Origin of the sequence: Rhodoferax sp., assembly GCF_028688795.1 — a bacterium.
GTDB lineage: Bacteria > Pseudomonadota > Gammaproteobacteria > Burkholderiales > Burkholderiaceae_C > Rhodoferax.
The window spans coordinates 114,536-169,694 of record NZ_JAQTXM010000002.1; the positions used below are offsets into that span (position 1 = coordinate 114,536).

Sequence of the window (55,159 nt, forward strand, 5' to 3'; positions counted from 1 at the left end):
TCACACTTTATGACTGTGCCACCGCGCCCAGCCCGCGTCGTGCACGCATCCTGCTCGCCGAAAAAGGCATCACCCACGAGACTGTGCAGGTTGATTTGAAAGCGGGTGAGCAACTCGGTGACGTTTATAGGAAGATAAACCCCCTGTGCACCGTGCCAGCCTTGCGCACGAACGAGGGTGTTACGTTGACCAGCAACGCGGCGATTGCTGCTTACCTGGAGGCCCGCTTCCCGCAACCACCCATGCTGGGCGTGACACCGTTGGACAAGGCAGACATCGCGGATTGGCACTGGCGCATTGAGTTTGAAGGCTTTATGCCCATTGCTGAGGCCTTTCGCAACAATTCCGTGGCCATGTTGCACCGTGCATTGCCCGGACCAGTGAACTATGAGCAAATCCCTCAACTGGCCGAGCGTGGATTGGCCAGGCTGCAGCAGTTCCTGTCGGACTTGAACGAACGCCTGCGTGACCGAGACTTCATCGCGGCCCAGCAGTTCAGCATCGCCGACATCGCTGCGGTCGTGACCGTCGACTTTGCACGCATCGTCAAGGTCAGGCCCGATGAGCGCCATCCGCATCTGTTGCGCTGGCGAACGGCGATGGGTCAGCGGCCCACGATGGCCTTGTAGTTGGACACCGACAACAATACTTGCTGACATGGGAAAAAACCGGCTTGAGGCATTTAGTGATGGTGTGTTGGCCATCATCATTACCATCATGGTGCTGGAGATGATGGTGCCTCACGGCGAAGATCTGGCATCCTTGCGGCCTGTGCTACCCGTGTTTCTGAGCTACGTGCTGAGCTTTGTCTATGTGGGCCGCAAATTGACCGCGTCAACGGCGAAATCAGGACCATCCGAGCAAAACAGCGCGGAAAGAAACGCGGCCAGATTACTGAGGTGGTGAACATCAGCCCAGTGTTAGATGGACTGATATCCAGGCTGGACAAAATCCGCAAGCTCGATTTCCGCCACGTCTTCCCGACCCGAGACAACAACCAGTACAGCGACGGTGGATTCAAAACACTTTGGCAGCGATTTGTACTGGAAGCAATCAAACAAGGCGTCCTGACGAAAGGCACCCGTTTCACTTTTCACGACCTGCGCGCTTTCTACGCCACGAAGCACAAAAAGGTGACAGGAGCCCTGCCCGACTTGCATAAAAACCCGGAGACGACGGCTCGCGTTTACGACCGATCAACGGAGGTATTCAGGTCGTCAAACTGACCGCCATTTCCCACGGTGGGAAATTTGAGGCTATCAGAAAGCAAAAAGCCCACCGAAAAGTGGGCTAAGTGCTTGATTTATATGGGGTGGCTGATGGGGCTCGAACCCACGACAACAGGAATCACAATCCTGGACTCTACCGACTGAGCTACAGCCACCGCAGCTTAATATTATAACGGATGAAGTCTATTTATTGGCCGAAGCGGGAGCTGTTTGAACCACAGATTTCGATTTGGCAACAGCCGCACTCACAGGCGCGGGAATCAAGATTTCAACTTTGAGGCGCTCTTTCAGCACCGAGTAGTAGGCCTGCGCTTCCGCAGCTGTCCACCACTGGGCGTACTGATCTCGGTCTTGTTTAGCAGACGCCTGCACCGCCTCGTTGCGCGGCACTACTTTATTGACCCGGACCACGGCATAACCCGTGGCACCCAGATCAACGCCCACCCAAGTGGGAAGCGCGGCAGCGTCAGCTCGCAGTGCTGCAATCAACACAGGTGCAGGCACAATTTGAGCCTGGTCACGCGACACGGTGACTGCTGCTGGCAGACTGGCTGTCGCAGCGTCTCGCTTCCACTGAGCCAGTTTGTCACCCCCTTCTTTTTTTGCCAACTCGGCGGCTTTGGCCGCGACAACTCGATCACGCACCTGCTGACGAACTTCTACCAGCGGTAGGACCCGGGCGGGCTGATGTGCCACCACGTGGCCAGCAGCCAACTGATTAACAGCGACCTCGACGGCTTCCGTGTTTCGTTTTTTGTCAATGGTGTCAGACGAAAAGAGCGTTGCCAAAAATTTATCACTGGACAGCACGCCGATTGCACCAGGCGCTGACTGTCGTGTCACGTTGTCTACAGTTTTGATATCAAGCTTGAGTTTGTCGGCCACTGGTTTGAGGCTATCGGCTTGCTCATACACAGTGTTGGTGAATATCTCTGCAAACTCGGCGTATTTGCGCTGGGCCTGTTGGGTCTTGAGGTCAGATTCAATGCTGGTCCGCAACTCGTCAAAACTGCGCTGTTTGGGAGTTTTTACATCAGTCAGCTGGATGATGTGATAACCGAAATCTGACTCCACGACCTCGCTGATATCGCCCTTCTTCATGGCAAACACCGCGTCCTCGAAGGGTTTGACCATGGCACCACGAACAAAAAAGTCAAGATCGCCACCTTTGGCTGCTGAACCTGTATCTTGCGAATTCTTCTGGGCCAGGTCGGCAAAACTGGCAGGTGCCGCGCGCACGGCCTTCAACAACTCATCAGCCTTTGTTCGTGCTTGTTGCCGGTCTGCGGCCGGCGCATCTTTGGGCACATTGATCAGGATATGGCTGGCCCTACGTTCTTCATTGCCGCTGAGCCGGGCCACGTTTTGATCGTAATACGCCTTCAAATCAGCCTCGGGAATTTCGATGCTCTTCTTGACCGAATTCATGTCAAGCACCACGTATTCAACTTTCGCTTGCTCGGGTGCCTGAAATAATTCTTGGTTGGCCTGATAGAAGGCGTCGAGTTCTGCATCTGTCGGGTTAACCTTGGATGCGTAACCGGCCGCCAAAAAGTTGACCACCTGAATCTCGCGTTTTTCAAAGAACGCATTCAGCGCGACATCAGCCACGACAGGCGTAACGAAACCGGTGCCACGCACGCCAGCCTCAACTTGCTGTTTGGACAAGTCTTGCCGCACACTGTTCTCAAACCCCTCTGGGGTCAATCCTTGGCTCGCTGCCAACTGGCGATAGCGATCCATGTCCATCTTACCGTCGGGTTTGCGCAGCGACGCAATGGTGGGATCTTCCTGTAAATATCTGGCCAACCGCGCATCACTGGTCGACAATTTAGCCTTTTCTGCGGCCACCGCCATCACACGCTCTCGCACCAACCGCTCAAGTGTGGCGTAGCGTGCCGCCGGAGAATCGAGCAGTTTGACATCGACATTGGGGGCAGAGGCGCGCACGCGGTCTGCCTCAGTCTTGTGCGCAGAGTCCCACTGGCTTTGGGTGATGTCATGGCCGCCAACGCGCGCCACAGCCGTATCGGACTCCTTCATGCGGTTGTAGCCGTCGATACCAAACAGCACAAACGACGGGATGATCAGCAAGAACAAAACCATCATCATGATCTTGGTGTGCTTTCGGAAGATATCGAACATACGCTAACTCTCCTGCATGGCAACAAAAAAGGCGAACATGGTGTTCGCCTTTATGTGGGGTAGTGGGGGTGGTGGGTGATGACGGGCTCGAACCGCCGACCTACGCCGTGTAAAGGCGCCGCTCTACCAACTGAGCTAATCACCCCACTGACAACAAATTAATTCAGGGCATCTTTCAATGCTTTACCCGGACGGAACTTGGGAACCTTGGCTGCCTCGATTTTAATCGACGCGCCAGTGCGCGGATTACGACCAACGCGGGCCGCGCGTTTGCCTGCAGCAAACGTACCAAACCCAACCAACGACACCGAACCGCCATCTTTCAGGGTGGTTTTGACAGCTTCAATGGTTGCCTCAAGCGCACGTGCCGCCGCCGCTTTGGACATATCAGCATTGCTGGAAATGAAATCAATTAACTCACTTTTATTCACAACAAACCTCTCATGGGGTATAAAAAATCAACCGGGTGTCTCTTTTTGGATTTTTGCGGATCAGCCTTAAGCGGCTCAGTGCAATACAGTGTTTGAAGCCAGTTCAAATTCGCCACAGAGAAAAAACCGATTCTAGACTGCTTTGACCAACCTACCCTGCAGCCCGTGGCATTTTTTGTTTTGAGGGTCTCAGAATTTTGCAAATGGCGCACCTCAGGCAAGTGCAATTTGCTCCGCGATGGCACGCCCAAGATCCTGCGTACTGGCAGAGCCACCCAAGTCAGGCGTGCGTGGCGCGGCAGTTTTCGGCGCCAGCACCTGCTCGACAGCGGACAACACCGCGTCATGCGCCGCCTTGAATCCCAGAAATTCCAGCATCAAGGCGCCACTCCAAATCTGACCAATCGGGTTGGCAATGGCCCGACCCGCAATGTCAGGCGCGGAACCATGCACAGGCTCAAACAATGACGGAAACAAGCGCTCAGGGTTGAGGTTGGCACTGGGTGCAATGGCAATGGTGCCAGTGCAGGCCGGGCCCAAATCACTCAAGATGTCACCAAACAAATTGCTGCCGACCACCACATCAAAATAGTCAGGCCGTTGCACAAAGTACGCTGTCAGGATGTCTATATGAAACTTGTCAACCCTGACATCAGGATAGTACTTGGCCATCTCCGACACCCGTTCATCCCAATACGGCATGGTGATGGCAATGCCATTGGATTTGGTGGCGCTGGTCAAGTGTTTTTTTGGCCGCGACTGGGCCAACTCGAAGGCGAATTTCAACACCCGATCCACGCCAATGCGCGACATGACGGTTTCCTGGATCACGATCTCGCGCGCTGTTCCCGCATACATGCGGCCACCAACGCTGGAGTACTCGCCCTCGGTGTTCTCGCGCACGATCACCATGTCGATCTCGCCAGGCAAGCGCGCTGTGCCATCGCGCCGAACCACCGGGGCGATGATGCCGGGCATCAGCCGCGCCGGACGCAGGTTGACATACTGATCAAATTCACGACGAAACTGCAGCAATGAGCCCCATAACGAGACGTGATCCGGAACCTTCTCTGGCCAGCCCACAGCGCCAAAGTAGATGGCATCATGACCACCAATCTGGTCTTTCCAGTTGTCGGGGAGCATCTGCCCATGCTTCTCAAAATAATCCCAGCTGGAAAAATCAAAATGATCAAACTGCAGCTTGATACCAAACTTGTCGGCCACTGCCTCCATCACGCGAATGCCCTCAGGCATCACTTCCTTGCCAATGCCGTCACCGGCAATCACGGCAATCCTTTTTTGACTCATGACATGGCTCCTTCAGATTTGCAAACAAAACAACAATCAGGCGTTGCTGGCGTTTCAGCCGTATTTGGGCTGCCACACCACCAGCGCCACACCCAAAGCTGTCAGCATCGTGCCCAAGACGGTGGCGAGGGTGATGGGCTCGGCAAACAGTAGCCAGGCAATAAAAGCTGTCACCGGTGGCACCAGATACATCAAGCTGGCAACTGACGCTGCAGCGCCTTTTTGAATCAGCAAATACAACAAGGAACTGCCGCCCAGCGTGAGCGCCAGCACTGACCAGGCTATGGCACCGATCAGTTCCCCATTCCAACGAATGGCTTCAAGCTCAAGAGCCGCCAGCGGCAAGGTCACCACCAATGCGGCCATGAGTTGAACCGTGTTGGCCGTGCGAACATCGCATGATTTGACGAAACGTTTCTGATACAGCGTACCGATCGTGATGCTGAGCAACGCGCCCGTCGCCAACGAGATGTTGAGCCAGTTGGCTTCACCGCCAGCGCCAAATTTACGCGACACAACCATCACCAAACCCAAAAAACCCAGTACCAGACCAATCCACTGCCTGGGCAAGATTCTGTTGCCAGTCGAAGCGAGCCACAGCGCGGTCAACACGGGTTGCAAACCCACAATCAAAGACGACAGACCCGACCCCATGCCCAGTTTGACCGCCGCCCAAACGCCTCCCAGGTAGCAGGCATGCATAAACACACCCGTCACCGCAAGATGCGCCCATTGCTTGGGATGCGTCGGCCACTTGACGCGCGCCAACACAATCCAAAGCAGAAAACACGCGATGGACAAGGTGTAACGAATCGCCAGAAATTTAAAAGGCGGGGCATGGGGCATGCCATAACGCGCCACGATGAACCCGGTGCTCCAGATCAGCACAAACACCGCCGGCATGACCCGAATCATGGGCCGCTCAATCGCCACGGTCACTTCACGCGCGACCTGATTTCAGGCAAGGCTTTTTGCAGGTAATAGACCATGGACCAGACCGTCAGGACAGCGGCAATCCAGATCAGCCAGACACCCCATACATGTGTGTCGATCAGTCCAAAAAGCACACCGTCAAACAACAAAAACGGAATCGCCACCATTTGTGCTGTGGTTTTGAGCTTGCCGACCATGTGCACGGCGACGCTCTTGGAAGCGCCAATCTGCGCCATCCATTCCCGCAGGGCCGAAATCGCTATTTCACGGCCGATGATGATCAGCGCCACAAACACATCGGCCCGGCCCAGATGCACCAGCACCAGCACCGAAGCACAAACCAAAATCTTGTCTGCCACCGGATCCAGGAAGGCGCCAAATGCCGACACTTGATTGAGCTTGCGCGCCAGATAGCCGTCCAGCCAGTCGGTGGCGGCAAACACCACAAACATCACCGTGGCCCATTCATTGCGCGTGGTGGTCTCAATGGGCAAATAAAACACGCCCACAATGAGGGGGATCGCCACAATGCGGGCCCAGGTCATGAGGGTGGGAATGGTCCAAAACATGCTTCAATTGTGGCACGGGGTTTAACGCATCAGCCGCATCCTTCAATGCAGCGCGCGGTAAATTTCCTGCGCCAGTTCATGCGAGATACCTTCGACCTGCGCAATGTCATCCGCCGACGCCAGTGCCACCCCGCGCACGCCGCCAAAACGCTGCAACAAACGCGCACGCCGTTTCGGGCCGATGCCCGGAATTTCTTCCAGCTTGCCACCATCCATGCGCACCTTGGCACGGGCCGCACGCATGCCGGTGATGGCAAAACGGTGCGCCTCATCGCGGATTTGTGCCACCAGCATCAGCGCAGCCGAATCCTTTCCCAGGTAAACCTTCTCGCGGCCATCGGCAAACACCAGTTCTTCCAGCCCAATGCGCCGGCCCTCGCCTTTTTCCACCCCCACGATCAAGGACAAGTCCAACCCCAGTTGCACGAAAACCTCGCGTGCCATCGACACCTGGCCCTTGCCACCATCCACCAACACCAGATCGGGCAACTTGCCCGTGCCCGCCGGGGTTTCACCGGAGCGTTTGGCCTCAGCCAATGTTTCTGCCAACTTGCTGTATCGGCGCAGCAACACCTGGCGCATGGCAGCGTAGTCGTCACCCGGCGTGATGTCGTTGATCTTGAAGCGGCGGTACTCCGCGTTTTGCATTCGGTGGTGATGAAACACCACACATGAGGCCTGGGTCGATTCACCCGCCGTGTGGGAGATGTCAAAACACTCCACCCGCAGTTCATCCAGGCTTTCCATGGGCAGGTCAAGCGCCTCAACCAGCGCCCGGGTGCGCGCCTGTTGCGAGCCCTCTTCGGCCAACAATCTTGCCAATTGCAGCCCCGCATTGGTCTGCGCCATTTCCAGCCAGACCCGACGTTGCTCACGCGGGTTGTGGACAGCGCTGACCTTGACGCCGGTTTGCTCCGACAAGGCTTTCAGTAAACCCTTGTCCACCGGAACGCTCACCACCAGTGAGGGCGGCGCGGGCACATTCAGATAGTGCTGAGCAATGAAGGCATCCAGCACCTGCATCTCGACACTTCGCACCGCGCTGGGCGCATCTGCCTCATCCGAGTCATCCAGATCGGCTGCGTCTTCAACATGCACCGGGAAATATGGTCGATCACCCAGATGCCGACCGCCGCGCACCATGGCCAGGTTGACGCAGGCGCGCCCGCCATGAACCTTCACCGCCAAAATATCCACATCGCGGTCCGACACGTTGTCCACCGACTGCTGATGCAGCACATTCGAGAGCGCCGCCACTTGGTTGCGCAACTCTGCCGCCTGCTCAAATTCCAGCTTGTCGGCGTGCGCCATCATGCGGGCTTCCAGCTCGGCCATCACCTCGCGCGCATCACCGTTCAAGAAGCGCTCGGCATCCAGCACGTCCTGCGCATAGGCCGTTGCCGAAATATGGCCAACACAAGGTGCCGAGCAGCGCTTGATCTGGTACAGCAAGCACGGCCGGGTGCGGTTGTTGAACACCGGGTCTTCGCAGGTGCGCAGCCTGAAGACCTTTTGCATCAGCAAAATCGCTTCTTTCACCGCCCAGGCGCTGGGGTAAGGGCCGAAATAATGATGCTTCTTCTCAACTGCGCCACGGTAATACGACACACGGGGAAACCAGTCGCCGTTCACTTTGGTCAGGTTATTTATATCATTTTGACCTGTAGCCCTCATGGGTAAAGCGTAAGCAGCTTTGCTTTTTATAGCATCCGACACAGGCGCTGGTGCGCCAATTTTCAAATACGGGTAGCTCTTGTCGTCCCGAAACAAGATGTTGTATTTTGGGTTGAGCGTCTTGATCAGGTTGTTTTCAAGCAGCAGCGCCTCTGCCTCGGAGCGCACCACCGTGGTCTCCAGCCGGGCAATTTTGCTCACCATGTGGCCAATACGCGTGCCGCCATGGTTTTTTTGAAAATAGCTCGACACCCGCTTCTTCAAGTTGATGGCCTTGCCCACGTAAAGCACATTACCTTGCGCGTCGAAATAGCGGTACACACCGGGCAGCGCGGGCAGGCTGGCCACATCGCTGAGCACCTGTTCCGGGTATGCCGCGGTGGCTTTGGCTGGCGTGCATTCAGCCAATGACTTGAAGGGTTCTTGTTCGGACATAGGTGCGTATTGTGGACAATTGAGCCATGCACTGCTCCATACCCGACCCTGCCCTGCGTTGGGACATTTTTTGTCAGGTCATCGACAACTTCGGCGACATCGGTGTCTGCTGGCGACTGGCATGCAATTTGGCCCAGCGCGGCCAAATAGTGCGCCTTTGGGTGGACGATGCAAGCGCGCTGGCATGGATGGCACCAGACGGGGCACCAAGGGTGGAAGTTAGAGCTTGGACAACGCCGCTTGACCTCGCCGGCATCGTTCCCGGCGATGTGATGATTGAGGCTTTTGGCTGCAGAATTGCACCTGAATTTATAGCTATCTACGCAAGTAATATAAGAGCTAGAGGCCAAAAAAGTATATGGATTAACCTGGAATACCTGAGCGCAGAAGACTTTTCTGCACGCTGCCATGGCCTGCCCTCACCCGTCATGTTTGGTCCCGGCGAAGGGTTAGCCAAACATTTTTTTTACCCAGGCTTTACCAAGGACACGGGTGGCCTTTTACGCGAACCAAATCTTCTTGTAAGCCGGGCGCAATTTGACCGCGACGCCTGGCTGGCTGGCCTGGGTGTCGAATGGCGCGGCGAGCGCCTGGTGTCACTCTTTTGTTATGAACCCGCCGGTTTGGGTGACCTGCTGGACACCTTGGCCCATGACACGCAACCCACTCGCCTGCTGGTGACCCATGGCCGGGCCAGTGAGGCTGTGCGCGAAGAAATTTCAAGAAAAATGAGCCTCAAGCCCTTATGGAGCAAGCGTGAGAAGCTATTAATTTCATATCTACCACAACTCACGCAAACTGAGTTTGATCACCTGTTGTGGGCATGCGATTTAAATTTTGTACGCGGCGAAGACTCGCTGGTACGGGCGCTGTGGGCTGGCAAGCCCTTCGTCTGGCAGATTTACCCGCAAGACGATGGCGCCCATGGCCCCAAACTGGACGCTTTCCTGACCTGGCTGCAAGCCCCGCCCTCATTGCGCCGAGCTCACGACATTTGGAACGGACTCAACACAAGTGCCGCAGCAGACCCGCAGCGGCCATGGCTGACACCTCAGAACCTGGCAGATTGGCAAGCAGCCGTAGAACTGGCACGCCAAACCCTACTGGGTCAGGATGATCTGGCACAGGCACTGATCACTTTCGCCTTGAAAACCAACTAAAATATCAGGCTGTGTGCGGCACAGCGTTGATTTTCTTCAAAGCTCAAGCCGCCCTCGCCGCCAGATGCGCGGCCTACTTTCACTCTCTGACTATGAAAATCGCTCAAGAAATCCGCGCCGGCAACGTCATCATGCACGGCAAAGACCCTATGGTCGTCCTGAAAACCGAATACGCCCGCGGCGGCCGCGGTGCTGCCACCGTGCGCATGAAGCTCAAAAGCCTGATCGCCAATTTCGGTACCGAAGTTGTGCTGCGGGCCGACGACAAAATCGACAACGTGATCCTCGACAAGAAAGATTGCACCTACTCGTACTTTGCCGACCCCATGTACATCTGCATGGACGAAGAATTCAACCAGTACGAAGTGGAAGCCGAAAACATGGGCGACTCGCTCAGCTACCTCGAAGATGGCATGCCGCTCGAAGTGGTGTTCTATGACGGCAAAGCCATTTCGGTCGAGCTGCCCACCAGCGTTGTACGCGAGATCACCTGGACCGAGCCAGCCGTCAAAGGCGACACCTCAGGCAAAGTGCTCAAGCCCGCCAAGCTGGCCACAGGCTTTGAAATTGGCGTGCCAATTTTTGTGGCACAAGGCGACAAGGTCGAAATCGACACCCGCACCGGCGAGTACCGCAAGCGCGTGTAAACCAGCCAGCCTACCAAGGTTTTGCGGTCAAAAAGGCTTCTTCGGAAGCCTTTTTTGGCTCATTGACAACCCTTTTCCCCACATGCGTCAACGCACTAACGCCAACAATCGGTGTAGGCTACGCTGATGAAACAAGCCACTGAGACCCTCCCGACATCAGATGCACAGCCGGTTGCAACACTTGCAGCTTCCAAACTCGCCCTGCGTCGTGTGGCCATTGACACCTACCGTGAAAACGTGGCTTACCTGCACCGCGACTGCGAAATCTACCGTGCTGAAGGTTTTCAGGCGCTGTCCAAGGTTGAGGTTCGCGCCAACGGCCAGCACATTCTGGCGACCCTGAACGTGGTGGATGACGTGGCCATCGTGGGCTGCCATGAGCTGGGTTTGTCGGAAGATGCATTTTTGCAGCTCGCCGTCGATGAAGGGCATGTGGTGTCTGTGTCCCAGGCCGAGCCGCCCGCCTCCATTGGTGCGTTGAACCGCAAGATTGCCGGTGAGCGCCTGAGCCGCGAAGACTTTCGAAGCATCGTGCATGACATTGCCGAGCTTCATTACTCAAAAATCGAGTTGACCGCCTTTGTGGTCGCCACCAACCGGGACGAACTGGACCGCGAAGAGGTGTATTTCCTGACCGAGGCCATGGTGGCCAGCGGCCGAACCCTTGACTGGCATGAGCCCTTGGTGGTGGACAAACATTGCATTGGCGGCATACCCGGCAACCGCACGTCGATGCTGGTGGTGCCCATTGTGGCGGCGCATGGCCTGCTTTGCCCAAAAACATCGTCGCGCGCCATCACCTCGCCTGCCGGCACGGCCGACACCATGGAAGTGCTGGCCAACGTGCAACTGCCATTTGAGCAATTGGCAGACATTGTGCGTGAGCACCGCGCCTGCCTGGCCTGGGGCGGCACGGCCAATTTGTCCCCCGCTGACGATGTGTTGATTTCCGTGGAGCGGCCGTTGGCGATTGACTCACCAGGGCAAATGGTGGCCTCTATCTTGTCCAAGAAAATCGCTGCGGGCTCGACCCATCTGGTGCTTGATATTCCGATTGGCCCAACCGCCAAAGTGCGTTCCATGCCCGAGGCACAGCGCTTGCGCCGGCTTTTCGAGTACGTGGCGCGCCGCATCCACCTGTCATTGGATGTGGTCATCACCGACGGACGCCAACCCGTCGGCAAGGGCATTGGCCCGATGCTGGAGGCACGCGACGTGATGCGGGTACTGGAAAACGACCCAGATGCGCCCAACGACTTGCGTCAAAAATCATTGCGGCTGGCGGGCCGGCTGATTGAATGCCACCCGGATGTCAGGGGCGGGGACGGCTTCGCGATTGCGCGGGATATTCTGGATTCAGGCCGGGCGCTGGCCAAAATGAACGACATCATTGCCGCCCAAGGTGCCAAGGTGTTTGACTACAACAAACCGCCTCTGGGGCGCTTGACATTTGAGGTCTGCGCAACCCAAGCTGGTGTGGTGACAGCCATCGACAACTTGCAGGTGGCGCGGATTGCGCGGTTGGCCGGTGCCCCCAAGGTGGCTGGCGCTGGCCTTGACTTGTTTCACAAGCTGGGCGACGTGGTAGCGCTGGGTGATGTGTTGTACCGGGTGCATGCTAGCTTTCAAAGCGACCTGGGCTTTGCACGCCAAGCCTGTGACAAAGCCACCGGTTACACCCTTGGCCTAGCCGCCGAAGTGCCGCATGTTTTTGTGGAATTCTGATGCCTCAAGCTCCCATATTCCAGGCTTCCCGGGCTACCCAGCCCACCCAGCCCATGCTGTTGTGCTTTAACGAAGAACTGAGCAGCGCAACGCGCCTGGCCCAAGCGGCCAACCTGACCATGAGCCGGGTCGAGCGACACCGTTTTCCTGACGGCGAAATCAAATTGAGCCTGCCCGACACACTGCCCCCACAGGTGGTCATTTTCCGCACACTCAACGACCCGAATGAGAAGTTGATAGAGCTACTGCTTCTGGCGCAGACCGCCCGCACACTGGGTGCCACCCACCTGACCTTGGTGGCGCCTTATCTGGCCTACATGCGCCAGGACATCGCCTTTCATCCGGGTGAGGCCATCAGCCAGCGCATCGTTGGCCAATTTTTGGCCGGCCTGTTTGACGCGCTGATCACGGTGGACCCACACCTGCATCGGGTCGCCAGCCTGCAAGAGGCCGTGCCCGTCGCACATGCTGTCGTGCTCAGTGGCGCGCCCTTGCTGTCAGACTGGATTGCAGCGCGCAGGCAGCACCCCCTACTCATCGGACCCGACGAAGAATCAGCACAGTGGGTTGCCAAGGCTGCAGAGCGCCACGGTTTTGATCACGCGGTGTGTCGCAAACACCGCCATGGTGACCGGGCCGTCGATGTGGCACTGCCCGACATGTCGGTAGCAGGCCGACAAGTGGTACTGCTGGACGATGTGGCCAGCACCGGCCACACCGTCGCGCGCGCGGCCCAACTGCTGCTAGGCGCAGGTGCGGCGTCCGTCGATGTCGCCGTGACACACGCCCTATTCGCCGACGATGCGCTGCAGGTCATGCAAAACGCCGGCGTTGGCGAGGTCTGGAGCACCGACTGCATTGCGCACCCCAGCAACGTGGTCAGTATGACCAACGCCTTCGCAGCCGCCCTTACGCAAAGCCACGCTTCGCCGGCTTAGCGTTCAGGTGATCGCTGACTGGGACACGCCACGATGCGCTGCGCCTTGCCGCTGCGCCCCCTGGGAATCGCTTGCCCAAGCTCACTGAGCACACAAATCGGCTTGAGTTCCTGGGCAACAGCAAAGCTTTTGAGCACGGTGCAGCACCGCGCCATGGCCGCCGCGCCCTCCTCGCCCTGCATGGCAAGGCGAAGCACCAGGGTGTGGTCGTCGCGCTGGCGTACATGAAAATCAAACACGCCGGCCAGATCTTCCAGCACAGTAGTTAGCGCCAGCGGCAGCAGGGTGACTGGCTGACCGCCCAAGCCGGCCATGACCAGCGGATCATCGCGTCGCCCCTGCACTTCAATCACCGGCAAGCTTGAGCCACACGCACAGGGCTCATGGCGCAACAAAACCTGATCACCCAGGTCGTAGCGAATAAGGGGTTGCACATGGTTGGCCAGGTTGGTCAGCAAGGTGGTGTAAGACAGTCGTCCCTCGGGCACAGGCCGCCCGCGTTGGTCTACCGGCTCCAAAATCACCCAGTCTGAATTGACATGCAGGCGGCGCTGGTCACATTCCCAGGCAATCGACATGAATTCCGAGGCACCGTAACTGTTGCGTACCGCGCAACCCAGCGTGTGTTCCAGCCACAGGCGTGCGGCAGCGCTCAGGGTTTCGCCACCTGTCCAGATTTCCCGGGGCGTGAAGCGCAACACGCCGCGCGCTGCCTCATCGGCAAGCAGGGTGGCGACCGTGGGGTAGGTAGCAATGACCGTTGGCGCAAACGCATTGAGCTCATCCACCAGCGATCTGGTCGGCTGAAGAATCGAGAAGCTCCGCACCGACGGTGCGAGCCAGGGGTTGAGGGCACGAAGCCTTTGCATGCTCACAAAGCTCGCAAAATGACCGCTGATCGCCCCGACAAAAGCGATGCGCTCAGTCATCGACAACGGGTCAAACCAGCGCTGCAGAGGCCTGGGTGCGCTGCGCCGCAGTGCCTCCAGCGCGTCATACACGACCATGGCCTGCGCGTCTTGCACAAAAATACCTGGTATGTGGCTGGTACCCGAACTCTCCCACACCAGGTATTTGCCAAGGTAGGGCTCGCCAATGCGCTGAGGGTCTGCTGTGAACGCACGAAGCTCGCTCAGCTTGAGTTGCGGGTCGGTCACCCAGTCGTCAAAGTGATTCATCAATTCGCGCCGAGACACCGGCGGCAGGCAACTCAGCGGCGTGTTGCCAGTTGTCGCTCCTCGCAGATGCTCGCGGTAAAAGCGCGAATCCCGCCGGGCCACGTCAAGCAAAGTATCCAGACGGCTTTTTTGTCGCGCAGCAAGCGTTTGCGCTGTTGCATGTCCATAGGCCAGCACGTCCATCGACACCGAACTGAAACGCAACAGGTCAAAAATCGGCATCATGCAACGCCCTCCTCCCGCGCATCCTAGGTGGCACCGTCACCAACTTCAATGCGAAAAATCATGGTTAGCGCCAGCTTCCCGCCTTTTCCCCCAGACAATGGCCACCATGAACAATATTGACAAACGTGCCCCGCTCCTGACCGAGACCCGCCTGGCAGACGCCTGGGCCGAATTGCAAAACCACGCCAGCCAAGGCACCGCATTAAAGGCAGATGCCTACCGCCTGGCCTTTGCCGACCCCGAATTTCTGCTGCGGCGTGAAACCCGTGGCATCCGCTTCCAGTTAGAGATGCTCAAGCCCGACCTCGACCAGGCTGAGCAGGGCATTGAGAGCACCGTGGTGGTGTTTGGCAGCGCCCGTTTTCGGGCGCCAGAAGATGCCCAGGAAAACCTGCGCCTGGCACAACTCAGTGGCGATGCCAGCGCACTGGCGCTGGCGCAGAAGCAAGTGCGTAACGCCCACTATTACGACCAGGCGCGGTTGTTTGCAAGGCTGGTGGCGAGCGACAGCATGCACCGCAGGCCCGAGGAACGCCTGTTCATTGCAACCGGTGGTGGCCCCGGCATCATGGAAGCGGCCAACCGCGGCGCGCATGAAGTGGGTGCCTTGAGCGTTGGCTTGAACATCGCCCTGCCCCACGAGCAAAGCGCCAACCCTTACGTGACGCCCCTGCTGAATTTCAAATTTCACTACTTTGCGCTGCGCAAAATGCACGTCATGATGCGGGCCAAGGCGCTGGTGGCTTTTCCTGGCGGCTTTGGCACACTGGACGAACTGTTTGAAGTGATCACGCTGGTGCAAACCCGAAAATCAAAACCTGTGCCCATCGTGCTGTTTGGCACCGACTACTGGAAACGCCTGATCAACATCGACGCCATGGTCGAAGAAGGCGTGATTGCCGCCGATGACCTGAAGCTGTTTCAGTATGTGGATGAGCCCGAAGCCGCCTGGGCGGTGATTCAGAAGTTCTACGGTTTATGAACCGGCGGGCGTAAGCGCCAGGCCGTGCGCGCGCCCAACGCCACACCAGCACCCACCGTCCAAAACACCAATGACACGCCCAATGCCGCCCCTGCGCTGCCAAACAGCATGGGCATCAACACGCTTGACCCGTTGATGGCCATCAGCCGAAAGCCCAATGCCTCGCCATGACGCGCCTCGGGCGTGATCTGGTGCAAGGTGCTCATGATCATTGGCTGTACCGAGCCCAGTGAGATGCCCAGCAAGGCCGAGCAAATGCCCATTGTCAAGGCAGACGGCATCAACGGGTAGATGGCAAACAGCACGGCGGTGGCAAGCATGGCCGCAGTCACCACCACCCACTCATGCCAATGGGCCGCCAGCAGCGGCAAAGCCACTCTGACTGCGGTCGCAGCCAACGCAAAGCCGCCCAAAATGGCCCCAATGGCCGAGGCGCTCAGACCCCGCTCGTGGCCCAGCACGGGCACCACAAAGGTGTGCACGTCCCAGCACGACGACAGCAACCAGTTCACCAGCATCAGCCGGCGCATCATGGGCTCACGCATCAAATCCCAGGCACGCCCTTTTGCAGCACCCGGCTTGACCTCAACCGGTGGCAACTCCACCGTGTGCCGCACCCACAGCCAGGTCATCAAGGGCAGGCAGGCCAAAGCAAAAAACGCCACACGAAAACCACCCAGGTCAATCAGCAATCCTGCCGACAGCGGTCCAATGAAGTTGGACAGCGCCGGGCCAATAGACAGCCAGCTGAACATGCGTTTGAGTTCGGTGTTGCTCTGTGCTGAGCGTCCCACATGGCGCTGCAGGCTGATGGCGGCCACACCCATGGACCCACCGGTCATCAACGCGCTCAGGCACAACACCGGAAAAATCGGAAAAGCCACCGCCAAACCCGCACCAGCAGAGGCGCTCAGCACGCAAAACCCAATGGGTCTCTTGAAGCCGTTGCGGTCGGCGTAGCGCCCCGCAGGCAAGGCCAAAAACACCTGCGTCAAGGCAAACAAGGACAACAACACGCCCACTGCCAGCGCACTGTGCCCTTCGCGCAAGGCCATCAGCGGTGCTGCCATGCGCATCCCGGCCATGCAGGCGTGCAGGCAGATGTGCCCGGCAATCAGTCGGGTCAGCGCCACCGAACCCAGCGGAGCGACATCGCCTGTCACGGTGCAGCAGCCCCTTCTGCGCTGTCGAAATCAATGTCGTGAACGATCAATGCAGCGCTTTGCGTCTCTGACAAGGCCTCGACATTTTTGAGCGCGCGCCCCATCGCACGGCTGCGGGTTTGCGCCCCATCAATGGTTTTCAGCACCGTCTCAGTCTGTGATTTGACCTTGGCCAAGACATCACCAAACTTGCCAAATTCGGTCTTGACCGCACCCAACACCTGCCAAACCTCGCTGGAGCGCTTCTCCAGCGCCAGGGTTCTGAAGCCCATTTGCAGCGAACTCAGCATGGCCAGCAAGGTGGTTGGGCCGGCCAGCGTCACGCGGCAGTCGCGCTGCAAGGCCTCCATCAGCCCGGGGCGGCGCAATACTTCCGCGTACAAGCCTTCAGTGGGCAGAAACAAAATGGCAAAGTCAGTGGTGTAAGGTGGCTCCAGGTATTTTTCAGCAATTGACTTGGCTTCCAGGCGAATGCGCTGCTCCAAGCCCCGGGCCGCTACCTCGGCACCTAGCGCATCCGCCCTACCTTGGGCATCGAGCAGGCGTTCGTAATCTTCATTGGGAAATTTCGCATCAATGGGCAACCACAGCGGCAAGCCTGAGTCAGACCTACCCGGCAGCCGAATCGCAAAGTCCACCACGTTTTTGCTGCCAGGGCGGGTGGCGATTTGGGCCGCATATTGATCGGGTACAAATACCTGCTCCAGCAGCGATGCCAGCTGCGCCTCGCCAAAAATACCGCGGGTTTTGACGTTGGTCAGCAGGTGTTTGAGGTCGCCCACGCCTTGCGCCAGCGTCTGCATTTCGCCCAAGCCCTTGTGCACCTGTTCCAGCCGGTCGGCGACCTGTTTGAAGCTTTCACCCAAGCGCGCATGCAGGGTGCTTTGCAGCTTTTCATCGACCGTGGCGCGCATTTCATCAAGCTTGGCGGCATTCGTGGTCTGCAGTTGCGCCAGCTGTTTTTCAAGCGTTTCACGAATCTCGTTCATGCGCCGGGCGTTGGACTCACTCAGGCCTGAGAGTTGGTGGGTGAGCGTGTCGTGCAAGGTTTTTTGCAACAAAGCGAGTTGCTGGCCAAAGGCGTCGATTTGCGTGTTTTGCGTGCGGGTGGCCTCGGCTCCCTGTTGCACCAGGGTTTGCTGAAAAGTGGACAGGTTCAGCGCCAGTTCCTGGCGGCTGTCGCGCGCAGCGTCGAGCACATCACGGCGCAGTCCGCGCTCCATACGTTCTGAGGTCACATTGACTTGCTGCATCAGTTCTTGCTGGCGCACCTGAGCAGCCGCTTGCACTTGGTCTTGCATCTGGTCCAGCAGCAGCGCTTGATGCACCAATTGATCTGCTTCAGATCCCTTCTTTTGGCCGCTGCGCCACCACACCAACAGCAGCAAAAGCACCAGCAATAGCGCGTTCAAAACCCCCAAACCCAACACCAACCAAAGCACACGATCATTCACGTTTCAAAGTCTCCTTGGGCGCTATTGTTGTCCAAAAAGCCTGTGGAGCAGCGCAGTAGGTGCTTTTAAGTTTTATATGAATAATCAGGCTCTGACCCTTATTTAATAAGCGCAAGCAGCTATGATAAATATAGCTAATTCAACGCTGTCACGGCCTTGCCATGCAACAGGAAACCAATCAGGTTATCGGCGGCAAGCTGCGCCATGGCCAGGCGCGTCGGTAAAGTGGCGCTGGCAATGTGCGGGGTCAGCACCACATTGGGCACGGTCAGCAAATCAGGGTGCAGCGCAGGCTCGCCCTCAAACACATCCAACCCAGCGGCGGCAATCACCCCATTTTTCAGGGCAAGCGCCAACGCCGCATCATCCACAATGCCGCCGCGCGCAATGTTGATCAGCGTGGCCGTGGGCTTCATTTGCGCCAGCTCAGCAGCACCGATGGCGTGGTGAGACTCTGGTGTGTAGGGCAGCACCAAAATCAGGTGATCAGACTGCTGCAAAAGTTCTTGCTTGCTGACCAGCGTCGCACCGCAGGCGGCCTCGGTAGGCGCGTCCAGGCGAGAGCGGTTGTGGTAGATCACCTTCATGCCAAAGCCGTGCGCTCCGCGCCGGGCAATGGCCTGTCCAATGCGACCCATGCCCAGAATGCCCAGCGTGCTGCCGTGCACGTCAGAGCCAGCAAACATGTCGTAGCGCCAGCGGTTCCACAAGCCGGCACGCAAAAACCGCTCGCTTTCAGCCATGCGCCGGGCAGTGGCCATGATCAGCGCAAAGCCGAAGTCTGCGGTGGTCTCGGTCAGCACGTCCGGCGTGTTGGTGGCCTTAACGCCGGCTGTTGTCATCGCCTCTAGGTCAAAATTGTTGTAGCCCACCGCCATGTTGGCGCAGATTTTGAGGTCTGGGCAAGAGCCAAGCACAGTTGCATCAATGCGCTGGCTGCCGGTGGTGAACACGCCCTGTTTGCCTTGCAGCTTTTCAATCAATTGCGCCGGGGTCCAGAGCTCGTCATCCTGGTTTGAGGTGACCTCGAAGTGCTGCTCCAGCAGCGTCAAGATTTGGGGAAAGACAGCACGTGCAATCAAAACATGAGGGCGCATCGTCGGACTCCTATAGGTTTGGGCTGCATTGTCCATCATCAAATCAAAGCCTGTATTCAGGGGCAAGCTTCGTTTGCAGGTCTGGCGTGGTTGTAACTTCAAAATCAAATGTTTCAGGACTTACGCAAAATTGGTCCGGCTAGGCGGGCCGCCGAAGGCAGTACACCCTGTACGACAAGGCGGCGCAACAACGCTGGGGCGTTTTTTCCTAAGTCCTATGTTTGTACAAAGATATGGTTAAAGAGTTGTCTACAATTGTTTGAAAAAACCCACTTAATTAGTACAACCCGTGATCCGATCCTTCAGCCTGTTCATCTTTTTGTACCTGTTCTGGCTGTTGTTGTCGGGGTTTTTTACGGCATTTTTAATGTCTGCTGGCGTTGGCTGCGCGTTGATGGTGACCTGGTTTGCGCGACGCATGAACATGATCGACCAAGAGGGGCACCCGGTGCAACTAGGCCCCAGGGCCGTGGTCTATTGGGCCTGGCTCTTGAAAGAAATTATCTTGTCCGCCTGGTCAGTCAGCAAAATCATTCTGCACCCCAAACTCCCGATCAGTCCTACCTTGGTGCGTTTCAAGCCAACCCAAAAAACGGATGTGGGTCTGGTGCTGCACGCCAACTCCATCACGTTGACACCTGGCACCATCGCCATTGAAGCAAATGCAAACGAGTTCTTGGTGCACGGACTCACCAGAGCCAGCGCCCACGGGGTGGTGGACAGCGACATGGATCAACGCGTCAGCGCCTGCGAGGGAAAAGCCTGATGTTTTCTGTAGCGACTATCGCATTGCTTGTTACGCTGGCCCTGGCGCTCGTCCGGGCGACTCTCGGGCCCACCGTATTCGATCGAGCGCAGGCAGCCAACACCATTGGCACCGTCGCCATGCTGTTGCTGGCTGTGATGGGTTTCCTGAACGGTCGCCCTGAATTCCTGGACCTCGCTATCGTTTACGGCTTGCTCAACGTGATCGGCACGATTGCCGTTTTGAAGTACTTCCGTTACGGTGATTTGGGTGACCCAGGTGACGATGAGGCTGCCAAATGATGCCTGCTTTACTGTCGACCCTAAGTTGGTTTAGCCTAGTGCTGGGCGGGCTCTTTTGCATCATCGGTGCCATTGGGCTGCTTCGCATGCCTGATTTTTACACCCGGATGCACGCTGCCAGCGTCATTGAAACGCTTGGGGCGGGTCTGATTTTGTTCGGACTGATGTTGCAAGCCGGTTTCACGCTGGTGTCAGTCAAACTGCTTATGCTGGGTGTGTTGATTTTGTTTGTCAGCCCCACAGCAACACACGCTCTTGCACGGGCAGCCATGGTTCGCGGGCTTAAGCCCCTGCTTGCACCCGAGGAGAAGCCACCATCGAAGCACTGATCATTAATGTGCTGATGGTCATGCTGGCGGTGACCGTTGTGATCATCATGCGCAGCCGCAATTTGTTTGGCGTTGTCATTCTTGGCGGCATTTACAGCTTTCTGATGGCCACGGTGCTGGTTGCCATGGATGCGGTGGATGTGGCCATGACCGAAGCGGCAGTAGGTGCCGGTATCTCGTCAGTGTTGCTGCTGGGGGCACTCTATTTGTGCAAAAGCGAAGAAGCCCATGCGCCAAAAAAACCATTTGTCCCGCTGATAGTGTCCTTGTCGGTAGGTGGTATGTTGATCTACGGCACGCTCGGGTTGCCCGAATTTTCTGACCCCAACGCGCCTATTCACCAGCATGTGGTGCCCCGCTATCTCAATGAAATCAAAAAAGAAGTGGACGTGCCCAACGTGGTTACGGCGGTGTTGGCCAGCTACCGTGGTTACGACACCCTTGGAGAAACCACTGTGGTCTTCACGGCTGGCGCTGGTGTCATCGCGCTATTGCGACGTCGTCGGAAGGGGCGCAAGCCATGAAAAATGATTTGATCCTTCGCGTCATCGCCAAGATGATGATTCCGTTCATCCTGTTGTTTGCCTTGTATGTTCAATTTCACGGTGATTTTGGGCCGGGTGGCGGGTTTCAGGCGGGTGTCATTTTGGCAGCCGGCGTCATTTTTTATGCGCTGATTTATGGTTTGGCGGACGCACGCAAAGTGGTGCCCGAGCCACTGGTGGAATCCATGATGGCCATTGGCGTTTTGATATACGCAGGTGTAGGTCTGGCTGGCTTGTTTTTTGGCGGTAATTATCTGGACTACTTTGTGCTCGATCCGAACCCAGTGCACGGCCAGCATCGCGGTATTTTCTGGGTTGAGGTAGGCGTGGCCACCACTGTCGCAGGCGTGATGCTGAAAATTTTTTACATGTTCGCCGACCGCAGCAAGGTAGACGAAGAATGACGGGCGCAACAACCTCCATGACTCTGAGCGGTCACTTTACGTACTTCATCACGGTGTTCCTGATGGTTGCAGGCTTGTTCATCGTCATTTCGCGCAGCAACCTGATCAAGAAACTGGTCGGTTTGGGCATCTTTCAGACCTCTGTTTACCTTTTGTACATTGCACCTGCCAAATTGATTGGCGGCACGGCACCCATTCTGGGCGATGCCTTCACTGTGTATTCAAACCCTCTGCCACATGTGCTCATTTTGACTGCCATCGTCGTGGGCGTAGCAACCCTGGCCTTGGGGCTTGCCTTGGTCGTGCGCATCCGCGAAACCTACGACACGATCGAGGAGGATGAAATTCTTGAGCGGGACATCAAACCAGAAGGCGACGGGGAAACAAAATGAATCTGGCCCCGCATCTGCCCGCCTTGCAGGTGGTCATCCCTTTGATCGCTGCGCCACTAACGGTGCTGCTACGTCGGCGCAGTGTGGCGTTCACAGTGGCGCTGCTAGCCAGCTGGGCCGCGTTTGGTATCTCAATTTTGCTGTGGCTGCAGGTGACTCATAACGGCACCATCAGCTATGCCATTGGCAGTTGGCCAGCCCCCTGGGGCATTGAATACCGCGTTGACCGCCTGAATTCATTGCTGCTCGTACTGGTGTCGGGCATTGCGGCCCTGGTGCTGCCCTACAGCCGGGCCAGCATCGAATCCGAAGTACCCCCTGAGCAGCATTATCTTTTTTACACCATGTTTGTGTTGTGTTTGACAGGGTTGCTTGGCATCTCCATCACAGGTGACGCATTCAACATTTTTGTCTTTCTTGAAGTTTCTTCGCTGTCGGCTTATGTTCTGATTGCACTGGGGCGGGATCGGCGCGCGCTGTTTGCGGCGTACCAGTATTTGCTCATGGGCTCGATAGGCGCCACTTTCCTGGTCATCGGTATTGGCTTGTTGTATTTGATGACGGGCACGCTCAATCTGGCCGACATGGGGCAACGAATCGCATCCGTGCAGGGCACAAGACCCATCCTGGCAGCGCTGGCGTTCATCACCGTGGGTGTGTCGCTCAAGCTGGCTCTGTTTCCACTGCATCAGTGGTTACCCAATGCCTACACCTTTGCGCCCTCGGCGGTGTCAGCCTTTCTGGCTGCCACCGCGACCAAGGTGGCAGTCTATGTGTTGCTGCGTTTCTATTTCACGGTGTTTGGCGAGTCTGCTGTCTTCTCCAAGCTGCCGATGGAAGAAATGATGCTGTTGCTGGCACTGGCTGGCATGTTTGCGGCGTCCACCCTGGCCATTTTCCAGACCGATTTGAAGCGCCTGTTTGCCTACTCCAGTGTGGCGCAGATTGGCTACATCATTTTGGGCATGTCCTTTGACTCGGTCAGTGGCCTGACCGCCAGCATCGTTCATTTGTTCAACCATGGCGTGACCAAGGGCGCCATCTTCATGCTGCTGGGTTGCGTGGCACTGGGCACGGGCGGCACCAGTCTGGCGCGGGTGCAAGGTTTGGGCAAGCGCATGCCGCTGACCAGTTTTGGCATTGTGGTGGGCGGCTTGTCGCTGATGGGCGTGCCTGGCACGGCCGGTTTCATCAGCAAATGGTATTTGCTGTTGGCGGCACTTGAAAAAGGTCAGTGGTGGTTGGTGTTCGCGATTGTGTTGTCATCTTTGCTGGCTGCTGCCTACGTCTGGCGTTTCGTCGAGGCAGCGTATTTTCGGGAGCCACGCAAAGACACCGAGAACGTCGCAGCGATGCCTTGGTTGATGAGCATTCCAACCGCCATTTTGGTGATTGCGATCGTGTATTTTGGCTTGGACACCTCGTTCACGATCGGCACTGCCTCTGAGGCCGCAGCCTCTCTCTTGGGGGGGCGGTCCTGATGCTGACACCTGAACAAGCCATTGTTGCGTCCATGATGGTGCCGCTGGCCGGTGCTGTGCTGATCTATTTGGCCGGTCGTGCGCCCAACCTGCGCGAAGCCATCACGCTGGTGACAGCCGTCATATTGTTTGGCGTTGTGCTGACACTGCTGCCCGTGGTTTTGGGGGGTGCCCGCCCGCAGGTTATTTTGTTCAGCCTGCTTCCGGGCTTGCAGGTTGACTTCCGGGTTGAGCCACTCGGGATGCTGTTTGCGCTCATTGCCTCAGGCTTGTGGATCGTCAACTCGTTGTACTCCATAGGCTACATGCGTGGCAACAAGGAGGCGCATCAAACACGCTTTTTCGTCTGTTTTGCGCTTGCCCTGTCGGCCACCATGGGCATTGCGTTTTCAGGCAATTTGCTCACCTTGTTCATCTTTTATGAACTGCTCACCCTCAGCACTTACCCGCTGGTCACGCACCATGGCACGGAAAAAGCACGCGATGGCGGGCTGGTTTACCTTGGCCTGCTGCTGAGCACCTCCACCTTGTTTTTGTTACCTGCCCTGGTGTTCATTTGGTACATTGCCGGCACCACAGATTTCACAGTCGGTGGCATTCTGGCTGACAAGCTCAAGCCTGGCGAACTTGCCATCTTGCTGGCCCTGTGTGTCTTTGGTATCGGCAAAGCCGCACTGATGCCTTTTCATCGCTGGTTGCCGGCTGCCATGGTGGCACCGACGCCGGTGTCTGCTTTGCTGCACGCCGTGGCCGTAGTCAAAGCCGGGGTCTTCAGTGTGGTCAAGGTGCTTGTGTACACATTCGGCATTGATACCCTGGCGCAGGCGGGTGCCACCGATTGGCTGGTGGTCTTGGCCGGTTTCACCATCATTGCCGCCTCGGCCGTTGCACTCACGGCTGACAACCTGAAACGCCGCCTGGCGTACTCCACCATCAGCCAATTGTCCTATGTGACCATGGCGGCCGCGTTGCTGGCACCCTTGTCACTGATCGGCGCCGTGATGCACATTGCGGCACATGCGGTTGGCAAGATCACCCTGTTTTTTGCCGCAGGCGCCATTTACACCGCAGCTCACAAAACCGAGGTGAGTCAACTCGATGGCATCGGCCGCCGCATGCCCTGGACGATGGGGGCATTTGCGATTGCCGCCCTGTCCATGATTGGTTTACCCCCGGCTGCAGGTTTTATCTCCAAGTGGTACATGTTGTCTGGTGCCATGGAGGCGCAGCACTGGCTGGCGGTGTCGGTCATCATCTTGAGTACGCTGCTGAATGCGGGCTATTTCCTGCCCATTGTTTACCGCGCATTCTTCGTGGCTCCGCCAGCTGACCCACACGGCCATCCGCATGGTGAGGCGCCGCTGCTGATGGTGATTGCCCTCACTGCCACCGCTGCAGGCACTGTGTTGTTGTTTTTCTTTCCTGACGTGCCGCTGGCGCTGGCCCGGCAGATGCTCAACCCCTGAGAAAGAACCCAATGGACGAAAAACCCCACTGGCTGGATCAGCCCCGCAACATCAAGCTGTTATGGCGCGGTTTCCTAGTTGTGCTCTTGCTCACGGTGCTGGCCGAATTTCTGGTGCCCATGCATCCGCATTTCGCCGTTGAATCCATTTTTGGGTTTAACGCCTGGTACGGGTTTCTGGTGTGTGCCTTGATGATTGTGGTCGCCAAGGGCCTGGCCCTGGTGCTCAAACGGCCTGATACCTATTACGGCAAAGACAATGGCTGAGGTCTTGATTCATCCAGGCTTGGTGCTGATCGTCGGGGCCTTTCTGTTGCCCTTGCTGCGTGGCGTGGTCCGCTCAACGGCAGTGGTGGTGTTGCCCTTGATTGTGCTGTGGCTGGTGTGGCAGGTACCCGACGGACCGGCCTGGCAATTGCGTTTTCTGGACTACACCCTCACGCCCTTGCAGGGCGACAAGCTCTCAAGGTTGTTTGCCACCATCTTTTCTCTCATGGCAGCTGGCGGTGGCCTGTTTGCCATGACGCAAAAAAGCCGCATTGAAGTGCCGGCAGCCTATGTTTATGCCGGATCTGCCATTGGCGTCGCCTTGGCAGGGGATTTGGTCACGGTGTTCATTTTTTGGGAACTGATGGCAGTGGGCTCCACACTGGTGTTGTGGAGCCAGGGAACAGACGCAGCGTACCGCGCGGCCCGACGCTACCTGATGATTCATCTGTTGGGTGGCGTGGTGTTGTTTGCGGGTGTCACGGGTCACATCGTCAACACGGGCGATGTCACCTTCACCCGCATGGCGCTTGACTCACCCGCGCACTGGCTTATCTTGATTGGCTTTCTGGTCAACGCAGGCGCGCCGCCTCTGTCTGCCTGGTTGTCGGACGCCTACCCTGAGGCCTCCTGGAGCGGCACCGTGTTTCTGTCGGCTTTCACCACCAAGACAGCGGTGTATGTGTTGATTCGTGGTTTTCCGGGCACCGAATTGCTGATCTGGGTGGGTCTGTTCATGGTGTTTTACGGCATAATTTATGCGCTGCTTGAAAATGACCTGCGCCGTATCCTGTCTTACTCCATCATCAACCAGGTAGGTTTCATGATCGCCGGTATTGGCATTGGCACAGAGATGGCGCTGAATGGCGCCGCAGCCCATGCATTTGCCCACATCATTTACAAGGCGCTCCTGTTGATGTCGGCGGGTTCAGTGGTTTTGATGACGGGCAAGCGTAAGTGTTCCGAGTTGGGGGGGCTGTTTCATACCATGCCCCTGACCGCAGCGTGCGGCACGATTGGCGCATTGGCCATTTCGGCGTTTCCTCTGACATCTGGGTTTGTGTCCAAGTCCATGGTCTCCCAGGCAGCGCTTGACGGCCATTTGATGTGGGTCTGGTTGTTGTTGACGGCCGCGTCTGCCGGTGTCTTCTTGCATGCCGGCATCAAGTTCCCCTGGTTTGTGTTCTTTCAGAAAGATTCCGGTTTACGTCCGGCTGAGCCGCCGATGAGCATGCGTTGGGCAATGGTGGTCTTTTCGTTCCTCTGTATTGCGCTGGGTGTCTGGCCCGAGCCACTGTATGCGCTGCTGCCTTACGCCGTGAACTTTGTGCCGTACACCGGTGCCCATGTGGTGACGCAGTTGCAATTGCTGCTCTTCTCCGGCCTGGCATTTTTTGTGTTGCTGCCTTACCTGAAGCGCACCTTGACCATCACCCTAGATGCCGACTGGGTCTGGCGCTTGTTGTTGCCAGCCTTGTTACGTAATGTAGGTCTGCCGTTGACCAAGGCGTGGCACATGCTGGTGCATGCTGCCTATGTGCTGATCACGGAGTCGACCGCACTGGTGCTTTACCAGCACCGCCAGGACGGCCGGTTTGCGCGCACTTGGTCAACGAGAAGTATGGCGCTTTGGGTGCTGGTGTTGCTTCTGGGGTTCCTCGTTATTTACTATCTTTGAATTCGGCAGGTAGGTCCACGCCGGACGTAAAAAAACCACCCGAAGGTGGCTTTTTTGAATCAACCAAAAGTTGATTACTTAGAAGCAGCAGCTTTGGCAGCTTCAGCAGCAGCGTCAACAGCCTTGTTGGCAGCAGCGCCGACAGCGTCAACAGCAGAAGCAGCAGCTTCAGCCATGGCTGGTGCAACAGCAGAAGCAGCGGCTTCAGCAGCAGAAGCAACAGCAGCAGGTGCTTCAACCACAGCAGGTGCTGGTGCAGGAGCTTCTTCTTTTTTACCACAAGCGGCCAGAGCAGCAGCAGCAATCACAGCGATCAAAACGAGAGATTTATTCATTTGAATTACCCAGTATAAAAAATTGACAATTTCCGGAAATTGTTTTGCGGTCACCCACAAAGACCAAGTAAACAAATGTTTAAGTTGTTCACTCAGCCCGTCATTATAGGGTCTGCCCTTATGGTTTTTACGCTTGACTGCCCAAAGGTGTTGTGCGTAAACATCGATGAGACGCGTGCAATTGCCAAGTAAATCAACGCATTGGGCTGGTCAACCCGGTAGCACCCACCCGGATTCAGCCCAAGAAACCAGCAACTCAAAGGCTTGGGCGCTGAGCTGGCCAACTTCATCGGCAGATAGTTGGCGTCCGTTGGCGAGGGCGCGCATCAAGCCGGCATCACGGCCAGAAGCGGTAAAGCTCTCGCCATTGATAAAAATGTGTTGCGCATCAAACATCATGCGGGTGCGCCGATCCAGCCGACAGCCCGTTTGATTGAGCAACTCCGCCAGCCCATCCGTGGGCTCTACGCCTTCAAACCACACGCTGGGCTTGGGCTCGGTCATGTATTCACCAAAACCACGCCCAAATGCTTGATCGTCCGCCAATGCGTCACGCAAGGCATCTTTAGCAAATTCAAGCATTCTGGATGGAATTTCTGCGGGTTGCGCGACCGCCATCTGGTCGGGATCCTGGTACAAAGTCAACCCCACTGCCTCTTCTGCATCTTCAGCCAGGCGCTGTAGCAGCTCCCGCGCCACTTCGGCACGATTGGGAATGCGAAATCCAATTGAATAGGTCATGCACTCTCCCTCGGCAATGCCATCATGGGCATAGAGCGGCGGCAGGTAAAGCATGTCGCCAGGCTCCAATAGGTACTCTTCTTCAGGCTCGAAGTTGGCCAGGATTTTTAAAGGTACATCAGGCTGCAAACTCAAGTCTTTCTGGCGGCCAATGCGCCAACGCCTCTTGCCGTGCGCCTGCAACAAAAATACGTCGTAGCTGTCGTAGTGCGGCCCAACACCACCTTGGTCTGTGGCGTAGCTGATCATCAAGTCATCCAGTCGCGCATCGGGCACAAAGCGAAACTGATTCATCAGCGCGTGCACCGCGTCATGGTGCAGGTCAACGCCCTGCAACAACATCGTCCAGCCGGGCTGCTTGAGTGGCGGCAAGGCACGCCGCTCAAACGGACCATGCTTGAAGTGCCAACCGGCCGTTGCACTAGGTGTCTGAATCACCATGCGGGTTTGCACATCTTCACTGGCGGCCAACTCAAACAACTCAGCGCGATCCAGCAGGGGCTTGAAATCGGGAATGGCCTGGCGCACCAACAATGGCTTTTTCTGCCAGTGCGTATTCATGAACTGTTGCGGGCTCAAGCCCCCCAGCAAGGGCAGCGGTTGGGTGATGTCCATCAATTTCTCCAGTGGTTTTTTGGTCTGCGACAATTATCAAATGGAAATTACTCAACAATGCGTGGTGGCTTTAACCTGGACGCTCAAAGACACTTTGGGCGAAACATTAGACGTGCTCGATGAACCAGTGGAGTTTTTGGTCGGTGGTGACGATCTGTTTGATGTGATTGAGGCCGCCCTGCAAGGCCACAGCGTCGGTGCCACCATCAACCTGCACATCGAACCAGAGCAAGGCTTTGGCGACTTCAACGACCAATTGATTTTTCTGGAGCCGCGCGAACTCTTTCCGCCGGAGCTGGAAGAAGGCATGACATTTGAGGGCACGGCCTTGCCCGCAGGTTGCAACGCTGACATGCCGCAAGACGCGCTCTACACCGTGACCGATCTCTACCCCGAGCACGTGGTGCTGGACGGCAACCACCCCTTGGCAGGGATCGCGCTGAACTTAACCTTGCAAGTCAGAGCAGTGCGCGAGGCCACCGAAGAAGAAATTGGCTGCGGCAGCGCAGGCACCGGTTTTTTCAAGGTCACGCCGATGCACAACATGGCACCGGGCAACGATTTGCTGCAATAACCGCACTGCTTCATATCCGCCCGTGCGCTGCTGAAGCCACGGGCTCAAGATTTTCCGGTAGAGCCGTAGCCGCCCTCCCCGCGCTCGCTGGCTGGAAATTCTGTCACCACATTGAACTGAGCCTGAACCACAGGCACGATCACCAACTGGGCGATGCGCTCCATGGGCGCAATGGTGAAGGCCACATCGCTGCGGTTCCAGGCACTCACCATCAGTTGCCCTTGGTAATCACTGTCAATCAGGCCCACCAAGTTACCCAACACAATGCCGTGCTTGTGACCCAAACCGGAGCGCGGCAAGATCATGGCGGCAAAGCCCGGATCATTCAGGTAGATAGCGATCCCAGTAGGTATCAGTTGCCAGGCATTGGGCTGCAAGGTCAGGGGCGCGTCCAGACAGGCACGCAGGTCCAGCCCGGCACTGCCTGGCGTGGCGTAAGCAGGCAATTGAGTTGCCATGCGCGGGTCAATGATCTTCACGTCAATATTCATCATTATTAGACTCCTGCCCTTATTCTTTGAGCGATATCAGCTATTAATTTGCGAGCAAGCGAAAGTTTTGAGTCACGAGATAGCTCGCGCGCACCAGCCTCATCAACCAGCAGCAAAGCATTGTCATCCTGACCAAAGGTGTCCGGCCCGATGTTGCCCACCAGCAGCGGTACGCCTTTGCGCAAACGCTTGGCTTGGGCGTTGGCGAGCAAATCATGACTTTCAGCGGCAAAACCTACACAGTAAAGCGCACGACTCTTGCCACGCTCCGATTGCGCCACGGCGGCCAAAATGTCCGGGTTTTCGACAAAATGCAAGCTTGGGGGCAGGCCACTGCCGTCTTTCTTGATCTTGCGCTCAGAGGTCGATTCCGGTCGCCAGTCTGCCACCGCCGATGTAGCTATAAAAATAGTAGCTTTCGGCGTCTTATCCATAACGGATTCAAACATATTTAGTGCAGATTTCACATTCACACGCAGGACACCGCGCGGGGTTGGCAAGCTCACTGGGCCTGCCACCAGAGTCACATCAGCGCCCGCCTCGCGGGCTGCGCGGGCAATGGCAAACCCCATCTTGCCACTGGACAGGTTGGTGATGCCCCGCACCGGGTCTATTGCCTCAAAGGTGGGCCCGGCCGTGACAAGTACATGCTGACCACGAAGCACTTTGGGCTGAAAAAATGAAATCACCTCATCCAGAATTTCGACCGGCTCCAGCATGCGACCATCACCAGTTTCTCCGCAGGCCTGATCGCCAGAACCCACACCCAAAACGTGCGCACCATCCAGCGCCACTTGGGTCAAATTGCGCTGCGTGGCGGGGTGCTGCCACATTTCGCGATTCATGGCCGGTGCAATTAACAACGGCACCTTGATGACGGGTCTCGCCAGACACATCAAGCTTAACAAATCGTCAGCCAACCCATGCGCCAGTTTGGCGATCACATCCGCACTGGCTGGGGCAATGAGACAAGCATCCGCCTGACGAGTGAGGTTAATGTGCGCCATGTTGTTGGGCGCACGTTCGTCCCATTGCGACCCAAACACCGGGCGTTGGCTCAGCGCCTGCATGGTCACCGGGGTCATGAACTGCTCAGCGGCGGCGCTCATCACCACTTGAACTGTGGCACCAGCCTTGATCAGCAGTCGACACAACTCGGCTGATTTGTAACAGGCTATGCCCCCGCTCAGGGCTAAAACAATGTGTTTTCCAGCAAGATCTTTCATCCGCCGCAATGTAACAGAGCGCAAAACCGCGCTTGGAAGCGACAGGTCAAGGCCCCTATAATCCACTTTTACCAGCTCCCTGAGCGTGCAAGCTCACTCTGACATGACCAAATTTGTCTTCGTCACCGGCGGTGTGGTGTCTTCCCTGGGTAAGGGAATCGCCTCAGCCTCCCTCGCCGCGATCTTAGAATCGCGCGGCCTCAAAGTCACTTTGATCAAGCTTGATCCTTATTTGAATGTTGACCCGGGAACGATGTCGCCGTTCCAGCACGGCGAGGTCTTTGTGACCGACGACGGTGCCGAAACCGACCTCGATTTGGGCCACTACGAGCGTTTCATTGAAACGCGCATGAAAAAGGCCAACAACTTCACCACCGGCCAAATCTACAAAAGCGTGCTTGAAAAAGAACGCCGCGGTGACTATTTGGGGAAAACGGTGCAGGTGATTCCCCATGTCACCAATGAAATCCAGGACTTCATCAAGCGCGGCGCGGGCTTTGACACCGCAGAAGCCGTGGATGTGGCCATTGTTGAAATTGGTGGCACGGTGGGTGACATTGAGTCGCTGCCGTTTTTGGAAGCGGTGCGCCAGCTCAGTCTGCAGCTTGGCCCCAACAACAGCGCCTTTGTGCATTTGAGTTATGTGCCGTGGATTGCGGCGGCTGGCGAACTCAAAACCAAACCGACCCAACACACTGCAAAACAACTGCGCGAAATCGGTATCCAGGCCGACGCACTGCTGTGCCGTGCAGATCGACCGATCCCTGAGGAAGAGCGGCAAAAAATCTCGCTGTTTTCAAACGTGCCTTTGTGGGGCGTGATCTCCATGTGGGACGTAGACACCATCTACAAAGTGCCACGCATGTTGCATGAGCAGGGCTTGGATGGCTTGATTTGCGACAAACTGCGTCTGAACACGCCACCTGCCAACCTGAAGCGCTGGGACGACCTGGTGTATGAGACAGCCCATCCGCAAGGCGATGTGAACATCGTCATGGTGGGCAAATATGTGGAATTGAGCGACAGCTACAAGTCCTTGAACGAGGCTTTGCGCCATGCCGGCATGAAAAATCATGTGCGGGTCAAAATTAACTACATTGATTCTGAAACCATCACACCCGACAACGTGGCACAGTTGGCCAAGTTTGATGCCATTTTGGTACCTGGCGGCTTTGGCATTCGTGGCGTAGAGGGCAAAATTTGCGCCGCTCAGTTTGCCCGCGAAAACAAAGTGCCTTATTTAGGCATTTGTTTGGGCATGCAAGTGGCCACCATTGAATTCGCACGCCATGTGGCGGGTCTGAAGAACGCAAACAGCACTGAGTTTGACCCAAACAGCCCTAATCCGGTGATCGCTCTGATCACCGAATGGAAGGATGAAGACGGCACCATCAAAACCCGCAGCGAAGACTCCGACCTAGGTGGCACGATGCGACTTGGCGCGCAAAGTTCTGACGTTGAACAGGGCACACTGGCACACAAAATTTATGGTGATGTCGTCACCGAGCGCCATCGCCATCGTTATGAGGCCAACGTGCATTTCCTTGACACACTGCGTAGCGCAGGTTTGGTCATTTCGGCTCGCACCCAACGCGAACACCTGACAGAAATTGTGGAGCTGCCACAAGACGTGCATCCCTGGTTTGTTGGTGTGCAGTTTCACCCTGAATTCAAGTCCACGCCATGGGCGGGGCACCCGCTGTTCAACGCGTTCATTCGCGCAGCTTTAGACCACAAAAAGCCAGCAACGACTGTGAAGGCGGTGGCCTGATGAAACTGTGTGGTTTTGAGATTGGCTTGCACCAGCCGTTTTTTCTGATTGCAGGGCCCTGTGTGATTGAGTCCGAGCAGTTGCAAATGGACACCGCAGGCACCCTGAAAGAGATCACCCAGAGCTTGGGCATTCCGTTCATTTTCAAGAGCAGCTTTGACAAAGCCAACCGCTCCAGCGGCAGCACATTTCGTGGCCCCGGCATTGACAAAGGGTTGGAGATATTAGCCAAGGTCAAACGTGAGCTCGGTCTACCTATCTTGACCGACATCCACTCAGAAGACCAGATTGTCCAAGTGGCCTCGGTGGTTGATGTGTTGCAAACCCCGGCTTTTTTGTGTCGGCAAACAGACTTCATCCGCGCTGTGGCGCAATCTGGCAAACCCGTCAACATCAAAAAAGGGCAGTTTCTGGCGCCAAGGGACATGAAGAATGTGATTGACAAAGCGCGTGCCGCCGCTCGTGAAAAAGGCCTGAATGAAGACAACTTCATGGCCTGTGAACGCGGTGCCAGCTTTGGTTACAACAACCTGGTGAGCGACATGCGCTCTCTGGCCATCATGCGCGACACTGGCGCACCTGTGGTGTTTGATGCCACGCATTCAGTTCAACTGCCCGGCGGCCAAGGCACCAGCAGTGGTGGCCAACGCGAGATGGTGCCAGTGCTGGCCCGTGCGGCCGTTGCCGTTGGCGTGGCGGGGCTCTTCATGGAAACCCACCCTGATCCATCCAAAGCCATGAGTGATGGCCCCAACGCGGTGCCTCTGAAACACATGAAAGCGTTGCTGGAAACCTTGCTGGCATTGGACCAGGTCACCAAGCGGCAAGGTTATCTGGAAGAAAATTTTTCTGCCTAATCGTCGTAACCTGACCGTATTAATTTTCCTTTGTTTTTTTAACTGAAAGAAACCAATGAGTGCAATCGTAGACATCGTAGGACGTGAAATTCTGGACTCTCGCGGCAACCCTACCGTAGAGTGTGATGTATTGTTGGAATCAGGCACCATGGGGCGCGCCGCAGTGCCTTCCGGTGCTTCTACTGGCAGCCGTGAAGCCATTGAGTTGCGTGATGGCGATAAAAGTCGCTACCTCGGCAAAGGCGTGCTGAAAGCGGTTGAACACATCAACACAGAAATCTCTGAAGCAGTGCTTGGCCTGGACGCATCTGAGCAAGCCTTCCTGGACAAAACATTGATCGACCTCGACGGCACAGAGAACAAAGGCCGCCTCGGTGCCAACGCCATGTTGGCGGTATCCATGGCTGTGGCCCGCGCTGCGGCGGAAGAATCTGGCTTGCCGCTGTACCGCTACTTCGGCGGCATGGGTGGTATGCAGTTGCCCGTGCCCATGATGAACGTTATCAACGGTGGTGCCCACGCCAATAACAGCCTGGATTTGCAAGAATTCATGATCATTCCCGTGGGAGCGCCCAGTTTCCGGGAAGCTTTGCGCTACGGTGCCGAAGTGTTCCACGCCTTGAAGAAAATTATTGACGAAAAAGGCATGAGCACAGCTGTGGGCGATGAAGGTGGCTTCACCCCAAGCGTGGAAAACCATGAAGCCGCCATTCAACTGATCCTGCAAGCCGTTGACAAAGCGGGTTTTATTGCCGGTGAGCACATCGCCATTGGTTTGGATTGCGCCGCAAGCGAGTTTTACAAAGATGGCAAGTACCACCTCAAAGGCGAAGGCCTGGTGCTAGATGCACAACAATGGACCGATATGCTTGCGACTTGGGTAGACAAATACCCGATCATCAGCATCGAAGACGGCATGGCTGAAAACGACTGGGATGGCTGGAAAATTTTGACTGACCGCCTGGGCAAACAAGTTCAAATTGTTGGCGATGACCTGTTCGTCACCAACACAAAAATCTTCAAGGAAGGCATCGACAAAGGGATTGCCAACTCCATTCTGATCAAGATCAACCAAATTGGCACTTTGACAGAAACCTTTGCCTGCATCGAAATGGCCAAGCGTGCGGGGTACACCGCAGTCATCAGCCACCGCTCGGGTGAAACGGAAGACTCGACCATTGCCGACATCGCAGTTGGCACCAATGCGGGGCAAATCAAGACTGGTTCGTTGAGCCGCTCCGATCGCATGGCCAAGTACAACCAGCTGTTGCGCATCGAAGAAGACTTGGGTGACGTGGCAACTTACCCTGGGCGGGCAGCCTTCTACAACCTTCGCTAACTGGGTGCCATGGGCCAACGTACCGTCTCGCTTGCCCTGATTGCCCTGCTCGTGATTCTTCACGGGCAACTGTGGTTTGGGCGAGGCAGCTTGGCCAGCGTGGCAAACCTGCGTGCTCAACTCTCTGAACAAATCCAGCACAACAACCTGGCGCAGTTGGCCAACAATCAGCTCGCTGCCGAGGTACGAGACCTCAAGGAAGGGCTGGAAATGATTGAGGAAAAGGCGCGCATGGAGCTTGGAATGGTCAAGACCAACGAAATCTACGTTCAGATCGCCCGCGGGGTCAACTGAGAATTCCACGGTGTCGCATAGCGCTTTTTTTTAGAACTAGACTGTTCAAGCGCTGTCAATTTGCGCTGGCAAGCCTACAATATTTATGTCTGCTGCGTGCATCGGGCTTTATATTTCCTTGAACCAATGCTCATAGAGCCCGGGCTTGGAACATCGTGATGTTGGCGTGATCATCTCGCGTTAGATGAACCCAAAACATCCACTGACCTCGCCCACCTGAATCCCGGTTCAGGATGCCGGTTCGGTGGCGTGGCAGACACCCTCTACCCTAACCCGATGCAATTTGAAATCACGCTGCTTCTTGAGCTGGCACTTCTTGGACTTTGCTCCGGGTTTTTAGCCGGCCTACTTGGTATAGGCGGTGGCATGGTCATGGTGCCGTTCATTACCGTCATATTGTCCGAACGCGGTGTCGGTGGCGAACTCTCGGTAAAGATGGCTATTGCCACATCCATGGCAACCATCGTGTTCACGTCGATTTCCAGCGTACGCGCTCACCATAAGCGCGGCGCGGTTCGCTGGGATCTGGTAAAAAGCTTCGCTCCTGGCATCGTGGTTGGTGCAGCCATCGCCAGCATGGGTGTATTTGCTGCGCTTAAAGGGTCGTCATTGGCCTTGTTTTTTGCACTGTTTGTCGGTTTTTCGGCCACACAAATGTTCCTAGACAAAAAACCAGCGGCGAGTCGGCAAATCCCGGGCGGGGCTGGCCTGATGGGAGCTGGCGGTGTAATCGGATTTATTTCAGGATTGGTTGGGGCAGGAGGAGGTTTTATCAGCGTGCCCTTCATGACCTGGTGCAATGTGGCGATTCATCGTGCTGTGGCAACCTCGGCAGCATTGGGCTTCCCGATTGCACTAGCCAACGCCGTGGGCTATGTCTTGAGCGGTAGCCACCTTGCGGACTTACCACCCTACTCTCTGGGCTATATTTGGCTACCCGGACTTGCGGTGATTGCAAGTTGCAGCATTTTTACAGCACCGGTCGGGGCATCTGCTGCGCACAAACTACCAGTTAAGCGACTTAAAAGAGTGTTTGCCAGTATTTTGTACCTGCTCGCAGCGTATATGTTGTACCGGGGCTTGGCAATCCGGTAGCGTGCTTCCAAAGACAATGCACAACGTAAAAGGGCTTGATCAAACTTGACCAAGCCCTTGAATTTTGGTGGGATGTGCGGGGGTCGAACCCACGACAAACGGATTAAAAGTCCGAAATGATAGGTTATCTTAGATAATCTCAGACTGTCACCAACAAATTAAGTCATTGATTTATATAGAAACATAGTCTAAACTAGTCCGTAAGCGTCTAACTTCATTCAGACCTAAACTGTCACCAGACTGTCACCGTGACAGTTTGGCGCTACATACGGACTAGAGCAATGCCTGAAAAACTGTCACCAAAAACCCCGGGGCAAGTCATCAACGATTTGACACCTGGAGCGTTTGCCAAACTTGGCAAGGTGTCCCCTGCCGGGTCACTTGAGGCGCGTCGTCTTGCGGCTGGTGTTGCACTATATTGGCGCGTCACAATCAACGGCAAGACTGAGCGCACCCCTATCGGCGCATACGACTCAAGCGCACCACCACTGAGCCTGAAGCCCACCAACAAGGGTTACAGCATCAGTGCCGCCATCCGTGCCGCTGAAAGTTTGGCGCAGAAACACCGCGACAACCTTGCTATCGGTGGCTACCGTGGCTTGGTCGACGCTGAAGCAGAGTCTGTGCGCATTGCAGCCCAAGCGCAGGAACAAACACTTCGCGCTGCTGAGGCGGCAACATTGGCAGCGGCACAGTACACACTGAAGAACCTGTTGGTTCACTATTGCGACTACCTAGAGGGGCTTGGGCGCAGATCACACAGTGATGCACGCTCGATATTTCAACTCCATGTTGTAGATGCGTGGCCGCACATAGCGATGCTGCCAGCCAACACCGTGACTGGTGAACAGATTGCAGACATGATGCGCAAGGTCATCGAAAATGGCAAAGCCCGCACCGCAAACAAGCTGCGCAGCTACATCAGGGCTGCATATCAAGTGGCGTTGGCCGCAAGATCAAAGGCATCTATTCCGCTGCACTTCAAAGCCTACAACGTGCGGTCAAACCCCGGCGCAGACACAGTGCCAGACGAATCTGCAAACAAGGCCGACAAAAACCCACTTAGCGCCGATGAACTCCGCGCCTACTGGCAAGTCATCAAGCCCATGCCCGGGTTCATTGGTGCAGTGCTGCGCCTGCACTTGCTTACTGGTGGGCAGCGCATCGAACAACTGTGCTGTTTGCTGACTGCGAATGTCGCATCAGACACCATCACATTGTTTGACGGAAAAGGCAGGCCCGGCAAGGCACCCAGACCGCACACAGTACCCCTCATTCCCGCCGCCGCCGCTGCTCTAAGCGAATGCAATCCAAAAGGCGCATACGCCATTTCAACGGATGGCGGCAAGACGCACTTGAGCGCTATCACCTTGAGCCATTGGGCCGTGGCCGCTGCTAGTGATATGCAGGGGTTCCAAACAAAACGCATCAGGTCTGGCGTCGAAACCCTGCTGGCATCAAAGCGCATCAGTTCTGACATTCGCGGTCGTTTGCAGAGTCACGGCATCGCAGGCGTCCAAGCTCGCCACTATGACGGCCACGACTACTTAGACGAAAAGCGTCACGCACTTGAAACCATGTTCAATCTGCTGGAGGGCAAGCCTGTCAAGGCTGGAAAAGTGGTGCGCCTCAAGGCTGCGTAGTCTGACACTTTCCGCAGATCGGCTGAACCAACCCTATTTAACCGACATAACCGATTCTGGCGATGTCTCTGCGCCATTTATCAGAGACAACAAAGGCGGCAATGCCAGTGCTACTACCGCTGGCATTGCCTGACCACAAACTTGAAAGTGACTTCAAAATCATGGCTATCAAAAGTGTATCAAGCGAATTCAAACCCGGCTTCACCTTGGGCTGCAACGGGCATATTCCAGCGCCAGCAGATCGCATTTCAATGGGCATACCTCAGATGCACGCCCTGATGACTGTATTAATAGGTGAGCGTGACTTCAACGGTCACGTAATGGAGGAACTGCTAGGGCTGGCGTTTGCGCTATCACGCAGCATCCACGAAGCTCAAGAGGAACTTTCTTTTGAACGATTGGCAAAGTTCAATAGTGAACAGGCCAAGGCCGCATAAATACCACCACTGGTGCTGCTGTCGTAGGCTACTAATTGCGATATTGCGGCACCAGCACCAGATATTCACCAACTTGGACAACCGTAGAAAAATACATACTTGCACGGACTTATTTTTTCCTGTATGATTCACGCATTGCAACCGACGCATGGATTATTTAGGCTTTCGCCTGAATAAGCACGTCCAAAACACAGCCACCCTGACCCGGTGGCTTTTTTTTCGTCCAAATTTAACTAGGAGCAATATCAGACACCAAAAACAATAGCAACAACCCGAACCAACAAGCCGCATTCATTGCGGTTTTTTTTCGCCTATGCCCTGCCAGCAATTACTGCTGTCGGGGCTTTTTTATTGGACAAACACCATGAAAACACCTGAAGAAATATCCCTGCTTCGACTGCAACAAGTCATTACCAAAACCGGACTGCCCCGTTCAAGCGTGTATGCGCTGATCGCACAAGGCGCTTTCCCTAAACCTGTCCAACTATCTGCGAAAGCTGTTGCATGGAAATCAAACGCCATTGATAGCTGGATTAACTCTCGCGTCAGCAAATGCGCTGCCTGATTAACTTTTCGGAACACACCAACATGAACATGAAAACCCCTGAAGGCTTCGCCGCTGAAGTGCGTATTGAGATCGCCCATCACTTCCCAGATTTATATAGCCACCCTGATGGTTATGAAATTTGCTATGACCGCTTTAATGCAAAACTTTGCGTGTCGCTGGACGAGTTCAATGATGTTGGTGTGCCAATTGGCACTGACGGTCTGATTGAACTCGGACTGAAGATGATCGCACTGGGTCACGAGATCAATACCGCCCGGGCGCTGAAAGAGGTGGCCTAAATGGTGGCCGCTACTTCAGCAACCCCGGCAAGTGATGATTTGACACTTATCGCAGATCGGCCTGACCAGACCGTCAAAAGCGATGAAACCGATTGCGCCATCAGCAACGAGCAGTTTTTGACTGCGGTATTCACAGACCTGTTGCCCGGTGAAAGTCCGATGCTGGTCACTGTGCATGGCGCTATCAATGACAAGACCATCTGGCCTGCTGGTCAGGCGCTGGTCGAGGCCATTGGCGCAGGCAACGCGCAGGCCAACAACTATTTCACGTTGTCGACCTTTCTGCCCAAGGGCAAAAGCTACCGCCGCCGCAAAGAGCAGTTCAGCCGCGCCTATGGCGTGATGCTGGATGATGTCGGCACCAAGGCGCTACCACGCAGCCGACTGGACGCCTGCCCACCTAGCTACATGGTGCAGACCAGCGACGGCAACTATCAGGCCGCGTACCTGTTCGGCACACCCAGCGACGACCTGAAAGCTGTCGAGGCACTGCAAGAGGCGCTGGTCGAGGCTGGAATGTGTGACCCGGGCGCAAAAGGGCCAGCCTCACGGCTTGGTCGTCTGCCAGTGGGCATCAATGCCAAGTACGACCCGCCACATCAGTGCAGGCTGGTCGAGTGGCACCCCGATCGCCGCTACAGCATCGAAGACATTGTTGATCGGCTGGAACTGACACCACCCAAGCCAAAAGGCCGCGCCAGCACCCGCAAGACATCAGGCGCAGGGCAGAAAACGGCTGGCGCTGACGATGGCGTCTACACACCCCGACCTGACGAAAACGAGGTCGTCACAGCGCTGAAAACACGGGGTTTGTACAAAGCACCTTTAGGCAGCGGCAAACACGACATCACCTGTCCGTGGGCCGCTGAACACAGCGATGGTGTCGACCACGGAAGCTGCTATTTTGAGCCAAGCGACATCAGCCCCATTGGTGGCTACAAGTGCCTGCACTCGCATGGCGACCAGAAGCGCATCAGGGCGCTGCTGGATTACTTGGAGATCACCGTCAGTGCTGCCAAGCACAAGCCGACCATCACGGTGTCTGCTGGCGAACTGCATCGCATCGCTGACGCTGCGGAACTCGAACTGGCAAAAACCAAGCGCTATTACCAGCGTGGCGGTCTGATTGTCAGCGTCACCACTGACCCCGAGGTCAGCGAAACAAGCATCAGGCCACTGTCGCAGCCAGCGCTGCTGCGGGCGTTGTCTGGCGTGGCTGTGTGGATGCGCTACGACGCAAGGTCTGAAGATTTTGTCGTCAGCGACCCGCCTGCACGCCACGTCGCGGTGCTGTTTGACAGTGAAAGTTATGCACATCTACCAGCACTCGCAGGCATCGCCCGCCAGCCTCATTTGAGGCCCGATGGCACCTTGGTTACTGTGGCTGGATTTGATTCGCCCACGGGTCTGTTTGGCGTGTTTGATGCGCGTTTGTTCAACGTGCCAGACCACCCAAGCCGCGAAGATGCGATGCGGGCGCTGGTCGAACTTCGCGTGTTGCTGGATGAATTCGCCTTCGCCAACGGGCATGATGAATCGGCGGCATTGGCGGCAATGCTGACCGCCGCCATCAGACCGAGCCTGCCGACTGCGCCGATGTTCCACGTCAAGGCACCGCAGATCGCCAGCGGCAAGTCGTACCTGTGCGGCATCATCGCTGCGTTTGCCAGCCCCACATCGCCGTCAGCCATTGGTTTTCCTGCATCCGATGAGGAGTGCCAGAAACAACTACTGGCGCTGCTCATGGCGGCACCGGGCTGTGTGATGTTTGACAACCTGACGACCGATTTGATTCCGTACAAATCGCTGTGCAGTGCGTTGACCGAGGAGCATCTGACCGGGCGCATTCTGGGTGTCAGCAAGACGGCCACGGTCGGCACCAGAACTCTGTTTTTGAGTTCGGGCAACAACGTCGACGCTGTGCGTGATATGGCGCGGCGCTGCGTGACCATCAACCTCGACCCCAAGTGCGAGACACCTGCCACACGCCAGTTCAAGTCTGACCCACTTCAGGCAGTGCGTGGCTGGCGTGAAAACTATGTGTCGCTGGCGCTGACCATCATCAGGGCGTGGATTGTGTCGGCTACACCAGACACACCATGCCAGCCGCTTGCCAGCTACGCACAGTGGAGTCTGTGGGTACGCCAGTCGCTGCTGTGGCTTGGTATGCCTGACCCGGCGCAGCGCGTGTTTGAGCAACTTGCCAACGACCCAGACCGCGAAACCTTGGGCCAGCTACTGCATGGCTGGAACCGGGCATTTGGCGACAAGCCCACCGCCGTCCGTGACGCTGTTACTTATGCGCTATTCAGCGACAACGACTTCAGCCAGACGCTGCATGAGATCGCAGAGGAGCGTGGCGAGATCAATCGCCGCCGCCTTGGGCGCTGGGTGTCACGGCATCAGGGCCGCATCGTTGACGGCATGAAGTTTGAACGTGCATCTGGCACGACATCAGTCGAGCGCTGGTTTGTGAAATCGGATTTGACGGCCAGCGCCAGCCAGCCTGCGGAAAGTGACGAACTCACTGAAGCAGAGATTGACGACTTCGTCTGAGCAATCGGTTATGTCGCTTTTAACGGTCTGCGTCAGCCGACCTGCGCAAAGTGTCAATTCAATATTTTCAAAGGAAAACATCATGCCCACAGTAGGAACACAACCCGTTCGCACCCGCCACCAGTACCGGGACATCGCACTTGAGGATGACCTGGAGTTCATGGACGAACTCGCAGATCGCTGCGCAGTAAGTCTGGGCGACCTGATCGCACTGCGCCATGTACGGGCGCTGGAAGTGCGCAACAGCTTTGCACAAGAGGATGGCGACTACCGCGACGAACACATCGCTGGCGTCTGTGCAGCCCTTGACGGCATCGCCGTCGCACTCCATCAACTTTCCGACAAATAAAGGAACACCCCCATGAAGATTTATTCAATGGATGAACTGCTGGCGCTGCCACCAATCGACCAGATCGCAGATTTATTGCGCACTGCTGCAAAGGCTATCGACGCTGGCGCACCTGAATGTGCTGCTTGGAGATTGGCCGATGCCAGCTACCTCCTGCGCCGCCGCTTGACCCGGCTCGGCTGCGTTGACGTATGCGGCATCGCCGAACCCACCGGGCGTGGTGCGCTGCTTGGGGGCAAACCATGACACCGATTCAAGCTAAACGCGACCAAATCAGGCGGCAACTTGAAAACGCAGGCGTTGAGGTTGTCGAATCCAAATCCGGCGCTATTACGTTGCACCGAGGCCAGCGCACCATCAAAGTTTGCAGCCTTGAATTTGTCGACAGCGCAGACCTGCGGGCTTTGGCCGCATTGCCACCCATGACACCGGGACGCTGGCGTGTGTAGCGCACCACACCCAGCATGGTCCTGCGCACCGTGACCGCAGGCCACCCCTATTCATTCACACCATCACTTTTTAAAGGACTTTTTATGTACCAAGCAAATCAAATCATGGGCGTGCCGGCCAGCGTGTTGACGCAGATGTCAACCAAACCCGGCGCATCACCTGAACTCAAATTCATGGCTGCACTTGCTGCCAACAGCACACGCATCCATGCCGACCGTGTTCGCATCGTTCAAAACGAACGACTACGGCAAACCAAGTTATCGGCATCCATTGCCGACCACGCACCCGAAGCCGACACCGTTCGCCGCCTTCGTGTCGCACAACTCAACGCAACTTCACTTTAACTTTTAAGGACACACCATCATGAACAGCATCTACGAAAACACCATCTACCGCACCGCTTTTGATACCGAACAAGCGCTTCACGCCAAGGTTGACGAACTGCGGGCGCTGGAAGGCACACAGCGCGTTGCGCTTGGGCAATGGACTCAGCCGACGCAAAGTCAAAAGTCAGCATTCGACAAGGCGATGCAGGCGCTGAACGGCAACCCTGCCACCGAAACCCGCGATGCGGATTTGAAGGCACTGCAACAGGCGCACATTGCGACCAAGCAAGCCCTTGATGCGGTAGCGCGTGGCCTGCCTGAAGCACACCACCAAGTCGGTCGTATGCGCGACAAGTTGACCATCGAGCGCATGACGCAAGCCGATGTGAAGAAAGCCATCAAGCGCAGCCTGAGCGCAGCGCGTGAACTGTTGGAAGCCGACAAAGCAATGAATGCTCTGTGTGACGACCTTTCACGCTCAGGCTTCGCCACCGGGCAGAACGAGCGAGACATCTATGTGATTGCCAACCCTGATGCACTTGCTGTTTGGGCTGACGGTCTGGAGTCGATGCAGGGCTAAAGCATGGATCGATAGCCCCACCCCACGGGGCTATCAAAACTATAGCACGTCATGCCGTAAACCATCTAGTCAGGTTCACTCTAACCAACATGGACAAATTCCACATTATGAAGACCTATAAACAACCCAAATTGACGCATTTCAGAGCAATGGCTGACCTCAACAAACTACGGCTTCAGCCACCTGCTGCACTGAGCATGGCGCAGCAGTTTGTCTGGCATCAGACCGTCGACAACCTGCCAGACGACTGGTTTGCAGCAGAGCAGATTCCCATGCTGACAGCATATTGCGGCCATGTCGCACGCGCTGCGCAAATTGAAGCCGCATTGTCTGGTCTTGACCCGCTGGATGACCTCCCCGAGTTTGACAAGTTAACCAAGCTGGCAGCGGGCGAATCAGCAAAAATTGCCATGTTTGCCCGTTCCATGCGCCTGACCCAGCAGAGCAGACTAAAGGCTGAAACTGCGTCATCGCGTGGTGCTGGCGCTGCCAGTGCTGCTGCCATTGGTCGACCTTGGGATGGTGCCAGCTTCGACAACGAGCTCTTAGCATGACCGTCGCAGAGTTAACCCAAAAGCACAATGCCGTGGTTGAGTACCTGCGCCAGTTGGAACAGCAACGCATTGATGAAAATGCCGCCATGCAAGACGACATCGATGCTCTGCTGGCGCGTGTCTCTGAACTTGAATCACGCCTGAGTGAAATCGAGTGACCCCACCGGGGCTATCAAAACTATAGCAAACACAGACATCAGAAACCACGCTATACCGCACGCGCAGAATAAAACCCCTATTGAGGATTAATCAAGATGGCTAAAACTACGCATGGTGGCTACCGACCCGGCGCAGGCAGACCCCGTGGCGCTTTAAATCGACGCACAGTCGCATCAAACGCTGCTGCAAGGTCAATTCCCCACTGCACCGACCCGCTGGACTTCTTACTGGCCGTGATGCGGCATGACGGCATCCAGATGACTGTTCGGCTGGGCGCTGCGAAGGCGCTATTGCCGTACACCGAGGCACCATCACGAGCGTGATGGACTTCATCATCGACTAAAAAACATTTGTAGGGGTAGCGGCATCATCGTGCGGGCGAAGCTGGCAATTTGCTCCCGCAGTGCTTGCATTTAAGTGCTTCTTTGCGCCAGTTTAAGCGCCAGCCATCCAGTACTCTGCGCCTTGACCTTACTTCACAGCCTCAACCCATGCCCTTATGTTACCAATGGTTGTATGGAAATTATGGAGGGACTCGGCATCCAAAGTACCCTCGACATCCGAGACTCGACCGTTCAAAGCAGAGATGAACACTTCATGTTTTATGGGGTTATTTAATAGAAATGTCGTTACCAACGCTTCTGAGACAGCGGTTCGACCAGCCAACGTCCCAGCTTGCGCCTTGATGAACCTGCCCATAGACTCGTTCAAAGTTTTTTGCGCCATAACGAGTCCAAACAACGCCTCGACAGTAGCGGTTAACTCTGCAACTTCTTTAGCCAAATCTTCGACATTCATGCGCCACCCCATCAGGACACGTTAGGTGTCTCACATTGTGACCGTTACGCAATCGGTTATGTCGGTTAAATCGGTCACTGTCAGCCGATGCGCGATAAGTGTCAGAACTCACACACGCTTTTGTCGGTTCAAGAAAATCTTCTATTGAGAGTTTTCGTTTATTTTTAGCCCACCCTGCCCTGTGCATAAGTATGGGCATCAAGGCTAAAACTGTCACCAGACTGTCACCAGCGCCAGCAATGAAAAAAGCCCACTATCATTTAAATAGCAGGCTTTCCTTGTGCCGTAAGGCTTGTACTGGTGGGATGTGCGGGGGTCGAACCCACGACAAACGGATTAAAAGTCCGCTGCTCTACCAACTGAGCTAACATCCCATTTCTGCCAATCACTTCATGTTTGGCAGCTCTAAATTATAAACAATTTAATCCCATTCCCTAGCAATCTGCTGCCAATTTATTCAAAATAACACCCGCGGCACACTGACCAAAGGTAGCGGTGACTGTTACCAATGAGCCAAAGCCATGGCAATTGAGCGACCCATCACCGAAAATCCCACAAGAAGCATCGGGTGGCGCGACAAGCTCACGACTGAAGACACATGTCACGCCCATTTTTTTACCCTCACGGGGCGCTGCGTGTTCTTTTCGCAACTGATAGCGCACTTTGGCCAGCAACGGGTCATGTGTAACCTCAACCATGTCTGCCACTGTCACCAACTGGGCGTGCCGTTTACCACCAGCAGCACCCACTGCCACGTGAATGCCTTTGGATCTGATGGCCCATGCAGCGATAGCGGTTTTGGCACTGGTTTGGTCACAGGCGTCCACCACTGCATTCACACCCGCTGGCAACATGCTTGGCCAATTGTCAGGCTCAGCAAATTCCTCAAGACAAGTGACATTGCACTGGGGGAAAAAGGAATGAATCCGCTCACGCATGGCATGTATCTTGGCCAAACCAAGACTAGCCTCGGTTGCGTGAATCTGGCGATTGATGTTTGACTCCGCCACTTGGTCAAAATCAATCAGAGTTAATTGCCCTACACCACTACGGGCCAGTGATTCAGCCACCCAAGAGCCCACCCCCCCGATGCCAACAACTGCCACATGGGCATCACGAATACGTTGTGCACCATCAAGTCCAAACAGGCGTTCAACACCACCAAATCGGCGATCATCGCTCATTGGCAACAAAAGACCATGGAAAGCATGATCATTTCAACGTTGACAAGCGCTCTTTGGCTGCAACTGCAGCCTCAGATTGAGGATAGGCTTTGATGAGATCAGAAAAAGTCTTGCGCGCACTTTTGGCATCTTTAAGCTCCAATTGGCAATTGGCAATTGACAATACGGCTTCCGGCGCACGCATATGCTCAGGGTTCTTGGCAACAAGCGCGCGAAAATTCACAATGGCTTCTTTGTAACCGCGAGTGGCGTACTGCGCATTACCCAGCCAAAACAAACCTGATTCCGTGTAGCCGCTGGATGTGTATCGATTCAAAAATCCGGCAAACAGGTTTTGCGCTGCTGAAAAGTCACCTTTGCGAAACACTGCAAGCGCAGCATCAAAATCTCGTTTTTCAGCAGGTTCAGCCACAAACTCAACGCCATCAAGCTTTACGTTGATAGGCTCAAATTTTGACAGCCGTTCACTAACCACTTGCACTTGATCTTTTTGAATCCGCTGCACATTGGCGAGTTCGCGCATGAGTTGCTCATTGGTACCGCGGACGCCAGACAACTCTGTTTTCAGGAGCTCAATTTGGCGCTGCAAATCCAGCAAACTTTTGCCAAGCGACATGTTGTCGTCAGATGCCGCTTTGCGTGACGAATCAACCTCTACGCGAACAGCCTCTACGCGCTGACGTAAATCCAGAATGGCCTGACGCGCTTCGTCATCTTCAAACAAGGCCGCGCCAGCCCCTGTAACGGTCAAAAGTCCCGACAGAATGACGGCGGAAGCCCTATATAAATTCACGGTGGTGGGCTGCATTGACTTCATTGGTAGCGAATCTCAGCCCTGCGGTTCTTGGAAAAAGCGGCTTCGTCGTTACCTGCAACGGCTGGTTTTTCCTTGCCAAAACTCACTGATTCCATTTGGGTTTGCGAAACCCCAAGAATGGCAAGCGCATCACGCACAGCGTCGGCGCGTTTTTGACCCAACGCCAAGTTGTACTCTCGCCCCCCTGTTTCATCCGTATGGCCTTCAATCGCCAGTTTTCGCTCAGGATGTGCTTTGACAAACCGTGCATGCGCCGCAATCACGGATTGAAAGTCCGGCTTGATGACATAGCTGTCGTAATCGAAATACACCACTCGAGGCTCAGATGGCGCGATGGCCGATGCTGAACCAGAACCCAAATCAACTGCGGCGACACCGCTGCCTTTGACCCCAGCGCCATTCGCGCCCCCATCTGTACCAAAGACCGTCTTTGGAGCGGCATCGGTGACAGGCACGTCACCCAACGGCACAGTTGACCCGCAGGCCGACAACAAAACAACCGTACAAAAAATCAAAAAAATGTTTTTCATTTCAAAACCTTAGCATTCACTGTTTATAAAAAGGGCCCCAATCGGGCTCACGAATATCACCATTTTGTCCGTTCAGTCGCGCCTTGACCTTGCCGTCGAGCGTGCTGGTCATTAACGCTTCCCGACCCTGTTGCTGGGTGGCGTAAACCAGCAATTTACCATTGGGTGAAAAACTTGGACTTTCATCAGCCGTGGTGTCAGTGATGGCCTTCACACTCCCACCCGCCAATTCCATCACCTGCAACTTGAAAGCACCACCAGTTCTGGAAATATAGGCCATCCAACGACCGTCCGCACTGATGGCTGGAGAAATGTTGTAAGAGCCAACGAATGTGACACGCTCAACACTTTGACCAGTCACCGAAACTTTGTAAATTTGTGGCGAACCCCCACGATCACTGACAAAGTAAATACTTTGTCCATCCGGCGAAAAAACGGGCTCAGTGTCAATGCTGCTCGACTGAATCAATCGGCGCGGTTCACCACCTGATGCGTTAAGAAGAAACAATTGTGAGCCGCCATCACGACTCAAAGTTACCGCCAAAGTTTTGCCGTCCGGCGACCACGCTGGCGCACTGTTAGAACCCTTAAAGTTCGCAATCAACCTGCGTTTGCCGGAACTCACGTTGTGCACATAAACCACGGGTTTGCGCGATTCAAATGACACGTAGGCCAACTGGTTACCGTCTGGCGACCAAGCCGGAGAAATAATGGGCTCGGGGCTGGCCAGCGCAGATTGTGCGCTTTCACCATCCGCATCTGCCACCCACAACTGATAACGCTGAGCAGACTTGGTCACATAAGCAATGCGTGTCGAAAAAACACCTTTGTCACCCGTCAATTTTTCGTAAATATAGTCGGCCACACGATGCGCGGCCAAGCGGAGGTCTGATGTTGCGACGACAAAAGTTTGCCCTCCCAGGTCTTGCCCCTTGACCACGTCCCAAAGCCGAAAACGAACATCAAAACGGCCATCTGCGAGCTTGGTGACGCTGCCAGAGGCCAGCGCATCTGCGCCGGCTTGACGAAGTGCAGAAAGCTCAGGTTTGATCGTTTCATCAAACATGCCAGAAGGGGCTTTGACAGAGCGAAACTGTCCACTGCGTTCCAAGTCCGCCAAAGCGATATCGGAAATTTTTTGACTCAGGGCGTCCTGACCACGAAATGGTGCCACAGTGACGGGGACCTGAGTCAGGCCAACGCCGGTGACTTCGATTCGGAACTGGGCAAAACTAGTTTGAGCAAACAGCGCAAAAAGGCCGCAGATATAAATTTTTAAAAAAACTCGCATCATTAATTAATTTTTACACGGTGGAAGGTTGGTCAATTCAAAGGGGTTACGACAACTTCATTAGCGCATAAATTATCGCCAAGGCCTTTTTCAGCACTGACAATGTCCGTTTGCATGCGCTTTATGACACGCTGATGATTGACATCTTCACTCGATCTACTGTTTTGCCGATGCCATAGATGATAAACCTCTGTGCTGAAAAACCCATTTTTTCGACACAGGCCTAAGTGATGCAGACGCAAAACCAAATCGGCGTCTTCATGACCCCAACCTTCAAATGACTCATCGAAGCCATTAACAGCCAAAAAGTCATCTTTCCAAAGTGCAAAGTTACAACTTCGAATTTGTTTCCAGCGAAATTTCTCTTGGCACCTGCCGGGCGCCTTCGGCCAATAGACCAAGTGAGCCAATTTGTTGATGTCACCCCTGAGTCGCCAGGCAAGCCAGTCCATAAAAATAGCGCTTGTCAAATCGACTTGTCCGGAAGTAACTTGTAGCGTCAAGCTTTCACTGAGCAAAACCCGGTTGCCATTGACAAAACAACCTTTTTCCGCAAGCGCCTCATGTGCCATGACGAACCTTGGATTGGGAACGCAATCACCGTCCAGAAACACAAGGTAGTTGCCAACGCTTGACATTGCGCCAAGGTTCCGTGCCCGTGACGCAGTGAACCCTCGGTCAGGATGCCAGACGTGCTTCACAGCACAGCGAAATGTCGGTAAATTCGTCCGAAGGAACTCAACCGCTTTTACGCTGGAGCCGTCATCGGCAATCAAAATTTCATGTCGCTCGTCACACTGCGGCACCAAAGCCCTAAGCACCTGAAGCAACGCATCGACCCGGTTGTAGGTCAGCACCACAATGGAGGTTTTGATCCGCATGCTCAGAGTTCCGCCGCATTACGGGTCATCAGCCAACGCTTGGCGTAGCGGTAATAGGTGCCCTCGGCATTGGAGATGGCCAAGGCCAAGCCTAACTGGCCGTCCAAAAATCCAAGGCGCAAAACATAAGTTCTAAAAAACGCCCAAAAGCCATGACCAATGGCGCCGTAAAGCGTGGCACCTTTGCCCTTCATATGCATGGCTTGTGCACCTGCAGTGGAATACCGGTTGACCTTGTCCAGCACAGATTCAAAGTCGGGGAAACTCAAATGTAATAACGGTGAATTCAAAGCGCCAACCGCGCCTTGCACCACCAATTTCTCGTGAACCAGGTCATCAGAAAATTGGGTATTACCTCGTCGAAACAAGCGAACAACCCAATCCGGCGACCACCCCGAGTGATTCATGAACTGCCCACAATACCTGGAGCGCCTCGGAAAACGATAAGCAGTTGGCCCAGACTCACGCGATATCGCATGCATGATCTCCGCCCTTAACGCGCCATCGACGCGCTCGTCTGCATCCACGGACAACACCCATTGGCCTTGGGCCAACGCAAGCGCCCGGTTTTTTTGCGGACCGAAACCCGGCCAATCTTCGGTCACGTGCACTTTAGCGCCCAACGCACGCGCAATTTCTGCCGTTTGGTCCGTGCTGGCAGAGTCAACCACGATGATTTCATCAGCAAAGTCAAGGCGCTTGAGACAATCGCCAATATTGGCTTGCTCATTATGGGTGATGACGATGACGGACAGAAGCATGTGCTGAAGTGAAAAGTGCAATTTGGCTGACAATCATAGATGAGCTTGGAGACAACGCAAGGCACTACCGCCGTGCTGTAAAGTCGCATCGTTCCAAATCAAATCTATGCTCACTTTGACTCGCACGGCCACAGGCCTTCGACTTTTCGTTATTTGCCTCGTGGCCGTGTCTGTCAGTTTGCCTATGGCATGGATCAGCCTTGGCAAACTGGCTCTGTTTATCGGCTGCCTGACATACCTTGCTTTCCTTTTACTGCGTGGCGTGTCTGATGCGGTGGTTAGCGAACTCTGGTCTGCGCGCATCATCTTATTCATCCTGAGCGCCTTTGCGCTGAGCCTGATATGGAGCGAGGCACCGCCCGACATCGCGCTTCTGGCCTTCACAAAACACAGCAAGCTCATTGAAATTGCCATGCTAGTCATTTTGATTCGAAATGCGCGCGAGGCACGTATGGCATTGCTTGCGTTCTTTGCCAGTCAGGCAATTTTTATTCTGAGTTCCTGGGTCATGGCCTCTGGGTTTCGCGTGCCATGGGCAACCAGCGCACTAACGCCACAGATGCAATACGTGGTCTATTCCACATACCTTGATCAAACCCTAATTTTTTCTGCAGCTGCTGCCGTGTTCTGGCACTTGCGTCAGTATTGGAAGGCGGCCAGTTGGTTGGCAATCGCGCTGGCTGTTGGCGCCATCACCAACAATTTGTTTTTACAGGAAGGGAAAACTGGTTACCTTTCGACCTTGGCTGTACTCACACTGGCCGTGATGTGGGAAATTCCACAAAAGTGGCGTGTGGCAATCTTGGTCTTGACACCAACACTGATTGGCATCGCCATGTATGTCGGATCTGTCAAATTTCAAAGCAAAGTGACGCAGATCATGAGCGAAAGCCATAACTACAGTACACAAGGCGACAATGCCAGTTCATCAGGGTTTCGTCTGCATGCTTGGCGACGATCGCTACAAGCCATCGCCGAGCAGCCTTTGACCGGCCATGGTGTTGGCAGTTGGACCCAATCAGTCAAGCGCATTGAAGGCGAAGCTGCCAACCGGGTGTTTGGTAACTCGCCGAGTAGCAACCCGCACCAAGAATTTCTGTTGTGGGCCGTTGAGCTCGGCATTGGCGGAATGATGCTGTTGCTCATTTTTATTGCCGCTTTGGTTCGTGACGCCCTGCACTTTGAGGTACCCGTCCGACGTGCCACGCTGTCAGTTGTTGCCGTCATGGTGGTGGGGTGCATGTTCAATTCATCGCTTTATGACGCATTGATAGGTGATTTTTTCAGTGTCACGTTAGGTTTATTGCTGGCACTGGGGCTTCGGCGTAAAGACAACGGCATCAATTTTGGTTCTAGGTCCAACTTGAGGATTCCGGCGTGACTGAGCAAAAGGTTAGCGGTAGCACGGCGCATCGTTCGCTGCCGGCTGTTGGTGTGGTGCAGCGAATTCGTCGCTTCATGCCTTTCTTCGGCACATTGCCGGGCACTTGGGCGCTGGTGGCCGTCAGTGCCGTTGTGGGTGCTGCTACTGAACCCATGATTCCAGCGCTGCTTAAGCCCTTGTTGGACCGTGGTTTTCAGCAGGGCCAGCTCGAAATTTGGACGGTGCCCGCCTCGCTGCTGCTGCTGTTTGGGGTACGAGGACTGGCTGGCTACATTTCACAAATCGGCCTGACACGCATCACCCACCAGGGTTTGCAGTTGATGCGCCAAGCCATGTTCGCCAAAATTTTGGCCGCCGAACTCAAACTTTTCTCAAAACAAACTTCTAGTGCCCTGTCAAATACCGTGGTCTATGAAGTGCAAAACGGTGCCACCATGCTGGTGAATGCCATGTTAAGTCTCACGCGAAACGGGCTCACCCTGATTGCTCTGACTGGCTACCTTTTCTACCTGAACTGGAAACTGACGCTGATTGTGGCGGCCATCTTTCCAGCCGTGGCTTGGGTCATGAAAGTGCTGACACGGCGCGTGCACAAACTCACGCAGGCCAATCAGGAGGCCACCGACGAACTGGCTTACGTGGTGGAGGAGAACGTGCTGGCGCATCGTGACATTCGCCTTTACGCGGCACAAGCCACGCAGGCCAAGCGTTTCAACGTGCTGAGTGAGTCCTTGCGCCACCTCGCCATGAAATCAACCGTGGCTGGTGCGGCAATGACCCCGATGACTCAAATGCTGGCAGCTGTGGCGCTGTCCGCCGTGATTTCCGTCGCGCTGATTCAAAGTGCCAGTAGCGGCACTTCGGTGGGCGGCTTTGTGGCATTTGTCACCGCGATGCTGATGATCATTGCACCCGTGCGCCAACTCTCCGAGGTCTCCAGCCCGATCACCCGGGGTTTGGTGGCACTGGAACGCGCTCTGGCTCTGATTGAACAAACACCGGATGAATCCAGCGGTACATTTTCAACCCCACGCGCAACTGGATTACTATCTTTTTCGGAGCTATCTGTGCTTTATCCATCAGGTCTAGAGCCCGCTTTGAATATAAATGATCTGAGCATTCGGTCTGGCGAGACCGTTGCGCTAGTAGGTGCCTCCGGTTCTGGCAAGACGACGCTGATCAATGTGCTGACCCGGTTTGTCGACATCCACTCTGGCCAAGTCTTTCTGGATGGCCATGAACTGCGTGACTGGCAGTTGCCAGCATTACGCGCGCAGTTTTCTCTGGTCAGCCAGCAGGTGGTGATGATCAACGACACGGTAGCGGCCAACGTGGCGCTTGGCTTGCCGATGGATCGGCAAAAGGTGATGCAGTGCCTGGTGTCGGCTAACCTTGAATCATTTGTTAAAGCGCTCCCCAAAGGCTTGGACACGCTGGTGGGGCACAACGCCGCGCAACTCTCTGGCGGGCAACGCCAGCGCCTGGCGATTGCCCGGGCGCTTTACAAAGATGCGCCAATTTTGATTCTGGACGAAGCCACTTCCGCACTGGATACCGAATCAGAGCGCAGTGTGCAAGAGGCCTTGGAGCGGCTGATGAAAAACCGAACCACGCTGGTAATTGCGCACCGCCTGTCCACCGTGCACCACGCGGATCGCATTGTGGTGCTGGACCATGGGCGCATTGCTGAGATGGGCAACCATGCGGCGTTGATACAAATGGACGGCTTGTACGCGCGGCTCTATCGGTTGGGACTGCATGACAGCTCAGCGGGTTGACTTTTGCATGTTGTCAATGCACCGTCACTTCTGGACAGTTCCCTTACAGCCGCTTGCCTCGCGCCAAATATTGGTAAATCTGCTCTTGCTGCTGCGCCAGAGCAGCCCATTGATGATGTGCTGCAAACATCAGCCCACCTTGGCTTAGCTGATGTCGCAGTACCCCATCCTGCGCGACCCGAGCCAGTTCAACTGCCAGCGCCAATGAATCCAGCGGATCACTCAGCACCAGCGCATTCTGGTCATGCCTCAGAAGCGCTGCAATACCGCAATAACGCGCCGCACTGACCACCACCGGCAAACCGTGCGCCATGGCTTCCAGCACCACCATGGCAAAAGTGTCCTCAAGCGTTGGGTGGGCCAAACAATCAGCCGCGACATAAGCTGGCGTCACATCTTGCAGCGCACCTAAAAAGAACACCCTGTCTACCAGCCCCAAGGCCTGCGCCTGGGTCTTAAAGTGCGGTATCTGCGCCGGGTTGCCCACCACCGCCACGTATGCGTTCACGGGCAACTTTGACAATGCTTGAAGCAAGGTCGGCAAGCCTTTTTTTCGGTAGTCATTGGCCACAAATAAAATGCAAAACCCGTTCTCGGGCAAGTTCAGTTCACGCCTGGACTTTGATTTTTGCAGCGCAGTGGCAGCGCCCAGCACACACGCCACGCCCGGGGTAATGACTTTGATGGCGCCTTGACTCGCGGGGTAAGCCGCCTGCATTTGTGGCACCAGCGAGTTGGAAGTAACCACGATCACACGGGGCTTGCGCAATGAAAACCGACTGCGCTCCAATGCCAGATACACCAGCAAACGCGGGCTTGTAACGATTTTGGCCCAGCGCACCACCCGCCGCCAACCCGTGAGGCCATGCAACAGGTTGTACTTCACTGGCAGCACATGCACCGTCTGCACATTGCCGTGCCAGGTGTTCTCATGCGAATGCACCACATCAAAACCACGCCGCGTGGCCCACCAGGTGGTGGTGGCGTACCACAGCTGGTTCAGCCAGCGCGGGCGCGTCAGGGCTTGTGACACCTTGTGGTAGGTCACGCCCGGCCAGTCGTGGCCAATGTGCTGGGCAAATACATGAATGTCATGACGTGCGGCCAGGTGTTCCACCAACGCAATTGAATAGCGCTCGGCACCGCCGCCAGTTGGCGAAAACTGACGATTCAGTACCGCGATGCGTAGCCGTTGTGGTGATTGCAACGCACCCTCATGGGTTTCAGCGCTGTGTTCGCAATGACTTGTTTGCTTCATTTCGAGCGGCGATCTTCGTAACCCGTGGCCAACTTGAGCAAAAACACCGGCAGCGTGGTGGCGCGCAGCACCGGCACGCGTGGCAACTGGCGCAGGTCTGCACCGCTGGCGACACGACCACGCTCGGTGGTGGTGACCGTCAAGAAACCAGTCTGCCTGGCCATGGTGACATGCTCAGGGGCATATCGCCCGTAGGGATAACAAAAATGCGCCACGGCAGTGCCGGTGGCCGCCTCAAGTTCAGCCCGACCCAACGTCATTTCTTCTCTGCAGATAGCGGGGTCGCACTGCTGCAAATTCACATGGTGGCGCGTATGTGCCCCCACCTCTTGCCCCGC

At 55.7% G+C, this 55,159-nt stretch carries 61 protein-coding genes, 3 tRNA genes and 1 pseudogene (2 of these 65 cut by a window edge); 39 read left to right on the forward strand and 26 right to left on the reverse strand.

Translation table 11 applies throughout. The features are described from left to right. The 3 genes and pseudogenes from PHQ58_RS02155 to PHQ58_RS02165 form a co-directional block, all read left to right on the forward strand. A protein-coding gene (locus PHQ58_RS02155) for a glutathione S-transferase (RefSeq protein WP_300106258.1) crosses the window boundary here: on the forward strand, positions 1–629 show its 3' portion. Its footprint begins 4 nt before the window's first position; only the last 629 of its 633 coding nucleotides appear in the window; the start codon falls outside the window, past its left edge; its stop codon occupies positions 627–629. 28 nt (positions 630–657) lie between these two features. Then, positions 658–819, forward strand: a pseudogene (locus tag PHQ58_RS02160) (TMEM175 family protein); the annotation flags it as partial. Between the two features lie 83 nt (positions 820–902). Further along, on the forward strand, positions 903–1,226 hold the full coding sequence (locus PHQ58_RS02165) for a hypothetical protein (RefSeq protein WP_300106260.1): 324 nt from the start codon (positions 903–905) through the stop codon (positions 1,224–1,226). Between the two features lie 82 nt (positions 1,227–1,308). Here the strand turns inward: PHQ58_RS02165 and PHQ58_RS02170 are convergent. The 8 genes from PHQ58_RS02170 to uvrC all read right to left on the reverse strand — a co-directional run bounded on the left by PHQ58_RS02170 (position 1,309) and on the right by uvrC (position 8,724). After that, positions 1,309–1,384 (reverse strand) — tRNA-His (locus PHQ58_RS02170). A gap of 28 nt (positions 1,385–1,412) precedes the next feature. Further along, a complete protein-coding gene (locus PHQ58_RS02175; protein ID WP_300106262.1) occupies positions 1,413–3,374 on the reverse strand; it encodes a SurA N-terminal domain-containing protein in 1,962 nt (653 codons plus the stop codon). Positions 3,375–3,443: 69 nt separating this feature from the next. Then, positions 3,444–3,519, reverse strand: a tRNA-Val gene (locus tag PHQ58_RS02180). Between the two features lie 13 nt (positions 3,520–3,532). Beyond that, entirely contained in the window at positions 3,533–3,805 is a 273-nt protein-coding gene (locus PHQ58_RS02185; protein ID WP_300106264.1) for an HU family DNA-binding protein, read from the reverse strand. A gap of 213 nt (positions 3,806–4,018) precedes the next feature. Further along, positions 4,019–5,113, reverse strand: a complete 1,095-nt coding sequence (locus tag PHQ58_RS02190) for a tartrate dehydrogenase (RefSeq protein ID WP_300106266.1) — start codon at positions 5,111–5,113, stop codon at positions 4,019–4,021. Between the two features lie 54 nt (positions 5,114–5,167). Next, positions 5,168–6,028 (reverse strand): DMT family transporter, encoded by an 861-nt coding sequence (locus PHQ58_RS02195; RefSeq protein ID WP_300106267.1) that lies wholly within the window; start codon positions 6,026–6,028, stop codon positions 5,168–5,170. Between the two features lie 20 nt (positions 6,029–6,048). Next, positions 6,049–6,615: a CDP-diacylglycerol--glycerol-3-phosphate 3-phosphatidyltransferase gene (pgsA, locus tag PHQ58_RS02200; protein ID WP_300106269.1), complete on the reverse strand. Its 567-nt coding sequence runs from the start codon at positions 6,613–6,615 to the stop codon at positions 6,049–6,051. A gap of 42 nt (positions 6,616–6,657) precedes the next feature. Next, positions 6,658–8,724, reverse strand: coding sequence for an excinuclease ABC subunit UvrC (uvrC, locus tag PHQ58_RS02205; protein ID WP_300106271.1), 2,067 nt, complete (start codon positions 8,722–8,724; stop codon positions 6,658–6,660). A gap of 26 nt (positions 8,725–8,750) precedes the next feature. Between uvrC and earP the strand changes: the two genes are divergently transcribed. From earP to PHQ58_RS02225, 4 genes are all read left to right on the forward strand, one after another. Beyond that, the gene (gene earP, locus PHQ58_RS02210) at positions 8,751–9,884 is read left to right on the forward strand and encodes an elongation factor P maturation arginine rhamnosyltransferase EarP (protein WP_300106272.1); all 1,134 of its coding nucleotides are present in this window, start codon (positions 8,751–8,753) and stop codon (positions 9,882–9,884) included. Between the two features lie 92 nt (positions 9,885–9,976). Continuing rightward, positions 9,977–10,531, forward strand: a complete 555-nt coding sequence (gene efp, locus PHQ58_RS02215) for an elongation factor P (RefSeq protein WP_300106273.1) — start codon at positions 9,977–9,979, stop codon at positions 10,529–10,531. 126 nt (positions 10,532–10,657) lie between these two features. Continuing rightward, positions 10,658–12,256 carry a thymidine phosphorylase family protein gene (locus PHQ58_RS02220; RefSeq protein ID WP_300106275.1) on the forward strand — a complete coding sequence of 533 codons (1,599 nt, stop codon included), beginning with the start codon at positions 10,658–10,660 and terminating at the stop codon, positions 12,254–12,256. Then, positions 12,256–13,194 (forward strand): ribose-phosphate pyrophosphokinase, encoded by a 939-nt coding sequence (locus PHQ58_RS02225; RefSeq protein WP_300106276.1) that lies wholly within the window; start codon positions 12,256–12,258, stop codon positions 13,192–13,194. Before PHQ58_RS02220 ends, PHQ58_RS02225 begins: the two co-directional genes overlap by 1 nt. Here the strand turns inward: PHQ58_RS02225 and PHQ58_RS02230 are convergent. Then, a complete protein-coding gene (locus PHQ58_RS02230) occupies positions 13,191–14,597 on the reverse strand; it encodes a phenylacetate--CoA ligase family protein (RefSeq protein WP_300106278.1) in 1,407 nt (468 codons plus the stop codon). The genes PHQ58_RS02225 and PHQ58_RS02230 overlap by 4 nt on opposite strands. 106 nt (positions 14,598–14,703) lie before the next feature. On the opposite strand from PHQ58_RS02230, the gene PHQ58_RS02235 reads away from it, so the two are divergent. Continuing rightward, positions 14,704–15,579: a TIGR00730 family Rossman fold protein gene (locus tag PHQ58_RS02235; protein WP_300106280.1), complete on the forward strand. Its 876-nt coding sequence runs from the start codon at positions 14,704–14,706 to the stop codon at positions 15,577–15,579. Here the strand turns inward: PHQ58_RS02235 and PHQ58_RS02240 are convergent. The 3 genes from PHQ58_RS02240 to PHQ58_RS02250 all read right to left on the reverse strand — a co-directional run bounded on the left by PHQ58_RS02240 (position 15,567) and on the right by PHQ58_RS02250 (position 19,293). Next, positions 15,567–16,664 (reverse strand): MFS transporter, encoded by a 1,098-nt coding sequence (locus tag PHQ58_RS02240; protein ID WP_367187266.1) that lies wholly within the window; start codon positions 16,662–16,664, stop codon positions 15,567–15,569. The two genes, PHQ58_RS02235 and PHQ58_RS02240, sit on opposite strands and share 13 nt — an antisense overlap. A gap of 74 nt (positions 16,665–16,738) precedes the next feature. Beyond that, positions 16,739–18,196, reverse strand: a complete 1,458-nt coding sequence (gene rmuC, locus PHQ58_RS02245; RefSeq protein ID WP_300106284.1) for a DNA recombination protein RmuC — start codon at positions 18,194–18,196, stop codon at positions 16,739–16,741. 134 nt (positions 18,197–18,330) lie between these two features. Then, on the reverse strand, positions 18,331–19,293 hold the full coding sequence (locus PHQ58_RS02250) for a D-glycerate dehydrogenase (RefSeq protein ID WP_300106286.1): 963 nt from the start codon (positions 19,291–19,293) through the stop codon (positions 18,331–18,333). Positions 19,294–19,582: 289 nt separating this feature from the next. Between PHQ58_RS02250 and PHQ58_RS02255 the strand changes: the two genes are divergently transcribed. Genes PHQ58_RS02255 through PHQ58_RS02300 form a run of 10 tightly spaced genes read left to right on the forward strand, consistent with a single transcriptional unit; the run spans position 19,583 to position 26,901 of the window. Next, the gene (locus PHQ58_RS02255; protein ID WP_300106287.1) at positions 19,583–20,059 is read left to right on the forward strand and encodes a Na+/H+ antiporter subunit E; all 477 of its coding nucleotides are present in this window, start codon (positions 19,583–19,585) and stop codon (positions 20,057–20,059) included. Next, a complete protein-coding gene (locus PHQ58_RS02260) occupies positions 20,059–20,340 on the forward strand; it encodes a monovalent cation/H+ antiporter complex subunit F (protein WP_300106289.1) in 282 nt (93 codons plus the stop codon). Before PHQ58_RS02255 ends, PHQ58_RS02260 begins: the two co-directional genes overlap by 1 nt. Beyond that, on the forward strand, positions 20,340–20,669 hold the full coding sequence (mnhG, locus tag PHQ58_RS02265; RefSeq protein ID WP_300106290.1) for a monovalent cation/H(+) antiporter subunit G: 330 nt from the start codon (positions 20,340–20,342) through the stop codon (positions 20,667–20,669). The genes PHQ58_RS02260 and mnhG overlap by 1 nt, the downstream gene beginning before the upstream one ends. An 8-nt stretch (positions 20,670–20,677) precedes the next feature. Continuing rightward, positions 20,678–21,193, forward strand: coding sequence for a DUF4040 domain-containing protein (locus PHQ58_RS02270; RefSeq protein WP_300106292.1), 516 nt, complete (start codon positions 20,678–20,680; stop codon positions 21,191–21,193). Next, positions 21,190–21,618: a Na(+)/H(+) antiporter subunit B gene (locus PHQ58_RS02275; RefSeq protein WP_300106294.1), complete on the forward strand. Its 429-nt coding sequence runs from the start codon at positions 21,190–21,192 to the stop codon at positions 21,616–21,618. Before PHQ58_RS02270 ends, PHQ58_RS02275 begins: the two co-directional genes overlap by 4 nt. Beyond that, entirely contained in the window at positions 21,615–22,010 is a 396-nt protein-coding gene (locus tag PHQ58_RS02280; protein ID WP_300106296.1) for a cation:proton antiporter subunit C, read from the forward strand. Before PHQ58_RS02275 ends, PHQ58_RS02280 begins: the two co-directional genes overlap by 4 nt. Next, the gene (locus tag PHQ58_RS02285) at positions 22,007–23,491 is read left to right on the forward strand and encodes a monovalent cation/H+ antiporter subunit D family protein (RefSeq protein WP_300106298.1); all 1,485 of its coding nucleotides are present in this window, start codon (positions 22,007–22,009) and stop codon (positions 23,489–23,491) included. The genes PHQ58_RS02280 and PHQ58_RS02285 overlap by 4 nt, the downstream gene beginning before the upstream one ends. Beyond that, positions 23,491–24,957 carry a proton-conducting transporter membrane subunit gene (locus PHQ58_RS02290; protein ID WP_300106300.1) on the forward strand — a complete coding sequence of 489 codons (1,467 nt, stop codon included), beginning with the start codon at positions 23,491–23,493 and terminating at the stop codon, positions 24,955–24,957. The genes PHQ58_RS02285 and PHQ58_RS02290 overlap by 1 nt, the downstream gene beginning before the upstream one ends. Before the next feature lie 11 nt (positions 24,958–24,968). Further along, positions 24,969–25,223, forward strand: a complete 255-nt coding sequence (locus PHQ58_RS02295) for a hypothetical protein (protein ID WP_300106302.1) — start codon at positions 24,969–24,971, stop codon at positions 25,221–25,223. Next, positions 25,216–26,901, forward strand: coding sequence for a Na(+)/H(+) antiporter subunit D (locus tag PHQ58_RS02300; protein WP_300106304.1), 1,686 nt, complete (start codon positions 25,216–25,218; stop codon positions 26,899–26,901). Before PHQ58_RS02295 ends, PHQ58_RS02300 begins: the two co-directional genes overlap by 8 nt. 74 nt (positions 26,902–26,975) lie before the next feature. On the opposite strand, the gene PHQ58_RS02305 is transcribed toward PHQ58_RS02300, so the two are convergent. Both PHQ58_RS02305 and PHQ58_RS02310 read right to left on the reverse strand, forming a co-directional pair. Then, positions 26,976–27,290, reverse strand: a complete 315-nt coding sequence (locus PHQ58_RS02305; protein WP_300106306.1) for a hypothetical protein — start codon at positions 27,288–27,290, stop codon at positions 26,976–26,978. A 156-nt stretch (positions 27,291–27,446) separates the two neighbouring features. Further along, positions 27,447–28,592 (reverse strand): cupin domain-containing protein, encoded by a 1,146-nt coding sequence (locus PHQ58_RS02310; RefSeq protein WP_300106308.1) that lies wholly within the window; start codon positions 28,590–28,592, stop codon positions 27,447–27,449. A gap of 40 nt (positions 28,593–28,632) precedes the next feature. Here PHQ58_RS02310 and PHQ58_RS02315 point away from each other — a divergent pair, with 40 nt between their 5' ends. Further along, positions 28,633–29,166 (forward strand): FKBP-type peptidyl-prolyl cis-trans isomerase, encoded by a 534-nt coding sequence (locus tag PHQ58_RS02315; RefSeq protein ID WP_300106309.1) that lies wholly within the window; start codon positions 28,633–28,635, stop codon positions 29,164–29,166. Positions 29,167–29,210: 44 nt separating this feature from the next. Here PHQ58_RS02315 and dut read toward each other — a convergent pair whose 3' ends face one another. Together dut and coaBC are read right to left on the reverse strand one after the other, a co-directional pair. Beyond that, positions 29,211–29,657: a dUTP diphosphatase gene (gene dut, locus PHQ58_RS02320; protein ID WP_300106699.1), complete on the reverse strand. Its 447-nt coding sequence runs from the start codon at positions 29,655–29,657 to the stop codon at positions 29,211–29,213. A gap of 5 nt (positions 29,658–29,662) precedes the next feature. Then, the gene (gene coaBC, locus PHQ58_RS02325; RefSeq protein WP_300106311.1) at positions 29,663–30,883 is read right to left on the reverse strand and encodes a bifunctional phosphopantothenoylcysteine decarboxylase/phosphopantothenate--cysteine ligase CoaBC; all 1,221 of its coding nucleotides are present in this window, start codon (positions 30,881–30,883) and stop codon (positions 29,663–29,665) included. A 103-nt stretch (positions 30,884–30,986) separates the two neighbouring features. Between coaBC and PHQ58_RS02330 the strand changes: the two genes are divergently transcribed. From PHQ58_RS02330 to PHQ58_RS02415, 18 genes are all read left to right on the forward strand, one after another. Further along, the gene (locus PHQ58_RS02330; protein ID WP_300106313.1) at positions 30,987–32,654 is read left to right on the forward strand and encodes a CTP synthase; all 1,668 of its coding nucleotides are present in this window, start codon (positions 30,987–30,989) and stop codon (positions 32,652–32,654) included. After that, positions 32,654–33,511: a 3-deoxy-8-phosphooctulonate synthase gene (kdsA, locus tag PHQ58_RS02335; protein WP_300106314.1), complete on the forward strand. Its 858-nt coding sequence runs from the start codon at positions 32,654–32,656 to the stop codon at positions 33,509–33,511. The genes PHQ58_RS02330 and kdsA overlap by 1 nt, the downstream gene beginning before the upstream one ends. A 55-nt stretch (positions 33,512–33,566) precedes the next feature. Beyond that, positions 33,567–34,850 (forward strand): phosphopyruvate hydratase, encoded by a 1,284-nt coding sequence (eno, locus tag PHQ58_RS02340; protein WP_300106316.1) that lies wholly within the window; start codon positions 33,567–33,569, stop codon positions 34,848–34,850. Between the two features lie 9 nt (positions 34,851–34,859). After that, positions 34,860–35,144, forward strand: coding sequence for a septum formation initiator family protein (locus tag PHQ58_RS02345; protein WP_300106317.1), 285 nt, complete (start codon positions 34,860–34,862; stop codon positions 35,142–35,144). A 276-nt stretch (positions 35,145–35,420) separates the two neighbouring features. Next, positions 35,421–36,239 carry a sulfite exporter TauE/SafE family protein gene (locus PHQ58_RS02350; protein WP_300106319.1) on the forward strand — a complete coding sequence of 273 codons (819 nt, stop codon included), beginning with the start codon at positions 35,421–35,423 and terminating at the stop codon, positions 36,237–36,239. Positions 36,240–36,520: 281 nt separating this feature from the next. Then, complete coding sequence (locus PHQ58_RS02355; RefSeq protein WP_300106321.1) at positions 36,521–37,882, forward strand: integrase; 1,362 nt, start codon at positions 36,521–36,523, stop codon at positions 37,880–37,882. 62 nt (positions 37,883–37,944) lie between these two features. Beyond that, positions 37,945–38,319, forward strand: coding sequence for a hypothetical protein (locus PHQ58_RS02360; RefSeq protein ID WP_300106324.1), 375 nt, complete (start codon positions 37,945–37,947; stop codon positions 38,317–38,319). Positions 38,320–38,683: 364 nt separating this feature from the next. After that, positions 38,684–38,884, forward strand: coding sequence for an AlpA family transcriptional regulator (locus PHQ58_RS02365; RefSeq protein WP_300106328.1), 201 nt, complete (start codon positions 38,684–38,686; stop codon positions 38,882–38,884). Between the two features lie 29 nt (positions 38,885–38,913). Then, positions 38,914–39,165, forward strand: a complete 252-nt coding sequence (locus PHQ58_RS02370; protein WP_300106330.1) for a hypothetical protein — start codon at positions 38,914–38,916, stop codon at positions 39,163–39,165. A 39-nt stretch (positions 39,166–39,204) separates the two neighbouring features. Then, a complete protein-coding gene (locus PHQ58_RS02375) occupies positions 39,205–41,721 on the forward strand; it encodes a DNA-primase RepB domain-containing protein (protein WP_300106332.1) in 2,517 nt (838 codons plus the stop codon). A gap of 82 nt (positions 41,722–41,803) precedes the next feature. Further along, a complete protein-coding gene (locus PHQ58_RS02380; RefSeq protein WP_300106335.1) occupies positions 41,804–42,070 on the forward strand; it encodes a hypothetical protein in 267 nt (88 codons plus the stop codon). Between the two features lie 12 nt (positions 42,071–42,082). Continuing rightward, positions 42,083–42,316, forward strand: coding sequence for a hypothetical protein (locus tag PHQ58_RS02385; protein WP_300106338.1), 234 nt, complete (start codon positions 42,083–42,085; stop codon positions 42,314–42,316). Further along, on the forward strand, positions 42,313–42,519 hold the full coding sequence (locus tag PHQ58_RS02390; protein WP_300106342.1) for a hypothetical protein: 207 nt from the start codon (positions 42,313–42,315) through the stop codon (positions 42,517–42,519). The genes PHQ58_RS02385 and PHQ58_RS02390 overlap by 4 nt, the downstream gene beginning before the upstream one ends. A gap of 84 nt (positions 42,520–42,603) precedes the next feature. Then, entirely contained in the window at positions 42,604–42,864 is a 261-nt protein-coding gene (locus PHQ58_RS02395; RefSeq protein WP_300106344.1) for a hypothetical protein, read from the forward strand. A 19-nt stretch (positions 42,865–42,883) separates the two neighbouring features. Beyond that, entirely contained in the window at positions 42,884–43,426 is a 543-nt protein-coding gene (locus tag PHQ58_RS02400) for a hypothetical protein (RefSeq protein WP_300106346.1), read from the forward strand. A 107-nt stretch (positions 43,427–43,533) separates the two neighbouring features. Further along, positions 43,534–43,980, forward strand: a complete 447-nt coding sequence (locus PHQ58_RS02405) for a hypothetical protein (protein ID WP_300106349.1) — start codon at positions 43,534–43,536, stop codon at positions 43,978–43,980. Then, a complete protein-coding gene (locus PHQ58_RS02410) occupies positions 43,977–44,138 on the forward strand; it encodes a hypothetical protein (RefSeq protein WP_300106352.1) in 162 nt (53 codons plus the stop codon). The genes PHQ58_RS02405 and PHQ58_RS02410 overlap by 4 nt, the downstream gene beginning before the upstream one ends. 96 nt (positions 44,139–44,234) lie before the next feature. Further along, positions 44,235–44,462 carry a hypothetical protein gene (locus PHQ58_RS02415; protein WP_300106355.1) on the forward strand — a complete coding sequence of 76 codons (228 nt, stop codon included), beginning with the start codon at positions 44,235–44,237 and terminating at the stop codon, positions 44,460–44,462. A 148-nt stretch (positions 44,463–44,610) separates the two neighbouring features. On the opposite strand, the gene PHQ58_RS02420 is transcribed toward PHQ58_RS02415, so the two are convergent. From PHQ58_RS02420 to PHQ58_RS02455, 8 genes are all read right to left on the reverse strand, one after another. Continuing rightward, the gene (locus PHQ58_RS02420; protein WP_300106358.1) at positions 44,611–44,937 is read right to left on the reverse strand and encodes a hypothetical protein; all 327 of its coding nucleotides are present in this window, start codon (positions 44,935–44,937) and stop codon (positions 44,611–44,613) included. 298 nt (positions 44,938–45,235) lie between these two features. Next, positions 45,236–45,311, reverse strand: a tRNA-Lys gene (locus PHQ58_RS02425). 60 nt (positions 45,312–45,371) lie between these two features. Next, positions 45,372–46,121: a tRNA threonylcarbamoyladenosine dehydratase gene (locus PHQ58_RS02430; RefSeq protein ID WP_300106361.1), complete on the reverse strand. Its 750-nt coding sequence runs from the start codon at positions 46,119–46,121 to the stop codon at positions 45,372–45,374. Between the two features lie 28 nt (positions 46,122–46,149). Beyond that, positions 46,150–46,929, reverse strand: coding sequence for a tol-pal system protein YbgF (gene ybgF, locus PHQ58_RS02435; RefSeq protein ID WP_300106365.1), 780 nt, complete (start codon positions 46,927–46,929; stop codon positions 46,150–46,152). A 5-nt stretch (positions 46,930–46,934) separates the two neighbouring features. Further along, positions 46,935–47,468, reverse strand: coding sequence for a peptidoglycan-associated lipoprotein Pal (gene pal, locus PHQ58_RS02440; RefSeq protein WP_300106368.1), 534 nt, complete (start codon positions 47,466–47,468; stop codon positions 46,935–46,937). A 16-nt stretch (positions 47,469–47,484) separates the two neighbouring features. Then, on the reverse strand, positions 47,485–48,762 hold the full coding sequence (gene tolB, locus PHQ58_RS02445) for a Tol-Pal system beta propeller repeat protein TolB (protein ID WP_300106370.1): 1,278 nt from the start codon (positions 48,760–48,762) through the stop codon (positions 47,485–47,487). 29 nt (positions 48,763–48,791) lie between these two features. Beyond that, on the reverse strand, positions 48,792–49,640 hold the full coding sequence (locus PHQ58_RS02450) for a glycosyltransferase (protein ID WP_300106373.1): 849 nt from the start codon (positions 49,638–49,640) through the stop codon (positions 48,792–48,794). Positions 49,641–49,642: 2 nt separating this feature from the next. Further along, on the reverse strand, positions 49,643–50,401 hold the full coding sequence (locus PHQ58_RS02455) for a glycosyltransferase family 2 protein (RefSeq protein WP_300106376.1): 759 nt from the start codon (positions 50,399–50,401) through the stop codon (positions 49,643–49,645). Between the two features lie 184 nt (positions 50,402–50,585). On the opposite strand from PHQ58_RS02455, the gene PHQ58_RS02460 reads away from it, so the two are divergent. Together PHQ58_RS02460 and msbA are read left to right on the forward strand one after the other, a co-directional pair. Beyond that, entirely contained in the window at positions 50,586–51,782 is a 1,197-nt protein-coding gene (locus PHQ58_RS02460; RefSeq protein ID WP_300106380.1) for an O-antigen ligase family protein, read from the forward strand. Between the two features lie 77 nt (positions 51,783–51,859). Continuing rightward, positions 51,860–53,563 carry a lipid A export permease/ATP-binding protein MsbA gene (msbA, locus tag PHQ58_RS02465; RefSeq protein WP_300106702.1) on the forward strand — a complete coding sequence of 568 codons (1,704 nt, stop codon included), beginning with the start codon at positions 51,860–51,862 and terminating at the stop codon, positions 53,561–53,563. Between the two features lie 43 nt (positions 53,564–53,606). Here msbA and PHQ58_RS02470 read toward each other — a convergent pair whose 3' ends face one another. Together PHQ58_RS02470 and PHQ58_RS02475 are read right to left on the reverse strand one after the other, a co-directional pair. Continuing rightward, on the reverse strand, positions 53,607–54,770 hold the full coding sequence (locus tag PHQ58_RS02470) for a glycosyltransferase family 4 protein (RefSeq protein ID WP_300106383.1): 1,164 nt from the start codon (positions 54,768–54,770) through the stop codon (positions 53,607–53,609). Positions 54,771–54,817: 47 nt separating this feature from the next. Beyond that, on the reverse strand, positions 54,818–55,159 hold the final stretch of the coding sequence (locus tag PHQ58_RS02475; RefSeq protein ID WP_300106385.1) for a polysaccharide deacetylase family protein. The gene runs 402 nt beyond the window's last position; only the last 342 of its 744 coding nucleotides appear in the window; its start codon lies off the right edge, out of view; its stop codon occupies positions 54,818–54,820.

What these genes read in the sequence shown, in the direction of transcription:
- pal (WP_300106368.1), bottom strand. Translation starts at nt 47,468, where the DNA reads ATGAAAAACATTTTTTTGATTTTTTGTACGGTTGTTTTGTTGTCGGCC.
- PHQ58_RS02225 (WP_300106276.1), top strand. Translation starts at nt 12,256, where the DNA reads ATGCCTCAAGCTCCCATATTCCAGGCTTCCCGGGCTACCCAGCCCACC.
- PHQ58_RS02455 (WP_300106376.1), bottom strand. Translation starts at nt 50,401, where the DNA reads ATGCTTCTGTCCGTCATCGTCATCACCCATAATGAGCAAGCCAATATT.
- PHQ58_RS02190 (WP_300106266.1), bottom strand. Translation starts at nt 5,113, where the DNA reads ATGAGTCAAAAAAGGATTGCCGTGATTGCCGGTGACGGCATTGGCAAG.
- PHQ58_RS02290 (WP_300106300.1), top strand. Translation starts at nt 23,491, where the DNA reads ATGCTGACACCTGAACAAGCCATTGTTGCGTCCATGATGGTGCCGCTG.
- mnhG (WP_300106290.1), top strand. Translation starts at nt 20,340, where the DNA reads ATGCCTGCTTTACTGTCGACCCTAAGTTGGTTTAGCCTAGTGCTGGGC.
- PHQ58_RS02230 (WP_300106278.1), bottom strand. Translation starts at nt 14,597, where the DNA reads ATGATGCCGATTTTTGACCTGTTGCGTTTCAGTTCGGTGTCGATGGAC.
- PHQ58_RS02220 (WP_300106275.1), top strand. Translation starts at nt 10,658, where the DNA reads ATGAAACAAGCCACTGAGACCCTCCCGACATCAGATGCACAGCCGGTT.
- PHQ58_RS02395 (WP_300106344.1), top strand. Translation starts at nt 42,604, where the DNA reads ATGTACCAAGCAAATCAAATCATGGGCGTGCCGGCCAGCGTGTTGACG.
- PHQ58_RS02430 (WP_300106361.1), bottom strand. Translation starts at nt 46,121, where the DNA reads ATGAGCGATGATCGCCGATTTGGTGGTGTTGAACGCCTGTTTGGACTT.
- PHQ58_RS02240 (WP_367187266.1), bottom strand. Translation starts at nt 16,664, where the DNA reads ATGGCCGGGATGCGCATGGCAGCACCGCTGATGGCCTTGCGCGAAGGG.
- PHQ58_RS02380 (WP_300106335.1), top strand. Translation starts at nt 41,804, where the DNA reads ATGCCCACAGTAGGAACACAACCCGTTCGCACCCGCCACCAGTACCGG.
- tolB (WP_300106370.1), bottom strand. Translation starts at nt 48,762, where the DNA reads ATGATGCGAGTTTTTTTAAAAATTTATATCTGCGGCCTTTTTGCGCTG.
- kdsA (WP_300106314.1), top strand. Translation starts at nt 32,654, where the DNA reads ATGAAACTGTGTGGTTTTGAGATTGGCTTGCACCAGCCGTTTTTTCTG.
- PHQ58_RS02415 (WP_300106355.1), top strand. Translation starts at nt 44,235, where the DNA reads ATGGCTAAAACTACGCATGGTGGCTACCGACCCGGCGCAGGCAGACCC.
- PHQ58_RS02295 (WP_300106302.1), top strand. Translation starts at nt 24,969, where the DNA reads ATGGACGAAAAACCCCACTGGCTGGATCAGCCCCGCAACATCAAGCTG.
- PHQ58_RS02410 (WP_300106352.1), top strand. Translation starts at nt 43,977, where the DNA reads ATGACCGTCGCAGAGTTAACCCAAAAGCACAATGCCGTGGTTGAGTAC.
- PHQ58_RS02420 (WP_300106358.1), bottom strand. Translation starts at nt 44,937, where the DNA reads ATGAATGTCGAAGATTTGGCTAAAGAAGTTGCAGAGTTAACCGCTACT.
- efp (WP_300106273.1), top strand. Translation starts at nt 9,977, where the DNA reads ATGAAAATCGCTCAAGAAATCCGCGCCGGCAACGTCATCATGCACGGC.
- PHQ58_RS02350 (WP_300106319.1), top strand. Translation starts at nt 35,421, where the DNA reads ATGCAATTTGAAATCACGCTGCTTCTTGAGCTGGCACTTCTTGGACTT.
- PHQ58_RS02365 (WP_300106328.1), top strand. Translation starts at nt 38,684, where the DNA reads ATGAAAACACCTGAAGAAATATCCCTGCTTCGACTGCAACAAGTCATT.
- earP (WP_300106272.1), top strand. Translation starts at nt 8,751, where the DNA reads ATGCACTGCTCCATACCCGACCCTGCCCTGCGTTGGGACATTTTTTGT.
- PHQ58_RS02300 (WP_300106304.1), top strand. Translation starts at nt 25,216, where the DNA reads ATGGCTGAGGTCTTGATTCATCCAGGCTTGGTGCTGATCGTCGGGGCC.
- PHQ58_RS02390 (WP_300106342.1), top strand. Translation starts at nt 42,313, where the DNA reads ATGACACCGATTCAAGCTAAACGCGACCAAATCAGGCGGCAACTTGAA.
- PHQ58_RS02345 (WP_300106317.1), top strand. Translation starts at nt 34,860, where the DNA reads ATGGGCCAACGTACCGTCTCGCTTGCCCTGATTGCCCTGCTCGTGATT.
- PHQ58_RS02450 (WP_300106373.1), bottom strand. Translation starts at nt 49,640, where the DNA reads ATGCGGATCAAAACCTCCATTGTGGTGCTGACCTACAACCGGGTCGAT.
- coaBC (WP_300106311.1), bottom strand. Translation starts at nt 30,883, where the DNA reads ATGAAAGATCTTGCTGGAAAACACATTGTTTTAGCCCTGAGCGGGGGC.
- PHQ58_RS02315 (WP_300106309.1), top strand. Translation starts at nt 28,633, where the DNA reads ATGGAAATTACTCAACAATGCGTGGTGGCTTTAACCTGGACGCTCAAA.
- PHQ58_RS02250 (WP_300106286.1), bottom strand. Translation starts at nt 19,293, where the DNA reads ATGCGCCCTCATGTTTTGATTGCACGTGCTGTCTTTCCCCAAATCTTG.
- PHQ58_RS02400 (WP_300106346.1), top strand. Translation starts at nt 42,884, where the DNA reads ATGAACAGCATCTACGAAAACACCATCTACCGCACCGCTTTTGATACC.
- PHQ58_RS02330 (WP_300106313.1), top strand. Translation starts at nt 30,987, where the DNA reads ATGACCAAATTTGTCTTCGTCACCGGCGGTGTGGTGTCTTCCCTGGGT.
- PHQ58_RS02195 (WP_300106267.1), bottom strand. Translation starts at nt 6,028, where the DNA reads ATGATTCGGGTCATGCCGGCGGTGTTTGTGCTGATCTGGAGCACCGGG.
- dut (WP_300106699.1), bottom strand. Translation starts at nt 29,657, where the DNA reads ATGAATATTGACGTGAAGATCATTGACCCGCGCATGGCAACTCAATTG.
- PHQ58_RS02460 (WP_300106380.1), top strand. Translation starts at nt 50,586, where the DNA reads ATGGCATGGATCAGCCTTGGCAAACTGGCTCTGTTTATCGGCTGCCTG.
- PHQ58_RS02275 (WP_300106294.1), top strand. Translation starts at nt 21,190, where the DNA reads ATGAAAAATGATTTGATCCTTCGCGTCATCGCCAAGATGATGATTCCG.
- PHQ58_RS02235 (WP_300106280.1), top strand. Translation starts at nt 14,704, where the DNA reads ATGAACAATATTGACAAACGTGCCCCGCTCCTGACCGAGACCCGCCTG.
- PHQ58_RS02260 (WP_300106289.1), top strand. Translation starts at nt 20,059, where the DNA reads ATGTTTTCTGTAGCGACTATCGCATTGCTTGTTACGCTGGCCCTGGCG.
- PHQ58_RS02355 (WP_300106321.1), top strand. Translation starts at nt 36,521, where the DNA reads ATGCCTGAAAAACTGTCACCAAAAACCCCGGGGCAAGTCATCAACGAT.
- PHQ58_RS02280 (WP_300106296.1), top strand. Translation starts at nt 21,615, where the DNA reads ATGACGGGCGCAACAACCTCCATGACTCTGAGCGGTCACTTTACGTAC.
- msbA (WP_300106702.1), top strand. Translation starts at nt 51,860, where the DNA reads ATGCCTTTCTTCGGCACATTGCCGGGCACTTGGGCGCTGGTGGCCGTC.
- uvrC (WP_300106271.1), bottom strand. Translation starts at nt 8,724, where the DNA reads ATGTCCGAACAAGAACCCTTCAAGTCATTGGCTGAATGCACGCCAGCC.
- PHQ58_RS02310 (WP_300106308.1), bottom strand. Translation starts at nt 28,592, where the DNA reads ATGGACATCACCCAACCGCTGCCCTTGCTGGGGGGCTTGAGCCCGCAA.
- PHQ58_RS02385 (WP_300106338.1), top strand. Translation starts at nt 42,083, where the DNA reads ATGAAGATTTATTCAATGGATGAACTGCTGGCGCTGCCACCAATCGAC.
- PHQ58_RS02405 (WP_300106349.1), top strand. Translation starts at nt 43,534, where the DNA reads ATGAAGACCTATAAACAACCCAAATTGACGCATTTCAGAGCAATGGCT.
- PHQ58_RS02175 (WP_300106262.1), bottom strand. Translation starts at nt 3,374, where the DNA reads ATGTTCGATATCTTCCGAAAGCACACCAAGATCATGATGATGGTTTTG.
- ybgF (WP_300106365.1), bottom strand. Translation starts at nt 46,929, where the DNA reads ATGCAGCCCACCACCGTGAATTTATATAGGGCTTCCGCCGTCATTCTG.
- pgsA (WP_300106269.1), bottom strand. Translation starts at nt 6,615, where the DNA reads ATGTTTTGGACCATTCCCACCCTCATGACCTGGGCCCGCATTGTGGCG.
- PHQ58_RS02370 (WP_300106330.1), top strand. Translation starts at nt 38,914, where the DNA reads ATGAAAACCCCTGAAGGCTTCGCCGCTGAAGTGCGTATTGAGATCGCC.
- eno (WP_300106316.1), top strand. Translation starts at nt 33,567, where the DNA reads ATGAGTGCAATCGTAGACATCGTAGGACGTGAAATTCTGGACTCTCGC.
- PHQ58_RS02285 (WP_300106298.1), top strand. Translation starts at nt 22,007, where the DNA reads ATGAATCTGGCCCCGCATCTGCCCGCCTTGCAGGTGGTCATCCCTTTG.
- PHQ58_RS02360 (WP_300106324.1), top strand. Translation starts at nt 37,945, where the DNA reads ATGTCTCTGCGCCATTTATCAGAGACAACAAAGGCGGCAATGCCAGTG.